Annotated in this window: 49 protein-coding genes and 1 tRNA gene (2 of these 50 only partly in view); 31 read left to right on the forward strand and 19 right to left on the reverse strand. The window is 70.7% G+C overall.

Going from position 1 to position 57,671, the window contains the following annotated elements; all coding sequences use genetic code 11:
* The 3 genes from ABZS40_RS11255 to ABZS40_RS11265 all read right to left on the reverse strand — a co-directional run.
* Window positions 1–845, reverse strand: partial view of an MMPL family transporter gene (locus ABZS40_RS11255; protein WP_354943175.1) — the start only. The gene continues 1,372 nt to the left of window position 1, outside the view; the window shows 845 of its 2,217 coding nt (coding positions 1–845); its start codon is at window positions 843–845; its stop codon lies beyond the left edge, outside the window.
* The gene (locus tag ABZS40_RS11260; RefSeq protein ID WP_354943176.1) at window positions 845–1,432 is read right to left on the reverse strand and encodes a helix-turn-helix domain-containing protein; all 588 of its coding nucleotides are present in this window, start codon (window positions 1,430–1,432) and stop codon (window positions 845–847) included. Before ABZS40_RS11260 ends, ABZS40_RS11255 begins: the two co-directional genes overlap by 1 nt.
* Before the next feature lie 105 nt (window positions 1,433–1,537).
* Window positions 1,538–1,969 carry a helix-turn-helix domain-containing protein gene (locus ABZS40_RS11265; RefSeq protein ID WP_354943177.1) on the reverse strand — a complete coding sequence of 144 codons (432 nt, stop codon included), beginning with the start codon at window positions 1,967–1,969 and terminating at the stop codon, window positions 1,538–1,540.
* Between the two features lie 74 nt (window positions 1,970–2,043).
* On the opposite strand from ABZS40_RS11265, the gene ABZS40_RS11270 reads away from it, so the two are divergent.
* The 5 genes from ABZS40_RS11270 to ABZS40_RS11290 all read left to right on the forward strand — a co-directional run bounded on the left by ABZS40_RS11270 (window position 2,044) and on the right by ABZS40_RS11290 (window position 7,866).
* On the forward strand, window positions 2,044–3,528 hold the full coding sequence (locus tag ABZS40_RS11270) for an MFS transporter (protein WP_354943178.1): 1,485 nt from the start codon (window positions 2,044–2,046) through the stop codon (window positions 3,526–3,528).
* Complete coding sequence (locus ABZS40_RS11275; RefSeq protein ID WP_354943242.1) at window positions 3,500–4,519, forward strand: ATP-dependent DNA ligase; 1,020 nt, start codon at window positions 3,500–3,502, stop codon at window positions 4,517–4,519. The genes ABZS40_RS11270 and ABZS40_RS11275 overlap by 29 nt, the downstream gene beginning before the upstream one ends.
* A 70-nt stretch (window positions 4,520–4,589) precedes the next feature.
* Complete coding sequence (locus tag ABZS40_RS11280) at window positions 4,590–5,039, forward strand: helix-turn-helix transcriptional regulator (RefSeq protein ID WP_354943179.1); 450 nt, start codon at window positions 4,590–4,592, stop codon at window positions 5,037–5,039.
* Window positions 5,040–5,044: 5 nt separating this feature from the next.
* Window positions 5,045–5,455: a VOC family protein gene (locus tag ABZS40_RS11285; protein ID WP_238657381.1), complete on the forward strand. Its 411-nt coding sequence runs from the start codon at window positions 5,045–5,047 to the stop codon at window positions 5,453–5,455.
* Window positions 5,456–5,484: 29 nt separating this feature from the next.
* Window positions 5,485–7,866, forward strand: coding sequence for an excinuclease ABC subunit UvrA (locus ABZS40_RS11290; RefSeq protein ID WP_354943180.1), 2,382 nt, complete (start codon window positions 5,485–5,487; stop codon window positions 7,864–7,866).
* A gap of 21 nt (window positions 7,867–7,887) precedes the next feature.
* Here ABZS40_RS11290 and ABZS40_RS11295 read toward each other — a convergent pair whose 3' ends face one another.
* From ABZS40_RS11295 to ABZS40_RS11325, 7 genes are all read right to left on the reverse strand, one after another.
* A complete protein-coding gene (locus tag ABZS40_RS11295) occupies window positions 7,888–8,337 on the reverse strand; it encodes a hypothetical protein (protein WP_354943181.1) in 450 nt (149 codons plus the stop codon).
* 206 nt (window positions 8,338–8,543) lie between these two features.
* Window positions 8,544–8,855, reverse strand: a complete 312-nt coding sequence (locus ABZS40_RS11300) for a hypothetical protein (protein WP_354943182.1) — start codon at window positions 8,853–8,855, stop codon at window positions 8,544–8,546.
* A gap of 168 nt (window positions 8,856–9,023) precedes the next feature.
* Window positions 9,024–10,148: a hypothetical protein gene (locus ABZS40_RS11305; RefSeq protein ID WP_354943183.1), complete on the reverse strand. Its 1,125-nt coding sequence runs from the start codon at window positions 10,146–10,148 to the stop codon at window positions 9,024–9,026.
* A gap of 125 nt (window positions 10,149–10,273) precedes the next feature.
* On the reverse strand, window positions 10,274–12,358 hold the full coding sequence (gene fxlM, locus ABZS40_RS11310) for a methyltransferase, FxLD system (protein ID WP_354943184.1): 2,085 nt from the start codon (window positions 12,356–12,358) through the stop codon (window positions 10,274–10,276).
* Window positions 12,359–12,372: 14 nt separating this feature from the next.
* Window positions 12,373–13,635 (reverse strand): lanthionine synthetase C family protein, encoded by a 1,263-nt coding sequence (locus ABZS40_RS11315; protein ID WP_354943185.1) that lies wholly within the window; start codon window positions 13,633–13,635, stop codon window positions 12,373–12,375.
* Entirely contained in the window at window positions 13,632–16,661 is a 3,030-nt protein-coding gene (locus ABZS40_RS11320; protein WP_354943186.1) for a lantibiotic dehydratase, read from the reverse strand. The genes ABZS40_RS11315 and ABZS40_RS11320 overlap by 4 nt, the downstream gene beginning before the upstream one ends.
* A gap of 113 nt (window positions 16,662–16,774) precedes the next feature.
* Window positions 16,775–16,909 (reverse strand): FxLD family lanthipeptide, encoded by a 135-nt coding sequence (locus ABZS40_RS11325; protein WP_354943187.1) that lies wholly within the window; start codon window positions 16,907–16,909, stop codon window positions 16,775–16,777.
* 517 nt (window positions 16,910–17,426) lie between these two features.
* Here ABZS40_RS11325 and ABZS40_RS11330 point away from each other — a divergent pair.
* Together ABZS40_RS11330 and ABZS40_RS11335 are read left to right on the forward strand one after the other, a co-directional pair.
* Complete coding sequence (locus ABZS40_RS11330) at window positions 17,427–18,302, forward strand: helix-turn-helix transcriptional regulator (RefSeq protein ID WP_354943243.1); 876 nt, start codon at window positions 17,427–17,429, stop codon at window positions 18,300–18,302.
* Window positions 18,299–18,508: a DUF397 domain-containing protein gene (locus ABZS40_RS11335; protein ID WP_354943188.1), complete on the forward strand. Its 210-nt coding sequence runs from the start codon at window positions 18,299–18,301 to the stop codon at window positions 18,506–18,508. The genes ABZS40_RS11330 and ABZS40_RS11335 overlap by 4 nt, the downstream gene beginning before the upstream one ends.
* A 195-nt stretch (window positions 18,509–18,703) precedes the next feature.
* On the opposite strand, the gene ABZS40_RS11340 is transcribed toward ABZS40_RS11335, so the two are convergent.
* A complete protein-coding gene (locus ABZS40_RS11340) occupies window positions 18,704–19,099 on the reverse strand; it encodes a hypothetical protein (RefSeq protein ID WP_354943189.1) in 396 nt (131 codons plus the stop codon).
* Between the two features lies 1 nt (window position 19,100).
* Entirely contained in the window at window positions 19,101–20,435 is a 1,335-nt protein-coding gene (locus ABZS40_RS11345; protein WP_354943190.1) for a transcriptional regulator, read from the reverse strand.
* A 460-nt stretch (window positions 20,436–20,895) separates the two neighbouring features.
* On the opposite strand from ABZS40_RS11345, the gene ABZS40_RS11350 reads away from it, so the two are divergent.
* Window positions 20,896–21,270: a VOC family protein gene (locus ABZS40_RS11350; protein ID WP_110565188.1), complete on the forward strand. Its 375-nt coding sequence runs from the start codon at window positions 20,896–20,898 to the stop codon at window positions 21,268–21,270.
* A 274-nt stretch (window positions 21,271–21,544) separates the two neighbouring features.
* Here the strand turns inward: ABZS40_RS11350 and ABZS40_RS11355 are convergent.
* From ABZS40_RS11355 to ABZS40_RS11370, 4 genes are all read right to left on the reverse strand, one after another.
* Window positions 21,545–21,616: transfer RNA gene (locus tag ABZS40_RS11355), tRNA-Arg, on the reverse strand.
* A gap of 90 nt (window positions 21,617–21,706) precedes the next feature.
* Window positions 21,707–22,399 carry a winged helix-turn-helix domain-containing protein gene (locus ABZS40_RS11360; RefSeq protein ID WP_238680628.1) on the reverse strand — a complete coding sequence of 231 codons (693 nt, stop codon included), beginning with the start codon at window positions 22,397–22,399 and terminating at the stop codon, window positions 21,707–21,709.
* A 291-nt stretch (window positions 22,400–22,690) separates the two neighbouring features.
* Complete coding sequence (locus tag ABZS40_RS11365) at window positions 22,691–23,359, reverse strand: DUF305 domain-containing protein (RefSeq protein ID WP_354943191.1); 669 nt, start codon at window positions 23,357–23,359, stop codon at window positions 22,691–22,693.
* Window positions 23,360–23,367: 8 nt separating this feature from the next.
* Window positions 23,368–24,165 (reverse strand): DUF3105 domain-containing protein, encoded by a 798-nt coding sequence (locus tag ABZS40_RS11370; RefSeq protein ID WP_354943192.1) that lies wholly within the window; start codon window positions 24,163–24,165, stop codon window positions 23,368–23,370.
* Window positions 24,166–24,262: 97 nt separating this feature from the next.
* Between ABZS40_RS11370 and argS the strand changes: the two genes are divergently transcribed.
* From argS to ABZS40_RS11420, 10 genes are all read left to right on the forward strand, one after another.
* A complete protein-coding gene (gene argS / locus ABZS40_RS11375; RefSeq protein ID WP_354943193.1) occupies window positions 24,263–25,927 on the forward strand; it encodes an arginine--tRNA ligase in 1,665 nt (554 codons plus the stop codon).
* Window position 25,928: 1 nt separating this feature from the next.
* Complete coding sequence (gene lysA / locus ABZS40_RS11380) at window positions 25,929–27,314, forward strand: diaminopimelate decarboxylase (protein WP_354943194.1); 1,386 nt, start codon at window positions 25,929–25,931, stop codon at window positions 27,312–27,314.
* 8 nt (window positions 27,315–27,322) lie between these two features.
* Complete coding sequence (locus ABZS40_RS11385) at window positions 27,323–28,633, forward strand: homoserine dehydrogenase (protein WP_354943244.1); 1,311 nt, start codon at window positions 27,323–27,325, stop codon at window positions 28,631–28,633.
* Window positions 28,634–28,772: 139 nt separating this feature from the next.
* Entirely contained in the window at window positions 28,773–29,822 is a 1,050-nt protein-coding gene (gene thrC, locus ABZS40_RS11390; protein ID WP_354943195.1) for a threonine synthase, read from the forward strand.
* A gap of 141 nt (window positions 29,823–29,963) precedes the next feature.
* Entirely contained in the window at window positions 29,964–33,236 is a 3,273-nt protein-coding gene (locus ABZS40_RS11395; RefSeq protein ID WP_354943196.1) for an efflux RND transporter permease subunit, read from the forward strand.
* Between the two features lie 136 nt (window positions 33,237–33,372).
* Window positions 33,373–34,215, forward strand: coding sequence for a polysaccharide deacetylase family protein (locus ABZS40_RS11400; RefSeq protein ID WP_354943197.1), 843 nt, complete (start codon window positions 33,373–33,375; stop codon window positions 34,213–34,215).
* Between the two features lie 11 nt (window positions 34,216–34,226).
* Window positions 34,227–35,471, forward strand: coding sequence for an MFS transporter (locus ABZS40_RS11405; RefSeq protein WP_354943198.1), 1,245 nt, complete (start codon window positions 34,227–34,229; stop codon window positions 35,469–35,471).
* Window positions 35,472–35,535: 64 nt separating this feature from the next.
* Window positions 35,536–36,480 carry a homoserine kinase gene (thrB, locus tag ABZS40_RS11410; RefSeq protein ID WP_354943199.1) on the forward strand — a complete coding sequence of 315 codons (945 nt, stop codon included), beginning with the start codon at window positions 35,536–35,538 and terminating at the stop codon, window positions 36,478–36,480.
* Between the two features lie 297 nt (window positions 36,481–36,777).
* A complete protein-coding gene (gene rho, locus ABZS40_RS11415; protein ID WP_354943200.1) occupies window positions 36,778–39,006 on the forward strand; it encodes a transcription termination factor Rho in 2,229 nt (742 codons plus the stop codon).
* Window positions 39,007–39,163: 157 nt separating this feature from the next.
* Entirely contained in the window at window positions 39,164–42,673 is a 3,510-nt protein-coding gene (locus ABZS40_RS11420) for a phosphodiester glycosidase family protein (protein ID WP_354943201.1), read from the forward strand.
* Window positions 42,674–42,716: 43 nt separating this feature from the next.
* Here the strand turns inward: ABZS40_RS11420 and ABZS40_RS11425 are convergent, their stop codons facing one another.
* Complete coding sequence (locus ABZS40_RS11425) at window positions 42,717–43,613, reverse strand: AAA family ATPase (RefSeq protein WP_354943202.1); 897 nt, start codon at window positions 43,611–43,613, stop codon at window positions 42,717–42,719.
* 273 nt (window positions 43,614–43,886) lie between these two features.
* On the opposite strand from ABZS40_RS11425, the gene rpmE reads away from it, so the two are divergent.
* Entirely contained in the window at window positions 43,887–44,111 is a 225-nt protein-coding gene (rpmE, locus tag ABZS40_RS11430) for a 50S ribosomal protein L31 (protein WP_030333150.1), read from the forward strand.
* 133 nt (window positions 44,112–44,244) lie between these two features.
* The gene (prfA, locus tag ABZS40_RS11435; protein WP_354943203.1) at window positions 44,245–45,333 is read left to right on the forward strand and encodes a peptide chain release factor 1; all 1,089 of its coding nucleotides are present in this window, start codon (window positions 44,245–44,247) and stop codon (window positions 45,331–45,333) included.
* Between the two features lie 44 nt (window positions 45,334–45,377).
* Here prfA and ABZS40_RS11440 read toward each other — a convergent pair whose 3' ends face one another.
* A complete protein-coding gene (locus ABZS40_RS11440) occupies window positions 45,378–46,922 on the reverse strand; it encodes a GGDEF domain-containing protein (protein WP_354943204.1) in 1,545 nt (514 codons plus the stop codon).
* A 73-nt stretch (window positions 46,923–46,995) separates the two neighbouring features.
* Here ABZS40_RS11440 and prmC point away from each other — a divergent pair, with 73 nt between their 5' ends.
* The 4 genes from prmC to ABZS40_RS11460 all read left to right on the forward strand — a co-directional run bounded on the left by prmC (window position 46,996) and on the right by ABZS40_RS11460 (window position 51,423).
* Complete coding sequence (prmC, locus tag ABZS40_RS11445; protein WP_354943205.1) at window positions 46,996–47,943, forward strand: peptide chain release factor N(5)-glutamine methyltransferase; 948 nt, start codon at window positions 46,996–46,998, stop codon at window positions 47,941–47,943.
* Window positions 47,943–48,590 carry an L-threonylcarbamoyladenylate synthase gene (locus ABZS40_RS11450; protein WP_354943245.1) on the forward strand — a complete coding sequence of 216 codons (648 nt, stop codon included), beginning with the start codon at window positions 47,943–47,945 and terminating at the stop codon, window positions 48,588–48,590. Before prmC ends, ABZS40_RS11450 begins: the two co-directional genes overlap by 1 nt.
* On the forward strand, window positions 48,591–49,202 hold the full coding sequence (locus ABZS40_RS11455) for a phosphotyrosine protein phosphatase (protein WP_354943206.1): 612 nt from the start codon (window positions 48,591–48,593) through the stop codon (window positions 49,200–49,202).
* Window positions 49,203–49,308: 106 nt separating this feature from the next.
* The gene (locus tag ABZS40_RS11460; protein WP_354943207.1) at window positions 49,309–51,423 is read left to right on the forward strand and encodes a transglycosylase domain-containing protein; all 2,115 of its coding nucleotides are present in this window, start codon (window positions 49,309–49,311) and stop codon (window positions 51,421–51,423) included.
* A gap of 161 nt (window positions 51,424–51,584) precedes the next feature.
* On the opposite strand, the gene ABZS40_RS11465 is transcribed toward ABZS40_RS11460, so the two are convergent.
* Window positions 51,585–53,048 (reverse strand): SDR family oxidoreductase, encoded by a 1,464-nt coding sequence (locus ABZS40_RS11465; protein ID WP_354943208.1) that lies wholly within the window; start codon window positions 53,046–53,048, stop codon window positions 51,585–51,587.
* A 35-nt stretch (window positions 53,049–53,083) separates the two neighbouring features.
* On the opposite strand from ABZS40_RS11465, the gene glyA reads away from it, so the two are divergent.
* The 7 genes from glyA to ABZS40_RS11500 all read left to right on the forward strand — a co-directional run.
* On the forward strand, window positions 53,084–54,373 hold the full coding sequence (gene glyA / locus ABZS40_RS11470; protein WP_354943209.1) for a serine hydroxymethyltransferase: 1,290 nt from the start codon (window positions 53,084–53,086) through the stop codon (window positions 54,371–54,373).
* A complete protein-coding gene (locus ABZS40_RS11475; protein WP_354943210.1) occupies window positions 54,366–54,791 on the forward strand; it encodes a hypothetical protein in 426 nt (141 codons plus the stop codon). Before glyA ends, ABZS40_RS11475 begins: the two co-directional genes overlap by 8 nt.
* 181 nt (window positions 54,792–54,972) lie before the next feature.
* Complete coding sequence (locus ABZS40_RS11480) at window positions 54,973–55,209, forward strand: AtpZ/AtpI family protein (protein ID WP_091405894.1); 237 nt, start codon at window positions 54,973–54,975, stop codon at window positions 55,207–55,209.
* An 11-nt stretch (window positions 55,210–55,220) separates the two neighbouring features.
* On the forward strand, window positions 55,221–56,018 hold the full coding sequence (atpB, locus tag ABZS40_RS11485; RefSeq protein WP_091405892.1) for a F0F1 ATP synthase subunit A: 798 nt from the start codon (window positions 55,221–55,223) through the stop codon (window positions 56,016–56,018).
* 65 nt (window positions 56,019–56,083) lie between these two features.
* Complete coding sequence (locus ABZS40_RS11490) at window positions 56,084–56,317, forward strand: ATP synthase F0 subunit C (RefSeq protein WP_091405890.1); 234 nt, start codon at window positions 56,084–56,086, stop codon at window positions 56,315–56,317.
* A gap of 32 nt (window positions 56,318–56,349) precedes the next feature.
* Window positions 56,350–56,889 carry a F0F1 ATP synthase subunit B gene (locus tag ABZS40_RS11495; protein ID WP_354943246.1) on the forward strand — a complete coding sequence of 180 codons (540 nt, stop codon included), beginning with the start codon at window positions 56,350–56,352 and terminating at the stop codon, window positions 56,887–56,889.
* Window positions 56,889–57,671, forward strand: the 5' portion of a protein-coding gene (locus ABZS40_RS11500; RefSeq protein WP_354943211.1) for a F0F1 ATP synthase subunit delta. It continues 39 nt past the right edge of the window; 783 of the gene's 822 nt are visible here — the first part of the coding sequence; its start codon is at window positions 56,889–56,891; its stop codon lies off the right edge, out of view. The genes ABZS40_RS11495 and ABZS40_RS11500 overlap by 1 nt, the downstream gene beginning before the upstream one ends.

Here is a 57,671-nt window from a genome sequence, read left to right on the forward strand (position 1 = left end):
GTGGCGCCGGCGAAGACCACGGCCGAGCCGGCGGTGCCCACGGCCCGGCCGACCGCCTCCTCCGGGGACAGGCCGTCGAGCAGGTTCTGCCGGTGCCGGGAGGTGATGAAGAGTGAGTAGTCGATGCCGACCGCGAGACCGAGCATCAGCGCCAGGATCGGCGCGGTGCTGGTGAGCTGGACGACGCCGCTCAGCGCGAACAGTCCGGCCATGCCGGCGCCCACGCCGATCAGCGCGTTGAGCATCGTCATGCCGGCGGCGACCAGGGAACCGAACGTGATGATCAGGACGATCGCGGCGACCAGCACGCCGAGCGCCTCGGTGGAGCCGATCTCCGGCTCACCGCCGAGCACCTCACCGCCGGGGGCGACCTGCCAGCCCTGCGCCTTGGCCGCTGCGCCAACCTGCTCGTACGCGGTGCGCTGCTCGTCGGTCACGTCGTCGCCGCCGCTGGCGAACTGGACCTGGACCAGCGCGTACCGGCCGTTGGGTGAGACCGCGCCGACCTGCAGCGGGTTGACCGCGCCGACCACGCCGGGCAGTGTCGACGCCTGCTGGACGAGCTCCTGCACGACGGCCTGACCCTGCGGGGTGGCCAGTTGGCCGTCGGCGGGCGCCTTGACCGCGATGGTGCCGGTGGCGCCGCTGGCCGCGGGGAACTGGTCGGCCAGCAGGTCGAGCGCGCGCTGGCTCTCGGTGCCGGGCATCGTGAAGTTGCTCGCCGTCGGGCCGCGCAGGGTCGCCGCGGCCAGGCCGGCGCCGACGAGTACGACGAGCCAGAGCGCGACGACGAGCCGTCGCCGGCGCAACGCGCCCCGGCCGAGCCGGTAGAGCAGGGTGGCCATCAGGAGTCCTTGTCCTCGGTCGTGGGTGGATGGGGCAGTGGTGCGTCGACGGGTTCGACGGCCCGCCGGGCGAGGGTGAGCAGGGCGAGGCGCAGTTCGTCGTCGGGGATGTCGGCGAACTCGCCGCACGCCTCGGAGATGCCGGCGAGCAGCACCAGTGCGGCGATCCGGGCGCCCGGCCGGTCGGAGTGCCCGGCCAACGCGTCCCGCAGCCGGTCGGAGATCTCCTGGATGTGCGCGAAGGCCGGCTGGCACAGCAGTTCCGGGAACTCGCCGCGCAGTACGGCGATCTCCTGCCGGAACCGGACCGCGAGGTCGACGAAGCCCTGTGCGGCGACCTCCTGGGCTGCCGCTCCGGTCAGGCCGTTGAGCTGGTCGTCGAGGTTGCGGAGCACAGCGATCGCGGGGGCCATCAGCTCGGCGAGCAGGGCTTCCTTGTTGGCGAAGTGGTAGAGCACTGTGGCCTTGGAGCAGCCGACCTCCCGGGCGATGTCCTGCAACGAGGTGCCCCGGTAGCCGGTCACCGTGAACTGCCGCGCCGCCGCGGCGAGTATCTCGCCGTGCGTGTCGGGTACCGCTCTGACCATGCCCGGTCCACCTCCCGCAGACCAGCATGCCTGACCGATCGGTCAGACCCTGACCGATCGGTCAGATGGAAGCGGTGGCGTTCGCCACACCCCTGGCGGGTTTCATCAGGTCTGCTGGGCGTCGTACCGGGTCCGCGCCTCGGCGATGGCCCGGCGGTGCCGCTCGGCCCAGCTGGTCAGCGCGACCAGCGACTCGTAGAGCTCCAGCGCCATCGGGGTGGCGGTGTATTCGACCTTGGGCGGGACGGTGGGGTAGACCGTGCGGTGCAGCAGGCCGTCCCGTTCCAGGTTGCGCAGCGTCAGCGTGAGCATCCGACGGCTGATCCCCTCGATGTGCCGCTCCAGCTCGGTGAAGCGCACCGGCCCGTTCGAGGCGGCCACCAGGATGCCGATGCTCCACTTGCCGCCGACGCGGTCGAGCACCTCGCGGACGGTGCACGCCCGAGCCTGACCCGGGGTGAACGGCACGTTCTCGGCCGAGCAGGTCAGCTCGGCCTTGACCAGCGCGGACACATCGCTGTTCCTCTGGGACATCAAAGTGCCTCCTTCCGCTCCGGTTCATGGTCACAGACGATGACCTCGGTAACAAACCGTGCACCAAGGAGGGTTTCGTGGAGCGTGTCGTCCCATCCCGTTGGCCGGCGCTGCTGGTGCTCTGCGCCGGCAGCCTGATGATCATCCTGGATGGCACAGTCGTCGCGGTGGCGCTGCCCGCCATCCAACGCGACCTGGGCTTCAGCGCTGCCGGCCTGGCCTGGGTGGTGAACGCCTACCTGGTCGCGTTCGGCGGGCTGCTGCTGCTCGCCGGCCGGCTCGGTGACCTGCTGGGCCAGCGCAGGGTCTTCCTGGCCGGCGTCGCCCTGTTCGCGCTGGCCTCGCTGGCCTGCGCGGTCGCCACCGGGCCGGCCCTGCTGGTGGGCGCGCGGTTCGGGCAGGGCGTCGGGGGCGCGCTGGCAATGGCCGTCAGCCTCGGCATGATCGTCCGGCTCTATCCCGAGCCGGCCGAACGGGCCCGCGCCATCGCCGTCTTCAGCTTCACCGGCGCGGCCGGTGCGTCGGTCGGCACTGTCGCCGGAGGGGTGCTCACCCAGGCCGCCGGGTGGCGGACGATCTTCCTGGTCAACGTGCCGATCGGGGCGGCCATCCTCATCGCGGCCCTCCGCCGGCTCCCGGCCGAACGAGGGATCGGCCTGCGCGCCGGCCTGGACCTGCCCGGCGCGCTGCTCGCCACCGCCGGTCTGATGGCCGCCGTGTTGGGCATCGTCGGAACGGGCGAGCACGGCTGGACAAGCCCTCGGACGCTCGGCGCGGTGGCCCTCGCGGCGTTGCTGCTCGGCGGGTTCGCGCTGCGCCAACGGGTGGCGGCGGCCCCGCTGGTGCCGCCCCGGGTGCTGCGCGTCCCGGGTCTGGTGGCGGCGAACGCCGTGCAGTTCCTCATGGTCTGTGCGTACTTCGGGTTCCAGTTCCTGCTCGCCGTGGAGCTGCAACTGGTGCTGGGGTTGGACGCCGCCGCGACCGGCTGGGCCTTCCTGCCCACCCCGGTCGTGATCGCCGTGGTCTCGCTCGGCCTGGCCGGTCGGCTGATCGGCCGCTTCGGTGCCCGGATGGTTCTGCTGGTCGGGCTCGGCCTGGCGACCGTCGGCTTCCTCCTGCTCGCCCGGCTGCCCGCCGACGGCGGCTACGGCGTCGACGTACTCCCGGCGATGTTGATCTTCGGGGTGGCCGGCGGCCTGACCCTGCCGGCGGTCACCACACTGGCCATGGCCGGCGCGACCGACACCGACGCCGGGCTCGCCTCCGGCCTGGCCAACACCACCCAACAGGTCGGCGGAGCGGTCGGTCTTGCCGCGCTGGCCACAGTGGCCGCCACCCGCAGCGACGCGCTGCGGGCCGCCGGCTGGGACGGGACCGCCGCGCTCGCCGGCGGCTACCGGACCGCGTTCGCCTGGGCCGCCGGCCTCGTGGTCGCCGCGTGGCTGGTGGCGCTGACCACGGTGCCCCGACGCCCGGCCGGGCCGTCGTCGGCGGCCGACCCGTCGGAACCGTCCGGGGCGGTGGCCAGAATCGATCCGCACCGAAGCGCCGCGTCCAGTTGACCGACGGCAGCGAGGCCGGGAGGGTGGTCGGGTGAGCAAGGCTGACGAGACCCGCGACGGCGTGGCCCTGACCAACCTGGACCAGCCGCTGTCCGACCGTGACGACGCGACGAAGCGTGACCTGGTCGACTACCTCGACGCGGTATCCGACCGGATCCTCCCGCAGCTGCGGGGCCGGCCGCTGTCGGTGATCAGGGTCCGCCCCGGCCAACCGCCGTTCATGCAGAAGAACCTGCCCCGCTACACCCCGGACTGGGTCCGCCGGGCGCCGGTCTGGGCGGAGGCGTCGCACCGGGAGATCTCGTACGCCCTCTGCGACGACCGCCGCACCCTGCTCTGGTTCGCCAACCAGCGGGCGGTGGAGTACCACCCGACGCTGGCCACCGTGGCGGATCTGCACCGCCCGACCCACCTGATCCTCGACCTGGACCCGCCGGACGGCAACGGGTTCCGCGCGGCGGTCGACGCCGCCCTGCTGGTCCGTCAGGCGCTCGCCGATGCCGGCCTGGCCGGCGCCGTCAAGACCAGCGGCGCCAAGGGAGTGCACGTCTTCGTCCCGGTGACCGACGAACCCACTGCCGAGGAGTTGGCAGCCGCCACCCGAGCGCTCGCCGTCCGCGCCGAGCGGCTCGACCCGGCGCTGGCCACCACGGCGTACATCAAGGAGGACCGGGGTGGCCGGGTCTTCGTGGACGCCACCCGGGCGGGCGGGGCGACAGTGGCCGCCGCGTACAGCCCCCGGCTGCGCCCGGGGATGCCGGTCTCGTTCCCGGTCGACTGGGCCGACCTGACCGCTGTGACCCCCGCCGACTTCACCATCTGGACCGCGCCCGCACTGCTCGCCGACGGCGACCCGTGGGCCGCGCTGATGCCGGCCCCGCAACCGCTCCCCGCCGACCTTGTCGCCGAGGGTCGGACCATCCCGGTGGCCCGGGTGCAGGCCATGCACGAGGGGAAGCGCCGGGCCCGCGCCCGCCGCGAGGCCGGCTGACCGGCTCGTCTGGCCCCGCCCGCGCCCGGCGAGCGGCGGATTGTCGGTGGGTTGTGGCACGATTTCGCAGGTGAGCAGCAAATCCGACGCGACCCAGCGACTGGCCGACCTGGCGCGGCTGCGCCGGGTCCGCGACCGGATCGACCGGGAATACGCGTCTCCGTTGGACGTCGAGGCGCTCGCCCGTGGCGCAAACCTGTCGGCCGGGCACCTCAGCCGCGAGTTTCGCCTCGCCTATGGCGATTCTCCCTACAGCTACCTGATGACCCGACGGATCGAGCGGGCGATGGCCCTGTTGCGCCGTGGCGACCTGAGCGTCACCGACGTCTGTTTCGCCGTCGGTTGTTCGTCGTTGGGCACCTTCAGCACCCGCTTCACCGAGCTGGTGGGCGTGCCGCCCAGCGTCTACCGGCGGCAGGCGGCGCAGGCGACGGCCGGAATGCCGTCGTGCGTGGCGAAGCAGGTGACCAGACCGGTCAGGAATCGAGAAGCGCGGGTCACCGAGCCGCAACTAGCGTGACCAGCATGGACATCACCATTCACTCGAGCTTCCTTCCGCACACCGATCCGGAGGCCTCGCTGGTCTTCTACCGCGACATCCTCGGCTTCGAGGTCCGCCTCGACGTCGGGTACGAGGGGATGCGCTGGATCACGGTCGGGCCGGTCGGCCAGCCCAGCACCGCCATCGTCCTGCACCCGCCGGCCGCCAACCCCGGCATCACCGACGACGAGCGGCAGACGATCCTTGAGCTGATGGCCAAGGGCAGCTACTTCGGCGTCAACCTCGCCACCACCGACCTCGACGCCACCTTCGCCAAGCTGGAGGCCAGCGACGCCGAGGTCGTCCAGGAGCCGACCGAGCAGCCGTACGGCGTGCGCGACTGTGCCTTCCGGGACCCGGCGGGCAACATGGTCCGCATCCAGGAAGTGCGCTGAGTCCTGCGCGCCCGACAGATGGAGACACGATGAGCACGGCCATCCAGCCGTCCGCGCCGCACGTCGCCGACAGCCACGACCTGATCCGGGTGCAGGGCGCGCGGGTGAACAACCTCAAGGACGTCAGCGTCGAGATCCCGAAGCGGCGGCTGACGGTGTTCACCGGTGTCTCCGGCTCCGGCAAGAGCTCGCTGGTGTTCGGCACCATCGCGGCCGAGTCACAGCGGATGATCAACGAGACCTACAGCGCCTTCGTGCAGGGCTTCATGCCGACGTTGGCGCGGCCCGAGGTCGACCTGCTGGATGGTCTGACCACGGCGATCATCGTGGACCAGGAGCGGATGGGCGCCAACTCCCGCTCCACCGTCGGCACCGCCACCGACGCCAACGCGATGCTGCGCATCCTGTTCAGTCGGCTCGGGCAGCCGCACATCGGCTCGCCCAACGCGTACTCCTTCAATGTTCCCTCGGTGAAGGCGACCGGCGCGATCACCGTCGATCGCGGCGCCGGCAAGACGAAGACCGAGAAGGCGACCTTCAACCGTCTCGGCGGCATGTGCCCGCGGTGCGAGGGCATGGGCGCGGTGACCGACATCGACCTGTCGGCGCTCTACGACGACAACCTCTCGCTCAACGAGGGCGCGATCACCATCCCGGGTTACAGCATGGAGGGCTGGTTCGGCCGGATCTTCCGGGGCTGCGGCTACTTCGACCCGGACAAGCCGATCGCCAAGTTCACCAAGCGGGAGCTGCACGACCTGCTCCACCGGGAGCCCACCAAGATCAAAATCGACGGGATCAACCTGACGTACGCGGGCCTGATCCCGTCGATCCAGAAGTCCTTCCTCGCCAAGGACATCGACGCGTTGCAGCCGCACATCCGCGCCTTCGTGGAGCGCGCGGTGACCTTCACCACCTGCCCCGAGTGTGCCGGCACCCGGCTCAGCAAGGAGGCCCGGTCGTCGAAGATCAAGGGCAGGAACATCGCCGACGCGTGCGCGATGCAGATCAGCGACCTGGCCGCCTGGGTACGCGGTGTCGAGGAGCCGTCGGTGGCCCCGTTGCTGGCCGGCCTGCAACACCTCCTCGACTCGTTCGAGGAGATCGGGCTGGGCTACCTGTCGCTCGACCGGCCGTCGGGCACCCTCTCCGGCGGCGAGGCACAGCGCACCAAGATGATCCGCCACCTCGGCTCCTCGCTCACCGACGTCACCTACGTCTTCGACGAGCCGACGATCGGGCTGCACCCGCACGACATCCAACGAATGAACGAGCTGCTGCTCCAACTGCGCGACAAGGGCAACACCGTGCTGGTCGTCGAGCACAAGCCGGAGGCCATCGCCATCGCCGACCACGTCGTCGACCTCGGGCCCGGAGCCGGCACGGAGGGCGGGACCGTCTGTTACGAGGGCACCGTGGAAGGTCTGCGGGCCAGCGGCACCATCACCGGCCGCCACCTCGACGACCGGGCGGCCCTCAAGCAGACGGTGCGGACGCCCACCGGCAAGCTGGAGATCCGGGGCGCCACTGCCAACAACCTCCAGGACGTGAACGTCGACGTACCCCTCGGGGTGCTCGTCGTCGTGACCGGCGTGGCCGGCTCCGGCAAGAGTTCGCTGGTGCACTCCTCGATCCCGGCCGGCGCGGGAGTGGTGTCGATCGACCAGGGCGCGATCCGCGGCTCACGGCGCAGCAACCCGGCCACGTACACCGGGTTGCTCGACCCGATCCGCAAGGCGTTCGCGAAGGCCAACGGGGTGAAGCCGGCGCTGTTCAGCGCCAACTCCGAGGGTGCCTGCCCGAGCTGCAACGGCGCCGGCGTCATCTACACCGACCTGGGGATGATGGCGGGCGTCGCAGCCCCCTGCGAGGACTGCGAGGGCAAGCGGTTCCAGGCGTCCGTGCTGGAATACCGCTTCGGCGGCCGCGACATCAGCGAGGTGCTCGCGATGTCGGTGTCGGAGGCCGAGAAGTTCTTCGGCGCCGGCGAGGCGCGTACGCCGGCAGCGCACGCCATCCTCGACCGGCTCGCCGACGTCGGGCTCGGCTACCTGAGCCTGGGTCAGCCGCTCACCACCCTCTCCGGCGGGGAGCGGCAACGGCTCAAGCTGGCCACCCACATGGCCGAGAAGGGCGGCGTCTACGTCCTCGACGAGCCGACCACCGGCCTGCACCTGGCCGACGTCGAACAACTGCTCGGCCTGCTCGACCGCCTGGTCGACGCCGGCAAGTCGGTGATCGTCATCGAGCACCACCAGGCGGTCATGGCGCACGCCGACTGGATCATCGACATCGGTCCCGGCGCCGGCCACGACGGTGGCCGGATCGTCTTCGAGGGCACACCCACGGACCTCGTCGCCGCCCGGTCCACCCTCACCGGCGAGCACCTGGCGGCGTACGTCGCCAGGTGACCGGCCGCCCTCGGTCGACGTTCACGCCACCGGTCGTCGGACGCTGCGTGCCGTCGTGCTGGCGAGGACTCCGCAGGTGGCGGTGATCAGACCGAGGGCGACAGCGGCCGGGGTGACGTACCCGGGCACGGACGAGGTGACGTAGTAGCCGCCACCGCTGAGGCGACACTCGAAGTGGAGCGGGAGGAAGCTGACGTCGTACCCGACGACCAGGCTCGCCACCTGTGGTCCGGCCTCGCGACAGGGTTCGACGGGGGCGGATCCGGCACCACCGTCCTCGGCCTGCAGCACCGCGTAGCCGAGGTGGAGCAGGCCCCAGGCGTACAGGGCGACGGCACCCGCGCCCGCGAGTAGGGCCGCCGCCCGCACCCGTTCGTCCTTCCGGAGGACCGCGCGGACCCCACGGACGGTGAGGACGGTCGCGATGACCCCCCCACCCAGCGCGGCGAGGAGCAGACCGAGAAACAGCATGATCGACATTCTGGCGTGTGTTCCGCCAAAATGATGAAGGCCCCTGACCGAATTTCTGGTCAAGAGCCTCTGGTGCTGGTCAATCTTGGTGCCTCCGGCGCGGCATGTCACAGAACTCCCTGCTCGGCGCGCTTTCAGAAGCCACTGGTGGGGTGTTTCGTCCGAGCTCCACGTTCGCGACCGAACTGCGGGATGCCCGTGCGCGCCTATGCCTCGGATCCCGTCCCGGTCAGCTCGTGACCGTCGCCGTCGGTCGCCAACGCGAACCACGAGATCGGGGCAGCACCCACCGTGGTCGGCGCGGTGCGGCGTACTCCTGAAGCGCCTGGCCGTCGGCGCGGCAGACGCCCGTACTTGACGATCGTGGTGCCGGCCTCTTGGCGTCCGGAGCACGGCTCGACCTCACCGCACGTCACACACTCTCCGGACGGTCGGACCGTCAGGTGGCGTTCGAGTTCTGCCTGGGCTCGTTCGACCTCTTCCAGTGCCACGCTGGCCAGATAGGTCGTGCTCACCACGGCCTCGACGATGGCGTGACGCGCAAGGCGCGTATGCGAACGAGTGCCGATCGAGAGCTTGGGCCGAGCGGCGTGCCGTCTACCCGCAACGCCAGGCCTTCCCTGTTCAACGATCCATGGCCGTGCATCCGAATCTGGTCACCGGCACGGGTGACGCGTGGAGTCAGATCACTGCGTCCGTGCATGTAATCCTGCTCCCCGACCTCGATCACGTCGCATAGCGATCACGGCTCCGGCCAGGTCGAGCGCCACGGAAAGCGGATCGATTGCTGTAGCTGGCAGGTAGCCCTGGTCTGACCCGCTCGCCTTCATCAACGGGCGTAACGCCTCTTGGTGTTCAACCGCGACAGCCGGGTGATTGATGAGGTCGCGTGCCGCGTTGGCGTCCTCGTCGTGGATCGCATCTGCCACCAGCTGTTTGGTCAGGTTGTCTACAACCTCAATTGGCAAGCCCGCCGAGAGGTCCAGGGCCGTCAGTCCGAGGCGGACGCGGAACACTGCGAGCCCGGGAGTTCGCGGTACAGCTGACACTCGATCGATGAGGTCAGCGTGGTCGACGGCGACCGCCCCCAGGGCCAACTCCTGCCAGGTCTTAAGGAGCCCATGCACCGCCTGCTCCCACGGCGCCTCGATCTCGGTGGCCGCGAGCAGAGCCGCTGCTGAGGGCCCTTTGTCTTGCAGGAGATGAGCGACGATCGCAACCTGTCGTCCATCAAGGAGGGTCGGTCCGATCCCGTCGTGTCGGCGTACATGGTTCACAGCGTCGTTCCATCGTCCGGCGAGGGTGAGGGCGCGTGTTCCGTCGGAGAGCAGTGTGCCGCGCAGCCAACTGGTGATCTGGTGGAGTTCTTCGGGATCGGCGGGAAGTTGTCGAGGGTGTATCTCCAGGCCATCCAGAAGAGCGGGAGTGCCGCCGACGATGGCCGTGTACAGGTGGGTGAGTAGGCGGTACGCGCCGTCGCCGTCGCCTTCACGGATGCGTAGGCGTGCGAGGTTGACGACTGGTTCGAGAGCGAAACGGGCCGTGTAGCCGTTCAGCGGCGCTTGGTTGAAGTAGAGGCTGGCGTGGCGGTGGCACCAGTCGCGGGCAAGGTTGGGGTCTCCGCAGTCGGAGGCGATGAGGGCGGCCCCGTTGAACACCATGGACGCCTTGTCCGGGTCGCTCTCTCGGTGTGCGGTTTCGGCGAGTCTGACGAGCCGGTCTACTCGTGCGTCCAGTGGTTTCGCGGGCGGTCGTTTGCGGGCGACGAGAGGGAAGCGGGCCGCGATGGTGACGGCACGAGACGGAGTCATGATGTCCTCATCTGCTGCGGAAGGGCCGCGAGTGGGCAACGAGGTGCGTTCAGGTCGTACGTGACGGCTCAGCCGCGCTCGTCCAACGGGGCGCGGGACAGGGCACCGCCCCGGCCTGGATGCGGTCAGAAGGAGATCGTGAGGACGGTGTCTGCTCGGCTGATGTCGCCGTGGTCGGCGGGCCGGGTTCCTGCGCGGTGCGCGGTGACAGTGGGCTGGTTGGGGCGGTTCACCTCGTCCCATTGGTCGAGCAGGTTGGTCAGCTCGGCAGCGAGTGTGGTGGCGTCCGGGCCGTGGGCGATTGCGCCGAGTTCGTGGTGGCCGTCGCCGCCTTCTTGGAAGGCGAGGTAGGCGATGGTGCCGCCGTGGTAGATGGCGGCACCAGCCCATCGGTAGGCGGGGGTGACCAGTCCGCTGGTGCGGGCGGTATCACCGACGCCGAGGCGGCCGAACGGCTTGTTGGCGTGGACGAGGAGCCACAGGTCGAGGTGGCCGATGGGGTCGGCGTCGCTGACCTGGATGCCGGTCCAGCGTTCAAGCCGGGGGTGACTCAGTGCCTTGGCGAGGGCGGCGCGGTCGGGCTGGTCGGTGGCGTCGAGTTTGAGGACCACATCGGCGTCGAGGCGTACATGGTGGTCGGTGTGTTCGGTGCTGCCGCGCATGGGGACGAATCCGCAGACCAGCGGTGTCGTGGTGCTGACCAACTGGTGAGAGCCGGTGCGGTCGAAGGCGAAGCAGCGGGTCAGGCCGCTTTCGTGTACGCGCAGGGGTACGATGATGCGGCCGTGTTCGGCGAGTTGTTCCCACCAGCCGGCGGAGATGTCCCAGGCTCCGGCGGTGACGATGATCCGGTCGTAGGGTGCGTGGTCGGGGTCGCCGAGAGCTCCGTCGCCGCAGATCACCTTCACGGTGTCGTAGCCAGCACGGTCGAGGCCGGCGCGGGCGCCGTCGGCGAGGTCCTGGTCGAGTTCGATGGTGACGACCGTGCCGCCAGGGCTGGTCAGTTCGGCGAGTAGGGCGGCGTTGATGCCGGTGGCCGCGCCGATCTCCAGGACACGGTGGCCGGGTTGTGGGGCGAGTTGTTCGAGCATGTCCGCGACGAGGCTGGGGCTCGACGCGGACGACAACGCGGCACCGCTGGGGTCTCGTTTGGTGACGATCTGGCGGCGGGTGTACACGGTTCCCAGGTCGACGCCGGGCAGGAACTGCTCGCGGGGCACCGTACGGAATGCTTTCGCGACGGCGGCGGAGCGGATGTGACCGCGCTGTTCGAGGGTGCTGGCCAGGTTTTCGCGGAGCATCGCGGCACTCGACGTTCCCGGTGCGGTGGGGGAAGTGTTCACTGCGTTGACCCTACTTCCGATCTTGACGGCTGGTTGATAGCCGGATGGGGTGTCAAGGGGGTGGTGGAAGGTGACGGTCACGGCCGCCGTCGCGAGTAGCCAGGTGTCAGCGGCGGAGATGCCGAGCCGGTTGAACAGGAACAAGAGGTGGTGGGTCAGCACCTCGCGTAGGTCGCGGGTCAGCGCGCCGTTTCGGTCGAGGAAGCCGAGGTCCGTGCCCGCCTGCTCGTGGGCTCTCGGCCATTGCGGAGTGATGACGAGAGGGCTTCTGGCCGTGTCGTCGGCTGCGGTGAGTAGGCGCTGCACGGCCGTGATGAGCCGTGGGCTCGGCGCGTGGGCGTTCGGCTGGTGCCGGCGCGAGGCGAGGTGCCGCCAGACGTCGCCCTGCTCGGAGAGCTCCAGTCCGGCGGCGCGCATGAGGCGAGCGGCGAGCAGGACGCCGAGTTCACGCCGATGGGTGCCGCCGGCGGTGGCGAGATGGCCGAGGATGTGGCGGCTGTCGGCGTGGAAGAGGGTGTGAGCGATCGTCATGGCCTGGTCCCCGCCGAAGGCGTACGCCTCGGGGCGGTAGATGGGCTCGGTGACCTCCTGGATGCGGTCGTCGTCGGTGATGGCGGCGAGGAGGGCGTAGACCTGGGCGAGCCGGTCGCCGGACAGTAGCCGCAGCCGCCACGTCTGGCTCTTGCGGATGAACCAGAAGGCGCTGATCGCCCGGTGGTCTTCCGCAGCGGTGAGCTCAGGGGCGAGCCGCGTTGCGGCGAACTCCTCAGCGGTTTGCCAGTCCGAGAAGGTCAGGTTGATCTGGCGCCATCGGCTCACCGGCGCCGCGCCTGGTGGCTCGGTGTCGGGTTCGGAATCGAGATCCACGACGCTCTCCTTGTCTAGTTGATCAGCAGGCTGGTGGCCCAGCGGACGTCGGTGCCGGTCGCGACGGTGTGCAGGGTGAGGGCGATTCCGGCGGGGCCTGCGATCAAGCCGGATCGTGCCGGGGTGGTGTCCTTGGCGTGCTGGATCAGCAGGCGCACGATCTGGGGCAGCTGTGTCTGGAGGCTGGTGGTGCGGGCGTCGGCGGCGGCATACCAGGCCGTAGCGGCAAGTCCTGCCCAGCCGTGACACAGCGACGGATCGACGATCCGACTGAGTTGGCAGGGATCGGCCAGGCAGCGGGTCAGGGCTCCTTCTGCCGCCTCTTGCCGGGCGGCGTCGTCGAGGGCGATCCCGGCCAACTGCTGGGCGCGGGCGACTCCAGGGGTGCCGTAGCACCAGGACGGCCGCGCCGGTCCGCTCATGGAGGGCTTCCCGGCGTGCAACTCCGCGACGGTGATTTTCTCCGGCCACCACGGTCCCGCAGGGCTTGCCTGCTGCCAGCAGTCGAGCCACGTACAGATCCGGCGGATCGCCTCCGCGTGCCCCGACACCCGGATGTCCTGCCGCATCGCCAGAGCCAGGAGGGCCAATGGGCCGGCGATGCCGTGCGCCATGCCGACGTTGGCATGCCCGCCCTGCTCCGAACCTTCACGATCGGCGGCGTCTGCGCTCCACCACCCCGGCGCGAACCGGCCCGCAGCGTCGTCGGTGTGCACCGGCTCGGTCAGCCGCACCAGGTACGCCAGCACCCGCCGGAGCAAAGGTCCGTCCGGGGCGCGGCGCAGCAGGTGGGCTCCCAGGCCGGTCAGCCCGCGTACGAGATCGAACTCCGACAGCGAGGGCCGGGCACGCGCCGCGAGGCGTGCCGTGGCCGCGGTCAGGCGGCGTTCCACCAGATCATCGAGGGCATCATCAAGCGCATCCAGGGCTGCCGGGCGGGAGTGCGGCATGGCCATGGTCAGCGCGTGGGTGACAGCGGGTGCGCCGAACCAGAGTCCGGCCCCGCTGCCGCTGTTCAGTGAGTCAGCGCTCGCGCGTCGCAGCCATGCATGGACCGGTCCCCACCCAGCGTGTCCTGTCTGCGCTCGCACCCCGTGCAGGAGTGCCACCCCGGCGGCACCCCGGGACAGCGACTGGACGTACCAGCGGGTACTGCATGGCCCGTAGTCGTCCGCTGCAAAATCCGGGGGCGGCGGCTCGGTCAGGGTGTCGGTGATACATGCGGCCATCGCCTCGGCCGCCCGTAGCAACGGAGTCCTCAGCGTTGTTTCCGTCATCGGGATGCTCCTTCGGCGCGCACCCGGCGGCGCACTGCCGCCAGCGCGACATGGCGGGCCAACCGACACGTGAGCTGTTCGGCGTCTTCGTTCGGGCCGAGAGCGCGAACGACGTGCAGGTGCATCAGCGACGCGAGCACCGAGGCGGGGGTGAGCGGGCCAGCGACGGCGGACAATTCGGCTGCGTAACGGGTTGCGGCTCTGGAACGTTCCTGCCATGCACGCCGAATGGGCTCCGGAAGTTCGCTCGGGTCGAGCGTGACCGCTTGACGCAGCACCTCCCGCTGGACCGGTGCCTGCCCGGTCTGCTCGGGGCGCGCCACCAGCCACTCGCATCCGTCGGTGCGGCTGCCGAGCATCGAGGCGGCCAGGTCGACCATGCTCAGGGCGGTCAGTGCCTGCCGATCGATCCCAGACTCGGGCAGCGCTACCAGCTGCGCCAGGGCTGCGGTGGAGTCGGCGGCGAACAATTTCTCGGCCGCTGCCAGCGCGGTACCGCAGCCGTAGCGACCAGACTCGGGATGGTAGGTGTCCAGGCTCCAATCGCCGGCTAGGCGCTGCTCTCGGAGCCCGGCGACCCACCGCCCGACCCGCACTGCTGCGTCGCCGTATTCATCGGTCTGCACCCGCAGTCGAAGCTGCGGAGCGGGGCGTTGCATGCGCACGAACCACCACAGCGGCGTCTCGGGCCAGTCGGCGAACAGCGCGGGCAGCCCATGCATCAAGACCAGCTCTATCGTCGAAGGCTCGACGGCCACCGAAGCGGACAGCAGGCCACTGGCACCCGGTATGACCGGCTCGGGGGGAACGGGCGGAGGCCATGCGCCTCGCGCGGTAACCGCAGCCGGCGCGGCAGCGGGCGCAACCGTCGAAGCGACCGGCACGACGATCTCGTGGGCGCGGCCGGAAAGCCAACCGAAATCCTCCGGCCTCGCTGCGTCCACCACGGTTGCCGGTCCGGCGCTGGCGTCCAGGTGGGCACGAAGCAGGGCACGATCCATGGACTGATCGAGGTGGAGCCGAAGCCGCTGGTCACCATTGCCGACCTGCACCCATGCCGGCAGGCGCAGCCTCGTCCGCAGCGGCTCCCAAGCGGTCAACCATTCGTCGTCGCTTGCGTCCGCACCGGGGAGGGAGGCCGGATCGACGCGCCACCGGGCCGCCACCAGGAGGACGCGGCCGTACTTCAGCGCGGGTCGAAACGGCAGGCAGGAAGCCGCACCCCAGTCGAATGGTTTCAGCCGGGCATCCGTGGCTCGCGGCAGCTCCAAGAGGAACCGGCCGAGCAGCGGCATCGTGTGTACGGCGGCGGCGTGCGCCACCGTCGGCTCCACCACGCGCCGCCGCGACATCGACACCAGCACCAGCCGATCGCGGCCGGCGGTCACACCGAGGTCGTCGAGGCCAATCACGTTCTCGGCCACGGGCCGGTGCTCGGCCAGGCTGATCAGCCACGGGAGTACCTGCCGGGAGTTGAGCACGTTCTGGCTGTGTAGCTTGCGCGGCGGGAAGCTCAGTTGCGCCGGCATGGCCCCGGCCACCGCGACAGGAAGGCGGACGAACTCCCGGCACATCAACTCCCGATCGGCGTAGGGCAGCCCGTCGAGGAACCGCCCGCTCGTCGCCATCGCCGAGCGGCCCATTCCGGCCAGCGCGACAGTGAACCGTCCCTGTGTCAGCGCCTCCAGCGAGACCGCGCGGACCTCTGCCGAAACGTCGACGTGAGGGCTGACAGGCCCGGTGACCCGGTTAGTGCCGGCAAGCCATTCGACGGCCGCGTCATCGAGAACCACCTCACGAGCACCGTCGATCACCGCCTGCTGAGCCATCGCGAGCAGACGCTCGTCACGGCCGTACAGCAGAGCCGCCGGCGCATCGGCCACAGTGGCGAAGTGTGCTGGGAAGCCCAACCCGACGAGCGGATCTACCAGCCGAGCGAGCGGCACCACAGCCGTCATCCCGTAGCGGTCGACGAACCGGGCACGGTACGCACGCCACTCCGGCCGCCCCGCCGGATCTGGCGTCAGCCGTCGTAGTACCTCCACCGATGCGGCGATCTCGGCGGCGACCTGCTCCGCTAGGGCGACCTGATCGGCGAGCTGAAGGTCCACCGCGAGCGGCTGGGTGGCCGGTGCCACGCTTAGCAAATCGTCGGCGAGCCCACGAAGGTACGTCGTGCTCCCTGCGCTGGTACCACCGAGACGACTATGCAGCGAGCGCAGCTCTGCCCGAAGGGATCGCTGTCCCTCAGGACCACCGTCGAACATCACATCGAGGGTGTCCAGGACATGCCTGAACGGGTCCGTGCACGTCGATGGTGGTCGGAGAGCGGAGATCAACACTCCGTGGTCCACCAGGCCGGCAACCATCGCGTCAGCGGACGCGCGTGGGAAGCCTGGAAACGCAGCAGCCACCGCGTCGACCAGCTCAGCCCACGGCAACGGTGCAGGGGCGAGTGACACCGCCAGCCGTAGCGCTGCGGTGCTCCTCACCGAGGTCGACTCCGTACGTGCGGAGGCGTGCGGCCGGCGCGCCACGACGATCCGAGGCCCGTTCACCAGCGCCAGGTTGTTCGCCTGCACGGGCAGACGGCGGCGCACGTCGGGCTCAGCTTCCAGGCGCGCGATCAGGGACGCGAGCCAACTCGCGTCCGGCCGTACCCGGATCGCGGGCCGCCCTGCCGGCACCACCGCAGCCACCGTGTCGAACCGCAGGGTCGCCACCCCCGAGAACAACCCGAAGGGCGTCGCGCGCCGCTGCGCCCGGACCAGGTACCGCGCCAGCACCAGCGCCATCCGCCACCCTCGGTCCGGCGTGGCGCACCCGGTGGCGAGTACCGCTTCTACGCGAGCAGCAAACTCGGGGCTGGCGGCCCAGACAGCTTCGGCGAGGCCGACCTTCCGCCACATTGCGTGCAACCAGTCCGCGATACCGGAGGCGTCGCTCCGCTCCGGCCAAGGCGCCGGGGCGTCGGGCCATGAGTGAGCGGCGATGCGGATCGTCGCGGCATCGACCGACCGATACATGAGGCATCCTCCTTTCGTCACGAGGCGCTCCTCTGGGGACAGGGCTGGATGCGGGGGTGCCGGTTCCGGCAGGCATCGGGGGATCGCCTGCCGGAACCAGCGGGGGTGTTCGGTCAGCAGTCGCCGTTCTTCTGGGTGTCGCAGCCGTCGTCCGTGTCGGCCAGCAGAGCGGCGGCGACCGGACCCTCCGTGACGATCTGCACGTCGAGCTCGAACGGGTCGTTGCTGACGGCGAGCAGGCTGTTCATGGAAGCCTCCAATGGGACTGGGATGATGGTGGGCAGGTAGCCCTCGCAGCTACCGGCACGTTGGCTGGCGGATCGATCCGCCTTCCTGGAACGAAGTCCCAAGAGAACTCGCGATGTTCGGCCTGCCCGCCGCCACGCCCTCCTTGGCAGTGACAGCGGGCAGGGGCCCCAGGTATGCCGGATGGCGATCAGCGCTCGTGACGTCCATGCCGCTCCTCCCGCACCTCGGACGTGGGGGGTCCGCTGCGAAACTGTCGCCACGTGCCCTCACTTCAAGCCGTATACACATCGCTTGTTGTGCTTCCACGATCGCGGTTCTTGCGTAGCCCCGGGAACACCGGCCAATGGGGAAAGTTGGGGGGAGACTTACCGGTCGTCGTGCCCTTGAACAGGGGTTTCTTTGTGAAGAGCGTGATCGGTGCTAGCGATGATCGGTGAAACAGGCGCTACGCTCTCGTCGCCGGGGTCCAGGCAGGATGGATCACTGGGCTATTCGCGTCTCTCGCCGGAGGTATCGGTGATCAGTCCATATGTCCGTCGTCGCCGGCTCGCTACCGAACTCGTGCGACTACGGGAGGAGAACGGCTACTCAGCCGAGCGGCTCTGCAAAGAGGCAAAGATCGCCAAGCAGAAACTGAGCCGTTTGGAAAACGCCAGAGTTCGACCAGATCAAGACGAGATCATGCGAGTCCTCGACCACTTTCGGGTTGACGAAAAGCGGTGGGAAGAGATCATGGCCATCGCGCGCGAGTCCCAGGAGAACGGCTGGTGGGAGAAGTTCCGCGTCGAGATGGGACCACGCCAGGCTCTCTACGCGGACCTGGAAGCCGGTGCGGAGCACATCGCCGAGTACCACATCACCTTGCTGCCGGGCCTGTTGCAGATCCCGGCGTACACCGAGGTCCGCGCGGTGGCAGATCGTGCTGCCTACCCCCGGAGATTCACGGTGGAGCGAGCACTGGAAGCCCGAGCTGCCCGGCAACGGGTCCTGGACAGACCTGGCGGACCCACCTACGAAGTGATCATCGATGAGCTCGCGATCCGTCGGCACGCCGCACCGCCGGAGGTCGTCCGCGCACAGCTCGACCACTTGATCAACGTCGGTCACGAGAAGCAGAAGATCACGATCCGGGTACTGCGGCTGACCGCGCGAATCGCTAGCAACGCGGTACCCCGGTCGTCGTACTTCAGCTACCGATACCCCGACCCGAGCGATCCGGTGGTCGTTGCGGTCGACACCATCACCAGCGACCTCGTCCTCACCGACCCGGACGAGGTTGCCAACTACGCCTCCCTGTACGAGCGCCTTCGTTCTGCGGCCCTCAGCCCCGCCGACAGCCTCGACTTCCTCGCCAGCGTGGCGGAGGAGCTGCCCGACTACACCAGGAGATGACCATGCACCCCGAGAAGTTCACCAACTGGCGGAAGTCGAGCCGCTCCGGGGGTGGCGACAACTGCGTCGAGGTCGCCGTCGCGATCGACGGCACCGTGGGCATGCGGGACTCGAAGGACCGGACGGGACCAGTGCTGAGGTTCACCCGAGGTGAGTGGACGGCGTTCACTGACGGCATCCGCGACGGTGAGTTTGACGCCCACTGAGCTGCTGCCTCGTCGGCGCGCCCGGTAAGCCGGGCGCGCCGTGCTGACCTCGGTCGACGTGCGTTCACCGCTTGCAGGCGCAGTGAATGCTGGGCGTCGTGCCGTACCCGCCAATCTCGCGCCGGCTAACAAGGAGCCGGACGGCGATGCGGGCATGAAGCGTGAGTTGCGCTCTACTGTCGACCTGTCGTCTGCTCAGCGCGCCGAGACGAGCGTCTGCTCTATGTGTTCGAAGATGTCCGAGTCCGTCTCTTGGTGCCACTCCGGCATGTCTGACCAGTCGGCTACGTAGGAAGCCTTCGGGCTAGGAAAGTGTCTGAATATCTGCGCAATCCAGCACAGGGCGACGAAGCGTCCTTTCTGCTCACGGGTCAGCTTCGTGGTTGCGCCGTCGGCTGCCTCGATGAACTGGCGGGCCTGCTCATACACGGCAGCGGCACTCTCCCGTTCCCATTCGGGCGTGTCTTCCCAGGGCGTGACGTAGCCCGGTTTCGGTTCGCCGGGGTAGTGCTTGCGGACTCCCGCGATCCATGCCTCGCGGAACACGCGCCCCGGTTCTTCGACCTGCACGCTGGTCCTCCCTCTGGTCATGTCAGTTCCCTGCCCTTGTCAGAGCGCTGATCTGGCGGTTGAGATGCCGCACGTGAGTGTCGGCAAGGAACGGCCGCAGGCGGTGGTGTAGTTGGTTTAGTTTGGAGCCGACCACGCCAGAGCCGCTTTGGCGGGCAGTGTCGAGGGCGGCGCTGCCGTAAAGCACGATCTGGTGTACGTCACTACGTTGGACTCCGACCAAGGCGAGGTCCGTCAGAACGGTTCCGCGTCGTCGCGTGGAGAGGGTCTGAGACAGAGCGCCGGACAGCACCGGCTCGGCCAGGTCAGGGCGCCTCAACTCGACGTAGCAGGCTCCGCGTTCCTCGGCGAGCCGGGAGCCGTCGAAGCGCAACCAACCGCCGTTGTGCACTCGGCCGGGCAGGTGGTTGACCTCTTCGGCTTGGTCGAGCGCCTGCCGGCATCCGCCGAGGTCACCGAGGCCAGCGAGAGCCTGTGCCTGCACAGTTCGTGCCCAATGCCGGGTCGACAGCGCGCTGTCCCCGTTCTGGGCCAGGTCGGCGGCAACGGCCAGCATCGGTGCGGCGTGCCGGAAGTCGCGCTCGTAGACGCTGATGAAGGCGTGACGGATCATCGCGCACGCCCAGAGGTCGTAGGCAGCGGCTTCTCGAGCGGCGGTCGCTGCCAGGGTGTAGCAGTGCGCGGCCTCGCTGTACGCGTTCGCGTCGAAGGCGACCTCGCCGGCGAGCTGGAGCAGATCGGCAGTGACCCCGCAGAGCCTGCGGTGCACGGGTGTCGTGTGGGATCGGCGCAGGTTGGCGGTGAGCATCGTCAGCTGACGGTTGACCAGCGGTGATACTGCTGCCTTGAACTCGGCCGCGCCGAAGGCCGCCCACAGCTGGGCGTTCAGCCCCTCGTACTCGTCGAGGGTCGCTGGGTCTAGTCGCCTGTTCCCGTCACTGGATGACTCGATGCGCGCCCAGTCGAGCTGGCTGGCCGGGACGGGCGCGGCCAACAGCGCACCTGTCAGGCTCAGTAGGCGTAGCAACTCGCGGCGGTTCATATCGCCAGTGTCCGTGATCTCCCCGCCGATCAGCGAGTCGCCAGCGTGATCATCACCAGCGGTGTGCATCTCGCCAAGGGGCACCTGGTGCGCATCGGGATCAGAATGGCGTTGGCCACGGGTGATGTAGAAGCCCAGGTCAGCGTCCCGTGGTGCCTTCAGTACCGCACGGAATGCCTCCCGGGTCGTGGGCTTGGGCCAGCGGTGTTCTCCCCGCTCAAGCTTGCCGACGTGGTTGGCGTCCATGCTGGTTCTCGTGCCGTAGGTGTCCCACAGGTAGCTGTTGACCGCCTCGGCGACCTCCTGCCGAGACATCCGTCGGCCTGATCCACTCGGGGATAGAAGTCGACGGCGGGCGTCACTGAGCAGGGTGTTCGGGCCATCTAACGCACCCGACTTCGGGGCCAACCCGTCACCGCCCGTCGAAACTCGCTGGTAACCTCTCGGGCGGCCCTGCAAGATCGCTGCCGCCTCATCACTGGCCTGCTGGACCTCGGCCTCCGTCCTGCCGCCCGAGGCGATCCGACGGTCCGGTTTGCCGGAATGCCAAGCCAGGATGTCAGCGTAACTACCTGATCACAAGACGAACTATCAACGAAACGTGAGGCTGACCGCAACCGTCCGGGTGGCCTGCTCGCCCTTGACGAGCACGGCGGTGCCACCAGGGGGGTGTCTACTGATCCGCCGAGCGATCGTCACGGTGAGCGATGGAGTTCGACGCGCGGTCATGCCGAGATGAGTGCGCCCCAGTGGGAGCGGGCTGCACATCGTCGCTATGGTCGGTGTCGTGGAGACACTGGGCCGACTTGCCGGAGTCACGGTCGACTGCCGGGATCCGCAGCGACTGGCTGACTTCTGGTCCGTGGTGCTTGGAGGACGGGTGACGGAGTCTCTTCCCGGCTGGCGGCGCGTCACTGTCGCCGGGGGCGGCCCGGTGCTGACATTCCAGCCGGTCCCGGAGCCCAAGGCCGGCAAGACGCGACTACACCTCGACATCGCCGTTACCGACGTTGACGAAGCGGTCGATCGGATCGGGATGTTGGGCGGGCGGTGGACAGGTGAACGGCATGACTACCAAGAGGGAGCAGTCCTCGTCATGACCGACCCGGAGGACAACGAGTTCTGCGTCGTGCAGTACTACCGGGTGTGATCTGGTTAGGCTTTCGATTGAGCCTCCGAGACCTGCTGATGGCGTCGCACGCACCGTCGTCGTTGAACACTGATCACAAGCGGCCCGCGAGAGTGTGGAGCCGTCGACACACTCTTCTGCCGCGATCCGGGCGCGTTAGGTGCCCATGCATCGAGCCAACGTCCGATGCCCCGGCCGCTCGGCCGGGGCATCTTTGATCGTCTACCTCAGCACGAAACCGGCTTCCACGATCAGTGATCGGCCGGTCGCGTTTCGCGTTTACAGTTCTGTGAGGTGCCCCCGGCAGGATTCGAACCTGCGCCACCGCCTCCGGAGGGCGGTGCTCTATCCCCTGAGCTACGGGGGCTCAGCGACTGGAGAAGACTAGCAAACCTCCCCTGCGCACGCCGAATCGGTATCGGGTGAGCCGATCGTGTCGGACCGGCCCACCCGGTGCTCAGGCGGCTACCGCCCGCCCGCAACTGGGCAGCGGGTGCAGGACGATTCGCCGGGGGAGCCGGCGCGGCCACTCGTTGCGTGGCCAGGAGCCGTCCACGATCAGGTGGACGGTGCGCTGCTCCTCGCCACTGAGCCGCAGCACGAAGTCGCGGGGGAGCGGCGGGTCCACCGTCGGCGTGGTGATCATGAAGCGCACCCGACCGCGAGACGAGACAGCGGAGATCACGTCTGCGGCCGGCATCGTGCCGCGCAACCGGACCCGGCCGATCCAGTAGACCTCCGCGAGGTGCTCCTGGGCGGCCCGGGTGATCCCCGGGTACTCGCTGCGGACCCAACGCTCGACCGCGCTGACGCAGAGCCCGCAGGCCCGCTCGCGCGGCTCCCGCGGACCCAACCCCCAGGCCCGCAGGTACGCCCCGACGGCGCCGGCGTCCAACGGCAGCTCGAAGCGCCGCTGGATGAGCGTGGTGAGGCTCTGCCGCGTCCACAACTCCTCGTCCAGGCCGAACTCGTCGGGATGGACGCCCCGCAGCATGTCGATCAACTCGAGTTCCTGTTCGCGGCTGAGCATTCCCGGCTCGCCCTGCCGCTGTCCGCGACGGACGGCTGCCACCGCCCCGTCACCACCGATGGTGTGGCGTCGGCACCAACTGGTGACCGAGCGCCGTGCGTCTCTGAGTGCAACCCCCACGTCTTGGGCAACGAGCCCGAATCGCAACTGGTCACGATATGTGGGGAGAAAACTCTCTAAGCAACGTAATCGCCTGTGCCACGCAAAACGCCCACAAGGTACAAGTAGGGGCGATTGCCTCAAGAGGGCGGTCAGCCCGCCTAGATCGACTCGGGTTCCTGGAAGTCGGGGCGTCCGGATTGCGTGGGCAGCGCGGTTTACTGGAAACCGAGTCGATCAAGGCTGAGACTGCGGCCCGTGTCACCGCCGCGGTTCGGCGGGGACACGGGCCGGGTGCGCCCGTCCGGTCGGTCAGCCCTTGGCCTGCGCCTGGAGCTGCCGGAGGTTGTTCAGTTCGTTCTGCTGGGTGTTCTTCATGGTGTTCGCCACCCGCAGCACCTCGGCGTTGTCGGTCGCGCCGAGCGCCGCGTCGATCATGTGGATGCCGCCCAGGTGGTGGGCGTACATCAGGGTCAGGAACTGCCTGTCGACCTCGATGCCCTGAGCGTCGCGCAGAGCGGTCATCTGTTGCGGCGTGGCCATGCCCGGCATCAGGCCGTCAGTGACGGTGGCCCCGTCGGACATCCACGACATCGGCGGGTTCGACCCGGTCGGGCTGAGACCCCACTCACGCAGCCAGGTCTGCATCGCGCCGATCTCGCCCTGCTGCCCGGTGGCGATGTCGACGGCGATCTGCCGCACCTCGGGGAGGGTCGCCGACCGGTACGCGATCAGGCTCATCTCCACCGCCTGCGCGTGGTGGGTCGTCATGTCCCGGGCGAAGCCCGCCTCGACCGAGGCGTCACCGGGCCGGGTGAGCCGCGGGGTGAGCAGACCGCCGGCGTATCCGAGGAGGAGCCCCACCACCAGCATGATGGCGAGCGCCAGCACGCCGTAGCGCGACGCCGGGGCCCGGCCGCCCTCGTCCGGGGCGGCCGGGATCTCGTCGTACTCGCTGTCGGTGGTCGCCGGAGCGGTCATTGCCGTCCTTACTGGGTGGGCTGCTGCTGGAGCTCACGCGGCGTGGTGCCGGTGGCGGTGATGCCGGTGTTGCAGAGCGCCGTCGGGCCCTCGACGGAGGCGTTCACCCGCAGGTCCTTGATGAACTCGTCGATCCGCGAGTCGTCGGCATTGTCGACCTTGAGCTGGTAGCCCCAGGCCTGCAGCGAGATCGGCTTGTCCAGGCCCTCGTACGGGCTCATCATCATCTTCTCGACGCCGCGCACCTTGCTGGCGAGCTTGTCGACCTGGTCCTTGGGCAGGTCCGGGCGGTAGGTGATCCACACCGCGCCGTGCTCCAGGCTGTGCACCGCGTGCTCGCTGGCGATCGGGGCGTCGTAGACGTCGCCCATGCAGTTCTGCCAGGCGGCGTTGTGCACCCCACCCACCGGCGGCGAGTACTTGTAGGTCAGCGGGCCCGACTTGTGCGACTCGTAGTCGAGGCTCGTCTTGTCGGTCTTGCGGATGTTGGCGATGCCGTCGATGGCGTTGGCCCGCTTGTCCCACGGCTTGGAGCCCTGGAACGACGCCCAGGCGCCGTAACCGATGATGCCGGCCGCGAGCACGCCAACCGCGACGAAGAGCGCGATCGGCCCCCACGCGCGGCCCTGGCTCACCTTGACCGGGGTGACCGGCTTGCGCGGGCCCTTACCCCCGGCCCGGGGGGAGCCCGTCGGCTTGCCGGAACCGGCCTTGGCGCCGGACGCCGGCCGGCCCGCGGCCGGCTTCTTGCCGGTGCTGACCACGGTCGGGCGGCGCTCAGGGCCACCCGGGGTGCTGATGCTCATCGTGCCTCGTCAAGTCGGTCGGTCAGGGGAGTGGCGGGCCGGATGACGCGCAGGGGAGCCGCCGAGTGCCCGAGTCTACCCCCGATAACATGGTTGGGTGACTCCTGCAGAACTAGCCTCGGTCGTCCTTGCCGCCGCCCACGCCGTCTTCGAGCAGCGTGGGCTCGACCGCGCCGCGCTGCCGGCGAGCACTGTGGTGGAGCGACCGCGCAACCCCGAGCACGGCGACTACGCCTCGACGCTCGCGCTGCAGTTGAGCAAGAAGGTGGGCGTCCCGCCCCGGGAGCTGGCGACGGCCCTGGCCAACGAGCTGGGCCGGGCACCGGGGGTCAAATCGGTGGAAATCGCCGGGCCGGGCTTCCTGAACATCCGACTCGACGCCGCCGCGGCCGGTCAGCTCGCGCGGGTGATCGTGGAGACCGGCGCGGAGTACGGCCGCAGCGACCGTCTCGGCGGCGAAAAGATCAACCTGGAGTTCGTCTCGGCCAACCCGACCGGGCCGGTGCACATCGGCGGGGTGCGCTGGGCGGCCGTCGGTGACGCGCTGAGCCGGCTGCTTCGGGCCACCGGCGCCGACGTCGGCACTGAATACTACTTCAACGACGCCGGTTCGCAGATCGACAGGTTCGCCCGGTCGCTGCTCGCCGCCGCCAAGGGTGAGCCGGCGCCGGAGGACGGCTACGGCGGGGCGTACATCGCCGAGATCGCCGCCGAGGTGCAGGCCCGCCGGCCGGAGGTGCGCTCGCTCGACGACGACGCCGCCCAGGAGGTCTTCCGGGTCGAGGGCGTCGCGCTGATGTTCGACGAGATCCGCACCTCGCTGCGCGACTTCGGGGTGGAGTTCGACACCTACTTCAACGAGAAGGACCTGCACGACCGGGGTGAGCTCGACCTGGCGTTGAACCGGCTGCGCGAGCAGGGGCACCTCTACGAGTCCGAGGGCGCCACCTGGCTGCGCACCACGGACTTCGGCGACGACAAGGACCGGGTGCTGCGCAAGTCCAACGGCGAGTGGACGTACTTCGCCGCGGACTGCGCCTACTACCTGGACAAGCGCGAGCGCGGCTTCGAGCGGGTCGTGATCATGCTGGGCGCCGACCACCACGGCTACATCGGCCGGATGAAGGCGATGTCCGCCTGCTTCGGCGACGACCCGGAGCGCAACCTGGAGATCCTCATCGGGCAGCTGGTCAACCTGCTGCACGACGGCGCGCCGATGCGGATGAGCAAGCGGGCCGGCACCGTGATCACCCTGGAGGACCTGGTCGACGCGATCGGCGTGGACGCCTCCCGGTACGCGTTGGCCCGCTACTCCAGCGACTCCCCGATCGACATCGACATCGAGCTGTGGACCCGGGCCAAGAACGACAACCCGGTCTACAAGGTGCAGTACGTGGCCGCCCGGACGGCGGGCGTGGCCCGTAACGCCGCCGCGGTGGGGCTGGTTCGGGGTGACGCCGACGCGTTCCGCCCCGAGCTGCTCGACCACGAGAAGGAGAACGAGCTGCTCAAGGCGCTGGCCCAGTTCCCGGCGGTCGTCGCCACCGCCGCCGAGCTGCGCGAGCCGCACCGATTGGCCCGCTACCTGGAGGACATCGCCCCGTCCTACCACCGGTTCTACGACGACTGCCGGGTCCTGCCGCGCGGCGACGAGGAGATCACCGACCTGCACCGGGCCCGGCTCTGGCTCAACGACGCCACCCGCACGGTCATCGTCAACGGTCTCTACCTGCTCGGCGTCTCCGCACCCGAGAGGATGTGACATGAGGGCTCATGAGGCTGGTGCGCTGCACGCGGACATCAGCAACCGGGGGCCGGCCTGGCTGCGTACCCCGGAGGACGTGAACGCCCTGCTCCCGACGCTGTGGCCGCGCAGCGTGACGCGCGGCGCCGACGGCGCTGTCGCCGTCGCGGGCCTGAGCGTCCGCGACATCGCGGCCGAGTTCGGCACCCCGGTGTACGTCCTCGACGAGGCCGACCTGCGCTCGCGCTGCCGCGACTTCCGGGCGGCCTTCCCGACCGAGGACGTCTTCTACGCGGGCAAGGCGTTCCTCTGCCGCGCCGTGGTCCGTATGATCGCCGAGGAAGGGCTGCACCTGGACGTCTGCACCGGTGGCGAGCTGGCCACCGCGCTGTCGGCCGGAATGCCGCCGGAGCGGATCGGCTTCCACGGCAACAACAAGTCGGTCGCCGAGTTGGGCCGGGCGCTGGACGCCGGGGTGGGCCGGATCATCGTCGACTCGTTCACCGAGATCGACCGGCTCACCGCGCTGGCCCGCGAGCGCGGGGTCCGGCCCCGGGTGCTGGTCCGGGTCACTGTGGGCGTCGAGGCGCACACCCACGAGTTCATCGCCACCGCCCACGAGGACCAGAAGTTCGGCTTCTCGCTGGCCGGCGGTGCCGCCGCCAACGCCGCGCTCAAGATCCTCGACGAGAGCGTGCTGGAGCTGCGCGGTCTGCACTCGCACATCGGCTCGCAGATCTTCGACGCCAGCGGCTTCGAGGTCTCGGCCCGTCGGGTGCTCGCCCTCCAGGCGCAGATCCGCGATGCGCGCGGTGTGGAGCTGCCCGAGCTGGACCTGGGCGGCGGCTTCGGCATCGCGTACACCACCCAGGACGACCCGGCGACCCCGCAGGATCTGGCCAAGCGGCTGCGCAAGATCGTCGATTCGGAGTGCGCGGCGGAGAACCTAACAGTGCCGCACCTGTCGATCGAGCCGGGCCGGGCCATCGTCGGGCCGGCCGTGTTCACCCTCTACGAGGTCGGCACGGTCAAGGACCTCGACGGCCTCCGGACGTACGTCAGCGTCGACGGCGGGATGAGCGACAACATCCGCACCGCCCTCTACGACGCGTCCTACTCCGCGACGCTGGCCTCGCGGGCCTCCGGCGCGCAGCCGTTGCTCGCCCGCGTGGTGGGAAAGCACTGTGAGTCCGGGGACATCGTGGTGAAGGATGAATTCCTGCCCGCCGACGTGCAGCCCGGAGATCTTGTCGCGGTGCCCGGCACCGGTGCGTACTGCCGAAGCATGGCCAGCAACTACAACCATGTGCCCCGGCCACCGGTGGTCGCGGTGCGCGACGGCCAGGCGCGCCTGATCGTCCGGCGGGAAACCGAAGAGGACCTGCTCGCTTTGGATGTGGGATGACGTCACCTGTGCGCTTGGCGCTGCTCGGCTGTGGCACTGTCGGCCAGGAGGTGGTCCGGCTGCTGCACGAGCAGTCGGCCGACCTGACCGCGCGGATCGGCGCCCCGCTGGAGATCGCCGGCATCGCCGTCCGTCGGCTCGGCCGTGACCGGGGTGACCTGCCGGTCGACGAGGACCTCTTCACCACCGACGCGCTTGGCCTGATCAAGCGCGACGACGTGGACGTGGTGATCGAGGTGGTCGGTGGCATCGAACCGGCCCGGAGCTGGCTGGTCGAGGCGCTGCGCGCCGGCAAGAGCGTGGTCACCGCCAACAAGGCGCTGCTCGCCGAGGACGGCGTGGCCCTGCACGAGGCGGCGGCCGAGGGCGGCGGCGACCTCTACTACGAGGCGTCAGTGGCCGGGGCCATCCCGCTGCTGCGCCCGCTGCGGGAGTCGCTGCACGGCGATCGGATCAACCGGGTCACCGGCATCGTCAACGGCACCACCAACTTCATCCTCTCCGCGATGGACGCGACCGGGGCCGGCTTCGCCGAGGCCCTCGAAGAGGCCACCGCCCTGGGGTACGCGGAGGCCGACCCGACCGCCGACGTGGAGGGCTTCGACGCGGCGGCGAAGGCGGCGATCCTCGCCTCGCTGGCGTTCCACACCCGGGTCGGCGCCGCCGACGTGCACCGCGAGGGCATCACCGAGGTGACCGCCGCGGACATGGCCAGCGCCCAGGCGATGGGCTGCACGATCAAACTGCTCTGCATCGCGGCCCGGGGTGTCGACACCACCGGCCGGGAGACCGTCAGCGTCCGGGTGCACCCCGCGATGATCCCGCGCAGTCACCCGCTGGCAAGCGTCGGGGACGCGTTCAACGCGGTCTTCGTTGAGGCGGACGCGGCCGGGCAGCTGATGTTCTACGGCCGGGGCGCCGGTGGCGCGCCCACCGCCAGCGCGGTGCTCGGTGACGTGGTCGCGGTGTCCCGCAACCGGCTCGCCGGGGTGCGCGCGGCCAGCGAGAGCGCGTACGCGGACCTCGCGGTCCGGCCGATGGGTGAGGCGTTGACCCGCTACCACGTGAGCCTCGACGTGGCCGACCGTCCGGGTGTGCTGGCCTCGGTGGCGAGCGTGTTCGCCCGACACGACGTGTCGATCGCCACCGTCCGGCAGGGCTCGGCGGGCGGGCCGGCGGGCCGCGACGGCGACGCGGAGCTGGTCATCGTCACGCATGTGGCACCGGACGCCGCGCTCGCCGCGACAGTCGGCGAGCTGCGCGGTCTGGACATCGTCAGGTCGGTGACGAGCGTGCTGCGGGTCGAGGGCGGCGCCTGAGTCGTTGCAGCATCGACGGACGGCTTGCGTGTCCCGCCAGGTGGGTAAGCCGGGGTGTGCCATCGACCACTCCGGCAGGCTGGTCCAAGGTGGCCCTGATATATCGGGTGGGCGCGGCGGTAGAGGCGAGGAGAGCGACATGTGGCGGGGTCTGATCGAGGCGTACCGGGATCGGCTGCCGGTCACCGCGGCCACGCCGGTCGTCACGCTGCACGAGGGGAACACCCCGCTGTTGCCGGCACCGGTGCTGTCCGCCCGGCTCGGTTGCGACGTGCACCTCAAGGTGGAGGGCGCCAACCCGACCGGCTCCTTCAAGGACCGGGGCATGACCCTCGCGGTGTCCAAGGCGGTCGAGGCCGGCAACAAGGCCATCATCTGCGCCTCCACCGGCAACACCAGCGCCTCCGCCGCGGCGTACGCGGCCCGGGCCGGCTTGACCTGTGCCGTGCTGGTGCCGCAGGGCAAGATCGCGTTGGGCAAGCTGGCGCAGGCGCTGGTGCACGGCGCGAAGCTGCTCCAGGTGAACGGCAACTTCGACGACTGTCTCGCGACGGCCGCCAAGCTCGCCCAGGACTACCCGGTCGCGTTGGTCAACTCGGTCAACATCGACCGGCTGCACGGCCAGAAGACCGCCGCCTTCGAGATTGTCGAGGCGCTCGGTGACGCGCCCGACATCCACTGCCTGCCGGTCGGCAACGCCGGCAACATCTCCGCCTACTGGATGGGTTACGAGGAGGAGTCGGCCGTCGGCGCCGCCACCCGGACGCCCAAGATGTACGGCTTCCAGGCCGCCGGGGCGGCCCCGATCGTGACCGGCCAGGTGGTGCCGGAGCCGTCCACCATCGCCACCGCGATCCGGATCGGCAACCCGGCGAGCTGGACCAAGGCGTTGGATGCCCGGGACGCCTCCGGTGGCCTGATCGCGTCGGTGACCGACCGGGAGATCCTCTCCGCGTACCGCCTGCTCGCCCGTGAGGTGGGGGTCTTCGTCGAGCTGGGCAGCGCGGCCAGCGTGGCCGGCCTGTTGCAGCAGGCCGCGGCGGGCGCGGTGCCGCCCGGTTCCACTGTGGTCTGCACGGTGACCGGCCACGGGCTGAAGGACCCGGAATGGGCGATCTCCACCGCGCCGGCGCCGGTGACCATCGCGAACGACCCGCTGGCCGCGGCCCGCGCACTCGACCTGGCCTGAGCGGGCCACCGTCCGGGCGTTGAACGACGGCGGGTAGCCGGACGGCGGGACGGGCCGGGGGCGGCGGGGGTCGAGGTATGCGAGTCCGGCACACTTTCGGGTATCCCCGCCCGCATTCTCGTTCAGGAGTGAGCCAGGCCGATGTCGCTGCTCGCCAGATTCAGCCTCGCCAACCGAGGGCTGATTGCCCTCATCGCGGTGGTGACCACGGTGTTCGGAGTGTTCGCCGTGCCGTCGCTGAAGCAGCAACTGCTGCCGTCGCTCGAGTTCCCGGCCGCGTTCATCGTGGCCCCCTACCCCGGCGCCGGCCCCGAGATCGTCGAGTCGCAGGTGACCGAGCCGATCGAGAACGCCCTCCAGGGCATCCCGGGGCTGGACCAGGTCACCTCCACCTCCCGCGAGGGGGCGGCCACCGTCCAGGTGACGTACGAGTTCGGCACCGATCTCGACGACGTGGTCAACAAGATGCAGACCGCGCTGAGCCGGATCGACGCCCAGCTGCCGGAGGGCGTCGACCCGCAGGTCATCGCGGGTAGCACCGACGACCTTCCGGCGGTGGTGCTGGCCGCGGCCGGCGCTGCGGACGAGCGGGCGCTCGCCGAGAAGCTGCGCGCGACAGTGGTGCCGGAGCTTGAGGGCATCGAGGGGGTGCGCACGGTCGAGGTGACCGGCACCCGCGACGACGTCGTGGTGGTCACCCCGGACCCGGCGAAGTTGGCCGCCGCGAAGGTCCAACCGACGGCGATCGGCGCCGCGCTCAAGACCAACGGCGTGGCGGTTCCGGCCGGCGCGGTGACCGACGGCGCGTTGGCCCTCCCGGTGCAGGTCGGCACGCCGATCTCCACGCTGGAGGAGCTGCGCGGCATCGTGGTCGTCCCGGCCGCGGCACCCGTTCGCCTCGGTGACGTGGCGACGGTCGAGCAGCAGCTCGCCCCGGCCACGGCGATCACCCGGACCAACGGCAAGGACAGCCTCGGTATCGCGATCACCGCGGCGCCGGACGGCAACGCCGTGGCGATCTCGCACGAGATCCGGGACCGGCTCGACGACCTGAAGGACGCCTCCGGCGCGGAGCTGACGGTGGTCTTCGACCAGGCGCCGTTCGTCGAGAAGTCGATCGAGTCGCTGACCACTGAGGGCCTGCTCGGCCTGGTGATGGCGGTCATCGTCATCCTGGTCTTCCTGCTGTCGGTGCGCTCGACGGTGGTCACCGCGGTCTCCATCCCGCTGTCCGTGCTGGTGGCGCTGATCGCCCTGTGGATCGGTGACTACTCGCTCAACCTGCTCACCCTCGGAGCGTTGACCATCGCGGTCGGTCGGGTGGTCGACGACTCGATCGTGGTGTTGGAGAACATCAAACGACATCTGGAGTACGGCGAGGAGAAGCGGCACGCCATCATCACCGGCGTCCGGGAGGTGGCCGGCGCGGTGACCGCGTCCACCCTCACCACGGTGGCGGTGTTCGCGCCGATCGCGCTGGTCGGCGGGTTCGTGGGCCAGCTCTTCGCGCCGTTCGCGATCACCGTGACGGTGGCCCTGCTCGCCTCGCTGCTGGTGTCGCTGACAGTGATCCCGGTCCTCGCGTACTGGTTCCTCAAGCCGCGCGGCGGCACCGCGGACGACGAGGCCGTACGGCACGCCGCTGAGGAGAAGGAGCTGCGCAGCCCGTTGCAGCGGGCGTACCTGCCGGTGATCGGGTTCGCCACCCGCAAGCGGTCGACTCGTTGGATCACCGTCGGGCTCGGCCTGCTGGTGCTCTTCGGCACCTTCGGTCTGGCGCAGAAGTTGGAGACCAACTTCCTGGACGACTCCGGCCAGGACACCCTCAACATGAGCCAGGAGCTGCCGGCCGGCAGTGGTCTGGCGGCCACCGACGCGGCGGCCAAGCAGGTCGAGTCGGTGCTGTCCCGCACCGACGGCGTCGAGACGTACCAGGTGACCGCGGGCGGTGGGGACAACCCGTGGGCGGGCGGTGGCGGCAACAACGTCGCCAGTTGGTCGCTGGCGCTCGACGGTGACACCGACGCGAAGCAGATGCGTGAGGTGCTGCGCAAGGAGTTCGACAAGCTCGGTGGCGGTGTCGGTGAGATCAGCTTCGGTGGCGGGCAGGAGGCGTCGACCAGCCAGCTGGAGGTCATCGTCCAGGCCGGCGACCCGGAGGCGCTGACCCGGGCCGCCGAGGAGGCGCGGGCCGCGATGGCCGGCGTCCCGGACGTCGAGGACGTCTCCACAAGCCTGGCCGCGCGGGTGCCGCGGGTCGACGTGGTGGTCGACCGGGTCGCCGCCGGTCGGGTCGGGCTCACCGAGGCCGCAGTGGGGCAGCTCGTGTCCCAGGCGTTCCGGGGAGCGCCGCTGGGTCAGGTGGCGCTCGACGGCCAGCAGCAGAACGTGGTGCTGCGGTTGGGCACGCAACCGCCGATGACAGTGGACGAGCTGCGGGCACTGCCGGTTGGTCCGGTCAAGCTGGGCGACATCGCGCAGGTCACCCAGGGCGAGGGCCCGCAGCAGGTCACCCGGATCGACGGCGAGCGCAGCGTGTCGGTGACCGGCGCGGCGACCGGCTCGAACGTGGGCGCGACCAGCCAGGAGTTGCAGAAGCGGCTGGACGGCATCACCGTGCCGGGTGCGAGCTTCACCATCGGTGGTGTCAGCGCGGATCAGGCGGATGCCTTCGCGGACCTGGGTCTGGCGGTGCTGGCTGCGATCGCCATCGTCTTCCTGATCATGGTGGCCACGTTCCGCAGCCTCACCCAGGCGCTGATCCTGCTGATCTCCATCCCGTTCGCGTCGACCGGTGCGATCGGTCTGCTGTTGATCACCGGGACGCCGCTCGGTGTGCCGGCGCTGATCGGTGTGCTGATGCTGGTCGGCATCGTGGTGACCAACGCGATCGTGTTGCTCGACCTGATCAACCAGTACCGGGCGCAGGGCATGGGGGTCCGGGAGGCGGTGGTCGAAGGTGGCCGTCGCCGGCTGCGCCCGATCCTGATGACGGCGGTGGCGACCATCTTCGCGCTGCTGCCGATGGCGTTCGGGTTGACCGGTGAGGGCGGCTTCATCTCGCAGCCGCTGGCGGTCGTGGTGATCGGTGGTCTGCTCAGCTCGACGCTGCTCACGCTGATCCTGGTGCCGACGCTCTACACGATGGTGGAGCACACCAAGGAGTCGCTGCGGGGTCGGCGCGCCCGGCGGCGCTCCGGGGGGTCGGCGGTGACCACGACGGAGACCGACGAGGTGCCAGCCCCGAACCAGGTGGCGGTGCCGAGCGGCGCGCCCGCCCCGGCCGAGCGTGCGCAGCCGGCCGGGCGACCCGCGCCGTCGGCCGCGTTGGTGGAGGGTACGGACCAGTTCGAGGTGCTGCGGCTGCCCCGTAGCCGTACCTCGCCGCTGCCTCCGGCGGAGCCGACCGAGTAGGTCGCAGAGCGGTTCGGAACGCCCCCGGCGGATTTTCGCCGGGGGCGTTCCGGGTTCATTTCGGCCGAAAACACTCCGGCTCGACCACTCCATACTTTGTGTGACTTCTTGCATACTCCTCGTAGACGGATGGGGGGTGTGGGTGGAGCGGGGCGGGCGGTTGGCCGAGGGCGCGCGCGGGTGGGGGCGACGCGACCTGCTGCGCCGTGGCCTGCTGGTGGTGGGCGGCGTGGCCATCGGCGCGGGGACGTCCGAGGCGTGGTGGACCACCCGTCGCCGGATGCCGATCGCCCGCGGCCCCGCCAGCGCCACCCTGGGTAACGTCCAGCAGGATGTCGGCTCCGGTGCGCTGGAGGTCGTCTGGTCGGGAAGAACCAACCACCGTCTGGTCGCCCTCACCTTCGACGACGGCCCCGCACCACAGTGGACACCGATGGTGCTCGACACCCTGGCCCGGCACCGGGTTCCGGCCACCTTCTTCATGGTCGGGGCGCAGGTCCGCCGGCACGCCGACGTCGTCCGGGACCGGCTCGCCGGGCACGAGGTGGGCAACCACAGCTGGGGGCACCGGGACCTGGCCGACCTGAACGCCGCCGAGACGTACGACGACCTGCGCCGCAGCCACGACGCGATCGCCGACCTGACCGGGGTGCCGCCGGTGCTCCTCCGCCCGCCGTACGGCCACCTGGGCGGGGCGGTGTTGCACGCGGCGGCCCGGCTGGACTATCGGCTGGTGCTCTGGTCGTTGCAGATGGTGGAGCGCGAGTTCCCCGACGATCCGGTCGGTCACGCCCAGCGCATCGTTGCCGAGGTCCGACCGGGAACGATAGTGCTCGGCCACGATGTGGGGGCGCGCCGGCGGCTGGTCGCACTGCGGGGCCTGACCGACATGATCAACGGGCTACGGTCCCGCGGTTACACCTTCGTCACGGTTTCGGCGCTGCTGGGAGCGGGTGTGGGTCCGACACCGACCAGGTAGGGTCGCGCTCCGTGACGTCCACCCTCGCGGTTCTGACCGGCAATCGGAGCTTCCGCAATCTGTTCCTCGCCGAATTGGTGGTCTTCGGCGCCGACTGGTTCGTCATGGTGCCGCTGCTGGTGCTGTTGCCGCACCTGACCGGCAGCGGCGTCTGGGGCGCGCTGGTGTTGGCGGTGGACACCGGCATCGTGGCGTTGCTGCTGCCGTACACCGGCACGATCGCGGACCGCTTCGACCGCCGCAAGATCATGATCGTCGCGAACGTGGCCGCGCTGGCGGGCGTGCTGCTGCTACTTGGCGTGCGGGACGCCGGAACGGCGTGGCTGGCGCTGGTCGCGATCGGCGTGGTGGCGGTCGCCAAGGCGTTCTACTCACCGGCCGCCCAGGCCGCGCTGCCCAACGTGCTGGAGCCGCACGAGCTGGCCGCGGGCAACGCCGTCGCCGGCTCGGCCTGGGGCACCATGACAGTGGTCGGCGCCTCGCTCGGCGGCGTGCTGAGCACCGCCGCCGGCCCGTACGTCTGCTTCTGGGTGGCGGCGGCGGGCCTGGCGGTGGCGGCGGGCCTCGCCACCCGGATCCGCCGGCCGTTGCAGGCACCCCGGGACGCCGACCAACCGCCCCAGCGGACCTGGTCGGCGGTCCGCGAGGCGCTCGGCTACATCGGTCACCGCCCCCGGGTGCTCGCGTTGGTCACCGTCAAGTCAGCGGTGGGCCTGGGCAACGGCGTGCTGACAGTGTTTCCGCTGCTGGCCGGCGTGTACGGTGTCGGCCCGCTCGGCGCCGGCCTGCTCTTCGCGGTACGCGGCGCGGGAGCGTTGGTGGGGCCGATCCTGATGCGCCGGGTGTTGACCAACCGGGCCTGGCTGCTGCCCGGGCTCGCGCTGTCCATGTCGCTCTACGGCTTGTCCTACCTGGGCACCTCGGTGGTGCGGTGGTTTCCGCTGGTGCTTCTGCTGGTCTTCGTGGCGCACTTCGCGGGTGGCAGCAACTGGGTGATGTCGAACTTCGCCCTCCAGGGTGAAGTTCCCGACCGGTTGCGGGGCCGCGTCTTCGCCACCGACATGATGCTGGCGACGCTGGCGATCTCGGTGAGCCAACTGGCGGTGGCCCTGGTGGTGGACTCGGTCGACGAACGGGTGGTGCTCGCCGGCTGCGGTCTGATCACCCTCGTGTACGCGGTCGGCTGGCGGATCGCCACCCGCCGGCTGTCGCTCACCGATCCGGCCACCGAGCCGGTCCCGAACCCGGCCGGCTGAACTCAACGGTCCCAGGCAGCGGGCGCGGGACCGGTTCGTCGGTCCCGACCCCTAGCATGAGCGCGTGCCGACGAACTTCACCCCCGAGCCGGTCCGGGTCCGGGTCCCCGCGACCAGCGCCAACCTGGGTCCGGGCTTCGACGCGCTGGGCCTCGCCCTCGGGCTCTACGACGACGTGGCCGCCGAGGTCGCCTCGGCTGGTGTCCAGGTGGCAGTGACCGGGCAGGGCGCCGGTGAGCTGCCCGACGACGACCGGCACCTGGTGGTGCGGGCCATGCGCGCCGCGTTCGACGTGCTCGGGGCCCACCCCGCAGGGCTGAGCGTGGAGTGCGTCAACAGGATCCCCCAGGCACGGGGGCTGGGCTCCTCGTCCGCGGCGATCGTCGCCGGGGTGCTGCTGGCCCGTGCCCTGGTCGTCGATGGGGAGCACCGCCTCGACGACGCCGGGGCGCTCCGGCTGGCCGCCGAGATCGAGGGCCACCCGGACAATGTGGCGCCGTGCCTGCTCGGCGGTTTCACAGTGGCCTGGTCCGAGCCGGGCGGCGCCCGGGCGGTCTCCCTGCCGGTCGCCGCCGCGGTGCGGCCCACCGTTTTCGTTCCGGCGGAACGCGGTTTGACCGCGACCGCACGGGCGGCTCTGCCGGCAACCGTGCCGCACGGTGACGCCGCGTTGACCGCCGGGCGGGCAGCGCTGCTGGTGCACGCGCTCACCACGGACCCGACCCTGCTGCTACCGGCCACCGTCGACCGGCTCCATCAGGATTACCGCGCAGCCGGGATGCAGAGCACATCTGCCCTGGTCAGCGCGTTGCGAGCGGCCGATGTGGCAGCTGTGGTCAGTGGGGCGGGGCCGACTGTGCTCGCGCTCAGCATGCCTCCAGCGGGCTTCCCAGTGGGAACAGACTGGGAGATCTGGCAGTTACCGATAGACGTCAGCGGCGCGCGGGTTGCGCGGGGTAGACTTGGACACGCCGAGCGGGACCCTGTTGCCGCAGGTCGGAAGAGTTGATTACGCTCTAGACCTAGCACAGCCGCGAAGCACGCGATCTCCTGCGGGGCGGCGCACCCCCGAAGCTCTCGGCGGTCAGCCCGTCTACCCCTGCCAAAGGCCCACGCCGCACCGCAGTTTCCACAGGTCGCCGCAGACGGCGAGACCTGCTCACCGACGTTGGTGAGTCGGGATACCGACCGGCTGCTGTGTCACAGACTCCCGCGACGCGTCCTTGCGAGGCGGGTGCACCGAGGCCGCCCGGCCACCTGAGCTCCGACTCCGGGCAGTCCCGGCCTTATCGAGGGAAGGAATCCATTGAGCGACACCACCGACGTGACGTCGGATGTTTCCAACGTCGCTGGCGATGCCACCAACGCTGCTCCCGCCCGTCGTCGGCGTAGCGGCACCGGTCTGTCGGCGATGCTGCTGCCAGAGCTGCAAAGCCTGGCTGCGTCGCTCGGCATCTCCGGCACGGCTCGCATGCGCAAGGGCGAGCTGATCGCCGCGATCTCCGAGCGGCAGGGCGGCAACGCCGCCGGGACCCCTCGACCACGGGCCGAGGTCGCGGCCGCGGCCGCTCCGACCCGTGAGGGAGTGCGCGCCGAGGTGCGGGAGACCGCCGAGCGGCCGGCAGCCGAAGGACGCGGTGCCGAGCAGGCGCCGGCCGAGCCGGCCGCCGAGACCGAGGGCCGTAGCCGCACCCGGCGGAGCCGGACCGCAACGGCGGAGGCCCGTGCCACCGAGGCTCGCCCCGCTGAGGCGCGTGCGACCGAGGCGCGTGCGACCGAGGCTCGCCCCGCTGAGGCGCGGGCGACTGAGGTGCGGGCGACCGAGACGCGTACCGACGAGGCGGAAGCCGGCGAGCGGGCCGATCGTGGCGAGAACCGCCGCGAGCGGACCGAGCGTCCGGAGCGCGCCGAGCGGGGCGACCGGACCGAGCGTGCCGACCGTGGCGAGCGGACCGAGCGTGGCGAGCGTGCCGATCGTGGCGAGCGGACCGAGCGTGGCGAGCGTGCCGATCGTGGCGAGCGGACGGAGCGTGGCGAGCGTGCCGATCGTGGCGAGCGGACCGACCGGACCGAGCGTGCCGATCGTGGCGAGCGGACCGACCGGGGCGAGCGTAACGACCGGGGCGAGCGTGCCGAGCGGGGCGAGCGTAACGACCGGGGCGAGCGTTCCGACCGGGGTGAGCGTGCCGAGCGCAACGACCGCAACGACCGCAACGACCGCAACGACCGCAACGACCGTGGTCAGCGTGTCGAGCGGGACAGCGACGACGACGACGAGGGCGGCGGCCGGCGCGGCCGGCGCAGCCGTTTCCGGGACCGTCGTCGTGGGCGCGGCGAGCGCACCGAGACCGGCGCCGACACCGGCGGGCGTGAGCCGCAGGTCAACGAGGACGACGTGCTCGTCCCGGTGGCCGGCATCATCGACGTGCTCGACAACTACGCCTTCGTGCGGACCACCGGTTACCTGGCCGGTCCGAACGACGTGTACGTCTCGATGTCCCAGATCAAGAAGTACGGCCTGCGCCGCGGTGACGCGATCACCGGTGCGGTGCGGGCGGCCCGCGAGGGCGGCAACACCGGCGACCAGCGGCGCGACAAGTACAACCCGCTGATGCGGCTGGACACGATCAACGGGATGGAGCCGGAGGAGGCGCGGCGTCGTCCGGAGTTCTACAAGCTCACTCCGCTCTACCCGCAGGAGCGCCTGCGGTTGGAGACCGAGCCGCACATCCTGACCACCCGGGTCATCGACCTGGTGATGCCGATCGGCAAGGGTCAGCGGGCACTCATCCAGTCGCCGCCGAAGGCGGGTAAGACGATGGTGCTGCAGGCGATCGCGAACGCGATCACGCACAACAACCCGGAGTGCCACCTGATGGTGGTGCTGGTGGACGAGCGGCCTGAAGAGGTCACCGACATGCAGCGGTCGATCAAGGGCGAGGTCGTCGCGGCCACGTTCGACCGTCCGCCGCAGGACCACACCACGGTGGCCGAGCTGGCGATCGAGCGGGCCAAGCGCCTGGTCGAGCTTGGGCACGACGTCGTCGTGCTGCTCGACTCGGTGACCCGGCTCGGTCGGTCGTACAACCTGGCGGCGCCGGCCAGCGGCCGGATCATGTCGGGTGGTATCGACTCCACCGCCCTCTACCCGCCGAAGCGCTTCCTCGGCGCGGCTCGCAACATCGAGAACGGCGGCTCGCTGACCATCATCGCCACGGCGCTGGTGGAGACCGGATCCATGGCGGACACGGTCATCTTCGAGGAGTTCAAGGGCACCGGTAACGCGGAGCTGAAGCTGGACCGGAAGATCGCCGACAAGCGCACCTTCCCGGCCATCGACGTCAACCCGTCCGGTACCCGTAAGGAAGAGGTCCTGCTCGCGCCGGAGGAGTTGGCCATCCTCCACAAGCTGCGCAAGGTCCTGCACTCGCTGGACTCGCAGGCGGCGATGGATCTGCTGCTCGACAAGCTCAAGAAGACACGTACCAACATCGAGTTCCTGATGCAGATCGCGAAGTCGACGCCGGGGGAGTAACCCTCCCCGGGTGACGACGAAGGGGCACGGCCGTCGCGGCCGTGCCCCTTCGTCATGTCCGCAGGCCCGACACCCGCGCCGTGAGTTGATGGAATTTTCCTTCGGTTCAGTCGACAGATATTGAAACTTCTATTCATTGCCGGGTTGACTGTCGTCCATGCGTACCCGCAGACGATCCGCCCGCCGCACCGGCGTCCTGCTGCTGACGCCGCTGCTCGCCCTGGCCCTGTCGCCGCCGGCCACTGCCGCCCCCACCGTCGCCCCGCCCGCCGTCGCCTCACCGTCCGGCACCGCACCATCCATGGCCTCACCCACCATCGCGGAGGACGCGCCGTCCGCGTCCTCCCGCCCTGCCGGCTCGGTCAGCCTTGCCGCCGTCCCGACGGTCGCGACCGCCCCGACCGCCGCAGTTGGTGGTCTGGAGCCGGCCGGCGGGCTGGAGACCACGAAGGCCACCCGGCCGGTCGCGCCCGGCGTGCAGTTGACGTCCTTCGACCGGTACGACGCCGAGGGCTGGCTGCGCGCCGACGCGCTCACCACCGACCTGGGCGGCGGCTCCACCGTCGACTACGTCAACTCCGGCGCTGTCAGTCGGGCCGAGCCGCTGCGAAAGGCGGTGGACCAGTCGCACGCGGTCGCCGCGGTCAACGGCGACTTCTTCGACATCAACAACTCCGGCGCCGCCCAGGGCGTCGGCGTCCGTGACGGTGAGTTGATCCAGTCGGGGGTCAACGGTCACCGCAACGCGGTGGCGGTCACCACGAACGGGCTCGGGCGGGTGATCGAGGTGAACTTCGACGGCAGCGCAACCCTGCCCAGCGGGCCGGTCCCGCTGACCCAGTTCAACAACATGGTGCAGGCCGACGGCATTGGCGCCTTCACCGAGCTGTGGGGGACGTACACCCGGCAGCGTGCCGTCGAGGGCGCGGCCCGGGTGGTCGAGGTCACAGTGACCAACGGTCGGGTGGCCGCCGTGGGGAGCGTGGCCGGTAGCGGCCCGATCGTCGCGGGCAGCACCGTGCTGCTCGGTCGCGACCTCGGCGCGGACGCGCTGGCCGGCCTGCGCCCCGGCGACCCGGTGACGACGGCCTGGCGACCGAAGCCCTCCGACGGCAGCACCCTGCACGCGGCGGTCGGGGGCGGCAACGTCCTGGTCCGCGACGGCGTCGTGCAGAGCATCGCCGACCCGACCCTCGCTCCCCGCACCGCCGTCGGGTTCAGCGCCGACGGTCGAAAGATGATCATGCTGACGGTGGACGGCCGTCAGGTCGACAGTCGCGGCGTGACGCAGACCGAGATGGGCCGGATGATGGCCGAGCTGGGCGCCCACCACGCGCTCAACCTCGATGGTGGCGGATCGTCCACGCTGCTGGCCCGGGAACCGGGCGCGCCCGCCGTGCAGCTGGAGAACGGCCCCTCCGACGGCAGCGAGCGGGCCGTGCCCAACGGCCTGGCCATCTACGCGCCGAAGGGCAGCGGGCGACTCACCGGTTACTGGGTCGAGACGGCCAGCGACCCCACCGCCGCCCCGGGCGTCTCGCCGGTGCGAGGGGGGCGGCCCGACCGGGTCTTCCCGGGGCTGACCCGCACCCTCACCGCATCCGGCTACGACGAGACGTACGGCCCGGCGGCCGGCGCCCCCACCTGGCGGGCGACCCCGGCGGTACGCGGTCGGGTCGACAGTGACGGCGTGTTCCACGCCGGCGTGCCGGGGGCCAGCACGGTCACCGCCGCACGGGGACGGGTCACCGGCTCGCTGAACCTCACAGTGCTCGGCCCGCTGGCCCGGGTCGGCACCACAGCGCCGCGGGTCGGACTGACCGGCCGGGACGGTGACGCAGTGGTCGGCGTTGTCGGGTACGACGCCGAAGGCAACACCGCGCCGATCGAGCCGGCCGACCTCACCCTCGACTACGACCGGGACCTGCTGCGGATCACTCCCACCGGGGACGGAAACCTGTCCATCGCCGCGTTGCGGGACACCGGCTCGGGCCTGGTGACCGTTCACGTCGGACGCACGAGCGCCGTCCTGCCGGTCACCGTCGGGCTGACCGACGTGCCGGTCGCCGGTTTCGACGACGCCGCGTCCTGGCGGTTCAGCCAGGCCCGCGCCAGCGGTTCGGTAGCGCCGGCGCCAGGGCACACCGGCGCCGGTCTGCGCTTGTCGTACGACTTCAGCCAGTCCACCGGCACGCGGGCCGCGTACGCCGATCCGCCCGCCTGGATCGAGGTGCCCGGTCAGCCGCAGGCCTTCGGGATGTGGATCCACGGCAACGGCACCGGGGAGTGGCCCAGCCTGCACCTGCACGACGCCCAGGACACTCAGCACGTGCTGCGTGGCCCGCTGATCACCTGGACCGGCTGGCGGTACGTGGAGTTCGCGGTGCCGGCCGGGGTGCAGTACCCGGTGCGGGTACGCCGCTTCTACGTGGCCGAGACGAACGCCGCGGCGCAGTACACCAGCGAGGTGATCATCGACGACCTGGTGGCGAAGGTGCCCCCGACGGTCGACGTGCCGGAGGTGGCCCCGCGTACCGATCGGGTGGTGGTCCGCGACGGCACTGTGGATGGCGCGCCGTGGCGGTTCGCAGTGCTCTCCGACGCCCAGTTCGTCGCCGCCGACCCGGACAGCGACCTGGTCGCCCAGGCCCGGCGGACGTTGCGCGAGGTGCGGGCGGCCCGGCCGGACTTCCTCCTGATCAACGGCGACTTCGTGGACACCGCCTACCCGGCCGACTTCGCGCTGGCCCGGCGGATCCTCGACGAGGAGTTGGGTGACGCGCTGCCCTGGTACTACGTGCCCGGCAACCACGAGATCATGGGCGCCCCGATCAGCAACTTCGCGGCCGCGTTCGGTGCCACCTCCCGGGTGTTCGACCACAACGGCACCCGGTTCGTCACGCTGAACTCGTCCACCGGGACGCTGCGCGGCGGAGGCTTCGACCAGGTACGGATGCTCCGCGAGACGCTGGACGCGGCGGCCACCGACCGGCACGTGGGTTCGGTCGTCGTCCTGCACCACCACCCGCCGCGTGACCCCAGCCCGGCGCAGGCCAGCCAGCTCGGCGACCGTAAGGAGGCGGCGCTGCTGGAGCAGTGGCTCGCCGACTTCCAGCACCGCACCGGAAAGGGCGCGCTGTTCGTGGGCGGGCACGTCGGCACCTTCCACGCCGAACGGGTGGACGGGGTGCCGTACGTGATCAACGGCAATGCGGGCAAGACGCCGTCCACCCCTGCCGACCAGGGCGGCTTCACCGGCTGGACGGAGTTCGGCGTGGACCCGGTGACCCCGGCCGAGGCCGACCGGGCCCGCCGCAACCCGCTCGCCGAGGGCCCGCGCTGGGTGGACGCGGAGTTCCACGCGCACGCCGACCGCCTCACGGTGGCCGCCCCGGCCGGCGTCGTGGTCGGCACCCCCGCGGCGGTCACCGCCACGCTGACCCAGCCCGGCGGGCGTACGGTCCCGGTGGCCGCACCGGTCAGCGCCGACTGGTCGGCCTCGCCGGGAGTGCACGTCGGCTCGGCGGCGGGGGTGCGCCCCTGGCACACCGCCCGGTTCGACCCGGCCACCGGCACCCTGACGGCACTGCGGCCCGGTGCGCCGATACGCCTGACGGTCGAGGTCAACGGCGCCCGTGCCGAGGCCACCATCAGCGTCACCGGCTGAACTGTCCGGACGGGCCCCCACACGCGGGGCCCGTCCGGACACCTCAGAAGTCGCCGTCGGCCACCTGAAATACGGTCAGGCCGAGGGACCGCCACATCTGGACCACCTGGACGCGGTCGTCGAAGACGCCAGCCACCCGGTAACGGTCCCGGATCTCCCGGTCGTAGATCTCCCGTTTGACGATCGAGTCCTTCCGGGAGTCGCCGACGGCGCGCAGGTGCAGGCCCAGGTAGGGCACTCGTACGTGCCGGGCCAGCCACGCCTCGGTGGCCGCGCGGGCGGAGGCGTCCCGTCCCGAGCAGAAGACCACCCCGTAGCCGGCGGCGTGCATCGCCCGGACCGCCGCTATCACCGCCGTGTTCGGCTGGTCCTGGCCCACCCGGGTCATGTCGTACGGGCTGCGGGAGACGGCCAGCGCGACGGTCCCGTCGATGTCCACCAGGACGATCTCCGGTGGCTCGGCCGACGGCGGGTGCACCACGGCGGGGCGTCCGGTGCGGGCCTGCGGCACCGGCAGCGGCAGCTCCCGACCCTGCAGGTACCGCTCGTGCAGTCGGCGGATCGCGTCCGCGCCGACCTGGTCGGCGGCCGGCCGGGCGGCGTCGCGGCGCAGGCACTCGTCCAGCGGCACGTCGGTGAAGTCGTGCACCTCGAAGTCCGCGCCGTGGCGGGCGGCCAGCTCGGCCCAGCCTCGCAGGGTCCGCGCGCGCAGGTTGGTGTCGTCGACGCAGACGTCCGCCCGGGCCCGCAGCAGCGCCTCGACCTGAGCCTGCTGTACGGCGGTCACCTGCGCCTCGGCCCACTGGGTGAACAACCGTTCGCCGTGCAGCATCCGGCGCAGATCGTCCCGGTTGACCCGCGACACGGACGGCTGGAGCGTGCGGGCGAACGTCGTCTTGCCCGAGGCGGGCAGTCCCCGGGTGGCGATCAGGCGGGTCATCGACACATCTCCGGCTCGGCGGGCGTACCCCGGCCGGGGTACCTGGCGGCGGTCCGCCGGGTGCGCGAATGCCCCGCCGGGCGGCGGGAATGCGGACGGGTAGGCACGTGTTGACGATGCCGGACGAGGTGTGTGGCCCGACTACCGGGTCGGCTCAGGCCCATGGCACACTGGTCAATCGGCCACCGGTTCCGGTTCACGCCCGAGCCCGTCGCGTACGGCGCGACGAGCGATGACGGCGACCCGGCGACCACCAACGAGAGGACCGAGGCGATGAAGGCAAACATCCACCCGGAGTACGTGACCACCGAGGTCAGCTGCTCCTGTGGCAACACGTTCACGACCCGCAGCACCGCCAAGGGCGGGGCGATCCACGCCGAGACCTGCAGCGCCTGCCACCCGTTCTACACCGGTAAGCAGCGCGTTCTCGACACCGCCGGCCGGGTCGCGAAGTTCCAGCAGAAGTACGCCAAGGTTCAGGCCAAGAAGGCCAAGTAACTCCTCGTTCGGCGCCCGCGTCCGGTTTTCACCGGATGCGGGCGCCGTCCGCATTTTTCCCCCCCTTCTGCCCGGCCGTTGGCCTCCCGGCCCCGGCCCGGTCGTCGCGCACCGTCGAAGGAGCATCCGCAGCATGAGCAGCGAGCGTCTGACCGGCCTTCTCGACGAGTACGCGCAGCTGGAGAAGCGGTTGGCCGATCCGGCCATCCACGCCGACCAGGCCACCGCGCGCAGGGTCGGCCGCCGGTACGCCGAGCTGGTGCCGCTGCACAAGGCCGCCGACGAGTTGGAGCAGGCCCGCGCCGATCTGGCCGCGGCCCGCGAGTTGGCCGCCGAGGACCCGTCCTTCGCGGCTGAGGCGGATGCCATCGCCGGGTCCCTGCCGGTGTTGGAGGAGCGGCTCGCCGAGCTGCTCATTCCGCGCGACCCGCACGACGCCAAGGACGTGATCGTCGAGATCAAGGCCGGTGAGGGTGGCGAGGAGTCGGCGCTGTTCGCCGGTGACCTGCTGCGGATGTACACCCGGTACGCCGAGCGGCACGGCTGGGTCACCGAGGTGATCGACGCGCAGGATTCCGACCTCGGCGGGGTCAAGGACGTCTCCCTGGCGATCAAGACCAAGGGTGTGCCGGACGGCGGCAACGGCGTCTGGTCGCGGCTCAAGTGGGAGGGCGGCGTGCACCGGGTGCAGCGTGTCCCGGTGACCGAGTCGCAGGGCCGGATCCACACCAGCGCCGCCGGGGTGCTGGTGTTGCCGGAGGCCGAGGACGTCGACGTCACCATCGACCAGAACGAACTGCGCATCGACGTGTTCCGCTCGTCCGGCCCGGGTGGCCAGTCGGTGAACACCACCGACTCGGCGGTGCGGATCACCCATTTGCCGACCGGCATCGTCGTCTCCTGCCAGAACGAGAAGTCCCAGTTGCAGAACCGGGAGCAGGCGATGCGGATCCTCCGGGCCCGGCTGCTCGCCGCCGCCCAGGAGCAGGCCGACGCCGCCGCCTCGGACGCGCGCAAGGCGCAGGTGCGCACCGTGGATCGCTCGGAGCGGATCCGCACCTACAACTTCCCGCAGAACCGGATCACCGATCACCGGATCGGCTACACCGCGTACAACCTGGATCTGGCGCTCGGCGGCGAGCTGGACGGGGTGCTGGACGCCCTCACCGAGGCCGACCGGGCCGCCCGGCTCGCCGGCGACACCGAACTGACCCGCCGCTGACCGCGGCCCCGAGCTGACCGGGGCGTCCGGCGTCGGCCGGGCGGTCAGCTCGCGCGGGGGCGGGTCTTGGCGCGGAGCATCTCGCGGTCGGCCTGTTCGAACGCGACGCTGAGCGCGTCGCGCAGCCCGCTGCCACCGGAGACCTCGGCGAAGCCGATGCTCACCCCGACCGGGGTGCCGGGCACCAACGACTCCCAGTCCTCCAGGCGGACAGCGGCCTCGATCCGGCGGGCCACCTCGGCGGCCTCGGTCATGCCCGTGTCCGGCAGCACCACCACGAATTCGTCACCGCCGTAGCGGGCCACGAAGTCGCCCCGGCGCATCACCCGGTTGATCACGCCGGCGATGCGCTGCAGCACCAGGTCGCCGGAGTGGTGCCCGTGCCGGGTGTTCACCGCCTTGAAGCCGTCCAGGTCGCAGACGCCGATCACGACCCGTTCGCCACGGGTGACCACGGCGGTGATGTAGCGCTCCAGTCGGCGGCGGTTGGGCAGCCCGGTGAGCGGGTCGGTCAACGCCTCGCCCTCGAAGCGCGCCGCCTCGCGGCGCATCTCCTCGTGGTCGATGCGGGCGGCGATGCCGTCGATGTAGACGTCGCGCAGCCGGTCGTTGCGCTGCGCGGCGAGCCGGAACGCCAGCCGGTCGGCCCGGTGCGCGGCCAGGTGGTCCCCGGCGCGGGTCAGCGCGATGCTGCGCAGCCGGGCCGGCTCGGCCGCCCCGAGCGTCTCGTTGGAGACCTGGACGGTGTCCAGTCGGGCGACCGCCTCGATCGGCCGACCGGCGGCGACGGCGAGGCACACCTGCCCGAGCTGACGCAGGTCGCGGGCGCGGGCGCTGTCCCCGCCGTGGGTGATCAACCGGGCCGGCTCGGGGCCCTCGGTGGCCACCTGGTCGCCGAGCGCGGCCTGTCGGGCCGCCGCGTAGCCGTACGCGGCGAGGCTGCTCGGGCGTAGTTGGCCGGCCCGCCCGGCGCGGACGAAGCGGGTCAGGTCGGCGGCCACGTCCCGGAGCACCCGCAGACAACCGTCGCTGTCGCCGTTGTGGTCCAGGGCCACGGCGTTGCGCAACCGGATGCCCGGCGCGGCGAACGTCTCCTCCGGGATCCCGGCGGTCAGCCCGAGCTGCCGGGCCCGCTCGATGGCGCCCAGGGCGTACCCGTGGAAGCTGAGGTAGCTGTAGGCCATGGCCAGGTCGTGCCAGCCCCAGGCGGTGTCCCGGTCCGGGTCGGCGACGGCGCCCAGGGCCCGGGCCGCCCGGACGAGGTGCATGACGCAGCGGTCCAGTGCGCCCTGGTGGTGCGCGGCGAGCGCGGCCAGCGCGTTGAGGTGACCGTGCAGGTAGGGCTCGGCCAGGTCGCGGACCGCCGCCGACGCCTCTTCGATGGCCCGGGTGAACTCCGCGGTCCGGCCGAGATTGATCAGCGCCGAGAGGCGCTGCACCATGGCGTCCGCTCGCGCCGCCGGGTTGTTGGTGGTGCGGATCACACGCTCCAGCAGGACGTACGCCTCCGCGGAGCGGCTGGCCTCCTGCAACGCCCGGGCGTGCGTGAGGGCGTCAACCTGGTCATCGACCCGGTCGAGCCAGCCCACCCGCCAACCTCCTGTCTTGCGCGCCTGGGCGCACCTGTTCGTCACGTCGCCCGCGACGCTTCATGATTATGTCGTGAGTACTTTGCCGCAACACCCCCCCGAAGGGACAGGCCCCATCCGGCCGTCCGCCGCAGTGGCCCGAGCGGCCCGCGCGCTCACCGCCGCCGGGGTCGGCTCGGCCCGGGTGGAGGCCGAGTTGCTGGCGGCGTACGTGCTGGGAATTCCCCGGGGTCGGCTGGCTCTCGCCGACGACCTGAGCGACGACCAACTGGTGCGGCTCGACGAGTTGACGCGCCGCCGCGCAGCGCGTGAGCCGTTGCAGCACCTGACCGGTCGGGCCGGGTTCCGGCACCTGGAGCTGTCGGTCGGCCCGGGTGTCTTCGTGCCCCGGCCGGAGACCGAGCTGTTGGCCGGCTGGGGTGTCGAGCAGGCCCAGGGCCGACCCGACCCGGTGGTGGTGGACCTGTGCAGCGGCTCCGGCGCGATCGCTCTGGCGGTGGCTCAGGAGCTGCCGGGAGCGCGGGTGATCGCGGTGGAGCGGTCCACGGCGGCGCTGGCCTGGCTGCGGCGCAACGCGGCGGAGCGCGCCGCGGCCGGGGACCGCCCGATCGAGGTGGTCGAGGCCGACGTGACAGCGCCGGACCTGCTGGCCGAGCTGGTGGGCCGGGTGGACGTGCTGCTCTGCAACCCGCCGTACGTACCGGACGACGTGGTGGTCCCGCCGGAGGTGGCCGGGCACGACCCGGCGGAGGCGGTCTTCGGCGGCGCGGACGGTCTGGTGGTGATCCGGCCGGTCGTCGCCCGGGCTGCGGTGCTGTTGCGCCCGGGGGGCGTGCTCGGCGTCGAGCACGACGACACCCACGGCGCGGCGGTGCCCGAGCTGTTCGCCGAGAACGGTGGCTTCACCGCTGTCGCCGAGCATCTGGACCTCACCGGGCGTCCCCGCTACGCCACCGCGTCCCGACGGGCGGACTGCCACCACGCCCCGATCGGGGCGGCGTGGCAGACTGACTCCTCGTGATGCTCTACGACTGCCGGTCGCCCGCCGATCGGGACCGCGGCATCGCTGCGGCGATCGAGGCGGTCAAGAACGGCGAGCTGGTTGTTCTCCCGACGGACACCGTGTATGGGATCGGCGCGGACGCGTTCACCCCGTACGCGGTGAAGGCGCTGCTCGACGCCAAGGGCCGGGGTCGGCAGATGCCGCCGCCGGTGCTGATCGGCTCGCGGCACACGCTGGACGGGTTGGTCTTCTCGCTGCCCACTGCCGCACGGGACCTCGTGGAGGCGTTCTGGCCGGGTGCGCTGACGATCGTGGTCGAGCACTCGCCGAGCCTGCAGTGGGACCTGGGCGACAAGACCGGCACTGTGGCAGTGCGCATGCCGCTGCACCCGGTGGCGTTGGAGGTGCTGCGCGAGACCGGCCCGATGGCTGTCTCGTCGGCCAACAAGACCGGCCAGCCTGCGGCGGTCACCGCCGAGGAGGCGCGTGACCAGCTCAGCTACTCGGTGCGTGCCTATCTGGAGGCCGGTCCCTGCCCGGACCCGGTGCCCAGCACGATCGTGGATCTGACCGGTGAGGTGCCGCAGTTGTTGCGGGCCGGGGCGATCTCGCTGGAGAAGCTGCGCGACGTGGTTCCGGATCTCGTCGACGGTCGGGCGGTCTGAGTGCCCCCGTTCACGGTTCTGCACGTCTGCATGGGCAACATCTGTCGCTCGCCGATGGCGGAGCGGCTGCTGGCCCTGGCGGTGCGGGAGCGGCTGACCCGGCGTTCGCAGGACCCGGCCCAGGCCGAGGAGCTGGTGCACAGCCACAGTGCCGGCACTGGTGGCTGGCACGCGGGCGAGGAGATGAACCCGCCGGCGGCGCGGCAGGTCACCGGCCGTGGTGGGGACGTGGCAGGCTTCGCCGCGCGCAAGCTGCGCTCGGACCACATCGACGCCGCCGACCTGGTGCTGACCGCCACCGCCGACCAGTTCGAGTACGTGGTGGCGCTTCGTCCGGACGCGGCGGCCCGCACGTTCGTGCTGGGGGAGTTCGGCCGGCTGCTGGCCGCTGTGGACGCCGCAGCGCTGCCGCCGGGTGACGCCACCCCGGAGGCCGTGTACGCCCGTGGGGTGGCCCTGGTGGCGGCGGCTCACGACGCACGGTTGGGCGCTTCGGCGCTGACCACCGATGATCTGGACGACCCGTGGGGTCGTGGCGACCAGTGCTTCAGCCGGGTCGCCGACGAGATCGAGGAGACGGTCCACCCGCTGGCCGGCGCGCTGCTCCCCTGAGCGTGGTGCGAGTTTCCTCCGGGTTTGGGGAAAACCCAGGGCTAAAGGTGCGTTCCGGGTCATTCTGAACGGGTCCTAGCGTGACCGGCTCCTGCGGGGAGAGCTGATGATCCGGGCCCAACTCGACAAACTGCTGACCGTGGTGATCGCCGGAGTGCTGGCCGGGTTGGTGCTGGCCGCCGCCGCGCTGCCAGCGGCCCTGGTCTTCGGTATCGGCTTCAGCGCCCTGTCGACGCCGTACTCGGAGCTGCCGAACACACTCCGGACGCCGCCCACCGCGCAGCGCTCCAACCTCTACGCCAACGACGGCACCACAGTGATCACCTCCTTCTACCAGGAGGACCGGGTGGACGTGCCGCTGCACGAGGTGGCCCCGGTGATGCGCCGGGCGATCGTGGCCGCCGAGGACGTCCGGTTCTACCAGCACAGCGGGGTCGACCTGCGGGGCGTGGTGCGCGCGTTCACCGTCAACAAGCGCGACGGCCGGACCCGGCAGGGCGCCTCCACGCTGACCATGCAGTACGTCCGCAACGTGCTCAGCAACGATCCCCGGCTGACCGAGGCGCAGCGCGACGCCGCCACCGAACTCACCACCGTCCGCAAGCTCCAGGAGATGCGGTACGCGCTCGCGTTGGAGCGGGAACTCGACAAGGACGAGATCCTGACCCGCTACCTCAACATCGCCTACTTCGGTGCCGGGGCGTACGGCATCGCGGCGGCCAGCAAGCGGTACTTTTCCCGTTCCCCGGCCGAGTTGACCCTGTCCCAGGCGGCACTGCTCGCCGGTCTGGTGCGTTCGCCGGACAGCGACGATCCGATCAACGGCGACGCCGACAGCGCGGTCGCCCGGCGGTCGTACGTGTTGGAGCGGCTGGTGGAGTCGGGGCAGGTGCCGGCGGACGCGGCGGCGGCGGCACGCGCCGAACCGCTGCAACTGCGACCCAGCGAGACCCCGAACGACTGCACGGGCGTGCCCGACGCGCACAACGACTGGGGCTTCTTCTGCGACTGGTTCACCCGCTGGTGGAGCAGCCAGTCCGCGTTCGGGGCGACAGCCGACGAGCGGCAGCGCGCGCTGCGCCGGGGCGGCTTCTCCATCGTGTCGTCGCTGGACCCGGGGGTGCAGCGGGCCACCACCGAGCAGGTGCTGAAGATCTATCCGACGACCAGGGCCGAGGCGGTGCCCACCGCCGTGGTGCAACCGGGCACCGGGCGGGTGCTGGCGATGTCGGTGAACCGCGCCTACAGCGTCGCGGACAACCCGGTCGGGCAGAAGAACCGCCCGAACACCGTCAACCAGTTGATCGCCGGCGGCGGCGCGATCGAGGGGTACCAGGGCGGCTCGACGTTCAAGCTCTTCACCCTGCTGGCCGCGCTGGAGTCCGGTCTGCCGCTGTCGACGGACTTCGTGGCGCCGACCCAGTTGCTCACCCGCTTTCCGGTGACCGGTGAGGCGAGCTGCGACGGACGGTGGTGCCCGGCGAACGCCAGCCCGTCGTCGATGGACGGCCCCCGCACCATGTGGAGCGCGTTCGGCCGCTCGGTGAACACGTACTTCGCCTGGCTCACCGAGAAGGTCGGCGCCGACCGGGTGGTGGAGATGGCCGAGCGGCTCGGCATCGTGCTGCGGGCCGAGTCCGACGCCAAGCTGGCCCGCTACGGCGCAAAGGACTGGGGTCCGTTCACCCTCGGCGTGGCCGCGACGACCCCGTTGGACCTGGCCAGCGCGTACGCCACGGTGGCGGCCGAGGGGACCTGGTGCGCGCCGCTGCCGGTGGTCTCGATCACCGACTCGGGCGGCCGGCCGGTCGACGCGGCCAAGCCGGACTGCCGACAGGTGCTCGACGCCGACGTGGCGCGGGCGGCCACCGACGCGGCCCGCTGCCCGGTCGGCGACCAGTCGATGTACGGACGCTGCGACGGCGCCACCGCACCCGGGCTGCGGGCGAAGCTCGGCCGCCCGGTGGCGGGCAAGACCGGCAGCTCGGAACGGTACGAGACGGAAACGGTGGTGGCGTTCACGCCGCAACTCGCTGTCGCCTCGATGGCCGCGAACCCGGACGATCCCCGGGACGCGGTCGGTCAGGCGGTGCAGGCGCAGATGGTGAACGCGGTCGGCGAGGTGCTCGCCTTCGCCCTGCGTGACCAACCGGTCCGCGACTTCGTCCCGCCCAGCGAACGAACGGCCCTCCAGGTCAGCGGAGCCCGCACCGGCAACTAACCCTCATCCACCCCCGCCCACGCTCCCCGCTCCCCGCCCACCCTCTCCCGTCGATCTTGCACTTTCTGTCTGAACGAATGGTGCAGATGCCAACGAAGCGGCAACACAAAGTGCAAGATCGACGGGAGAGGGCGGGGGCAGCGGCGAGGGCTTGGGGGCTGTTAGGGGGTTTGTTCGGCGTTGCGGGATATGTTGCGGGCCATTCCGCCGAAGACCACAGCGTGGAACGGGGCCACGGACTTCCAGTAGGCGTGCCCCGGCAGGCCGCGCGGCAGGAAGACGGCGCGTTGCTGGTAGCGGCTGCGGCCGTCGTCGGCTGGCATCACCCGCATCTCCAGCCAGGCCCGGCCGGGCAGCCGCATCTCGGCGCGCAGTCGCAGCAGCTCGCCCGGAACGATCTCCTCGACTCGCCAGAAGTCCAGCGCCTCACCGACCTGGAGGCGGTGCGGGTCGCGTCGGCCCCGCCGCAGCCCGACGCCGCCGACCAGCCGGTCCAGCCAACCGCGGATCGACCAGGCGAGGGGGAACGAGTACCAGCCGTGTTCGCCGCCGACTCCCTCGACGACCCTCCAGAGCGCCGCTGGTGGTGCGTCCACCGTCCGCTCCCGGACGTCGGTGTAGGCGGTGCCACCGGACCACTCCGGGTCGGTGGGCAGTGGCTCGGCGGGCGCGTCCGGGCCGCTCGCCGTGGACCAACGGGTCTCCACCTGGGCGTCGCGGACCTTGGCCAGCGCCAGTGCCACCGCCTCGTCGAAGCCGGTCAGCCCGCCGGGCGGGTCCGGAACGTAGCGGGCGATGTCGTGTTCGTGGGCTACCGCCTCGTGGATGAGGCTCTCCACCAGCGGGCGGGCGATCTTGTTCGGCACCGGGGTGATCAGACCGACCCAGTGCGAGGAGAGCGACGGGGTGAGCGGGCGGACCGGCACGATGATCCGCTGGCGCAGCCCGGCCACCCGGGCGTAGCGCTGCATCATCTCGCGGAAGGTCAGCACGTCCGGCCCGCCGATGTCGAAGCCCCGGTTGACCTCGGCCGGCAGGTCCGCGCAGCCGGCCAGGTAGTGCAGCACGTCGCGGACCGCGATCGGTTGGATCCGGTTGCGGACCCAGCGTGGGGTGATCATGGCGGGCAGCCGCTCGGTCAGGTACCGCAGCATCTCGAACGACGCCGAGCCAGACCCGATGATCACTGCGGCGCGGAGCACCGCGGTGGGCACCCCGCTCTCCAGCAGGATCCGACCCACCTCGGCACGGGACCGCAGGTGCGGCGAGGGCACCTCCGCGTCGGACGCCGGCTCCGGGCCGCCCAGGTAGACGATCCGCCGTACGCCGGCCGAGCGCGCCGCCGCCGCGAAGTTGGTCGCCGCCGCCCGGTCGGCCGCCTCGAAGTCGGACCGGCCCAGCGAGTGCACCAGGAAGTACGCGACGTCCACGTCGGCGAACGCGGCGGCCAGCGTCTCCGGTCGACTCAGGTCTCCTTCGACGATCTCGGCCGCCGACGCCCAGGGCACATCGCGCAGCCGCACCGCCTTGCGGGCGAGGCAGCGCACTGTGTGTCCGTCGGCGAGCAGCAGCGGCGTCAGCCGCCCGCCGATGTAGCCGGTCGCTCCGGTGACGAGGCATCTCACAGCTCCCAGTCTGCGGCCCCCTAGACTCGTTCGCTGTGGAGACCGAGACGAGCACCTTCTGGGGGCCGGATTTCGCGCAGCTCAGGGCCACCGACCCGGAGATCGCCGGGGTGGTCCTCGGCGAGCTGGACCGGTTGCGCGGCGGCCTGCAGCTCATCGCCAGCGAAAACCTGACCTCGCCGGCGGTGCTGGCCGCGCTCGGTTCGACGCTGACCAACAAGTACGCCGAGGGTTACCCGGGCCGGCGCTACTACGGCGGCTGCGCCGAGGTGGACCGGGCCGAGGAGATCGGCATCGCCCGGGCCAAGGAGCTCTTCGGGGCCGAGCACGCCAACCTCCAGCCGCACTCCGGGGCGAGCGCCAACCTGGCCGCGTACGCCGCTCTGGTGCAGCCGGGGGACACGGTGCTGGCGATGGACCTGCCGCACGGCGGGCACCTCACCCACGGCAGCCGTGTGAACTTCTCCGGCACGTGGTTCCACCCGGTCGGCTACCCGGTCCGGCCGGACACCGAGCAGATCGACTACGACGAGGTACGGGACCTGGCACGGGCGCACCGACCCAAGCTGATCATCTGTGGGGCCACCGCGTACCCGCGCCTGATCGACTTCGCGCGGTTCCGGGAGATCGCCGACGAGGTCGGGGCGTACCTGATGGTGGACGCGGCGCACTTCATCGGCCTGGTGGCCGGTCGGGCGATCCCGTCCCCGGTGCCGTACGCCGACGTCGTCTGCGCCACCACCCACAAGGTGCTGCGGGGGCCGCGCGGCGGCATGATCCTGTGCCGCGAGTCGCTGGCCCAGCGGATCGACAAGGCGGTCTTCCCGTTCACCCAGGGCGGCCCGCTGATGCACGCGGTGGCGGCGAAGGCGGTCGCGCTGCGCGAGGCCGCCCAGCCGGAGTTCCAGACGTACGCGCGGCAGGTGGTCAGCAACGCCCAGGCGCTCGCCGCCGGGTTGGCCGACGAGGGGATGCGCCCGGTGTCCGGTGGCACCGACACCCACCTCGCCCTGATCGACCTGCGGGAGCTGGGGGTGACCGGCGCCGAGGCCGAGCGACGCTGCGACGCCGCGTCGATCACCCTGAACAAGAACGCCATCCCGTACGACCCGCAGCCGCCGGTGGTGGCCTCGGGCATCCGGGTGGGCACGCCGAGCGTCACCACGCAGGGAATGCGCGAGGGGGAGCTGCGCCAGGTGGCGACGTTGATCGCCCGTGCGGTGCGCACCGATCCCGGGGCTCCGGGTGGTGCCGACGAGCTGATCCGGCTCGGTGCCGAGGTGTCCGAGCTGGTCGCGGCGTTCCCGGCGTACCCCCGTGGCTGAGCCCGGGGTGGTCGAGCCGGACACCGACCGGCGGTGGCGGCTGCGGCACCTGCCGGTGCTGTTGGCCGCGTCCGCGGCGCTCGCCGTGGTCGCCGCGGTGGTGGGCGGGGTGACCGGTGGCGTGACGGCCGCGCTCGGCGCGGCGGCCGGCGTGGGCGTCACCGTGCTCAGCTACACCCTCACCACTGTGGTGCTGGCCCGGGCCGACCGGGTCAACCCGCAGTTGCTGCTGCCGCTCGGCCTGGGCCTGTACGTGCTGAAGTTCAGCCTGCTGGGTGCGGTGCTGGTGGCGGTGGCGTCGACCGGTTGGCCCGGTTTGATCCCTCTCTGCCTCGGCATCGTCGCCGGGGTGGCAGTGTGGACTGCGGTGCACCTCTGGTGGCTGACCACGGTGCACGCTCGCCGACCGCGCGGCTGACCTGGCGGTCGTCCCGATCAGCGGACGCGCCGCAATGTGTCGGCCTCCGGTCATTTTCCGACGGGCGGAAGGGGAGTAGCGTGCCCACAGACGACGGCGCCCACGAGAAGCCCACACAACCACGGTTGTGCGGGGGGTGAGGCACAGCCTCGTCTTCCCGGCTGATATCGTTCGCCCCGTCATGGCTGGTGACCAAACCCCCCGTCCCGCCGGTGAACCGGACGATTATCCGTCCGGCGCCGGTCAGGGTTGGACCGCGCTCAGCTACCTCATCGGAGGCATGCTCGTGTGGGGTTTCATCGGCTGGCTGGTCGACCAGTGGCTCGATACCGGTGGCGTCGCCACCGGCATCGGCGTCGTGCTCGGCGTGACCGGGGGGATCATCCTCGTCGTCCGTCGGCTCGGCACGCCTACTTAGGAAGGGACACGGTGTTCGGACAGGCGAACGTTCTGGCAGCGGGCCAGGCGGCATTCCCACCCAGTGTGGACGACTTCTACCTGCCCGCGATCGCGCCCTGGGGTGTGGAGAACGCTCCGTGGTTCACCAAGTTCACGCTGATGATCTGGATCGCGGTCGGCGTTCTGATCATCTTCTTCCTGGCGACCTATCGGAACCCGAAGTTGGTGCCGACCAAGAAGCAGTGGTTCGCCGAGTCGATCTACGGCTTCGTCCGGAACAACATCTCGGTCGACATGATCGGTCACCAGGGTGTGCGGTTCGCTCCCTACTTCACGACGCTGTTCTGCTTCGTGCTGCTGACGAACGCGTTCGCGATCATTCCGCTCTTCCAGATCTCGCCGAACTCGCACATAGCGTTCCCGGCGATCCTCGCCGTGATCAGCTACGTGCTTTTCAACTACATCGGCATCCGGCACCACGGCTTCGGCAAATACTTCAAGCACGCCCTGATCCCCCCGGCACCGTGGTACATCCTGCCGCTGCTGATCCCGATCGAGGCGTTCTCGACCTTCATCATCCGGCCGTTCTCGCTGGCCGTCCGTCTCTTCGCGAACATGTTCGCCGGCCACATGCTCCTGCTGGTCTTCACGCTCGGCGGCTTCGCGATGCTCAACGCCAACGCCTGGCTGGCGCCGATCTCGGTGGTCTCCTGGGTGATGACAGTGGCGCTGACGCTCCTCGAGGCGCTGGTCATCGTCCTGCAGGCCTACGTCTTCACCGTGCTGAGCGCCAGCTACATCCAGGGCGCGCTCGCCGAAGAGCACTGATCCACGCACCAACCGTTGTCGTCCCGCGTGAGAGTCACGCGTGATAACCAGGAGGAACCACACCAATGGACGCTAGCGTTCTCGCCGAGGTCACCGGTAGCACCGCTGCCATCGGCTACGGTCTCGCCGCCATCGGCCCGGGCATCGGCGTTGGCCTGGTCTTCGCCGCCTACATCCAGTCGACCGCCCGGCAGCCCGAGTCGTCGCGCATGACCCTGCCGTACGTCTGGATCGGCTTCGCCGTCATCGAGGCGCTCGCGCTGTTCGGCATCGCCTTCGGCTTCATCTGGGCCGGCTGATCCCGCCCCTTCCGACCGGGAGGTCACCCATGTTGTTCCTCCTCGCCGCCGAGGGTGGTGAGTCAGACCACAACCCGATCATTCCGATCTGGCAGGAGATCGTGGTCGGCACGGTCGCCTTCGCCGTGCTCTGCTTCGTGCTGATGAAGTTCGTCTTCCCGCGCATGGAGCAGACGTTCCAGGCTCGGGTCGACGCGATCGAGGGCGGCATCAAGCGCGCCGAGGCCGCCCAGGCCGAGGCGAACCAGCTGCTCGAGCAGTACCGTGCCCAGCTCGCTGAGGCCCGGACCGACGCCGCCAAGATCCGTGACGACGCGCGGGCCGACGCCGAGGGCATCCGGCAGGACATCCTCGCCAAGGCGCGGGAAGAGTCCGACCGGGTCATCCAGTCGGGCAAGGACGCGCTCGCCGCCGAGCGGGCCACCATCGTGCGCGAGCTGCGCGCGGAGGTCGGCACGATCGCGGTGGACCTGGCCAGCAAGATCGTTGGCGAGTCGCTGGCCGACGAGGCGCGGCGTAAGGGCACCGTCGACCGGTTCCTGAGCGGTCTCGAAAGCACGGGGGCCCGCTGATGCAGGCCGCCAGCCGGGAGTCGTACAAGGCCGGGGCCGAGCGCCTCGACGCGTACGTCCGCGGCACCGACGCGGTCGCGGCGGCACACACCGCCAACGACCTGCTCGCCGTTGCCGGGCTGCTGCGGCGCGAGCCGCGGCTGCGCCGGGCCCTCTCGGACCCGGCCCGGTCCGGCGCGGACCGCGCCGAACTGCTCGGCGGGATGCTGCGCGGCAAGATCGGCGACGGCGCGCTCGACCTGCTCGCAGCGCTGGTCTCCGGCCGTTGGTCGGCACCGTCGGAGTTGCTCGACGGTGTCGAGCGGCTCGGCGTGGAGGCGGCACTTGCCAGCACCGAGGCCTCCGGCGATCTCGGCGAGGTCGAGGACGAGCTGTTCCGCTTCGGGCAGGTCGTCGCCGGCCAGCCCGAGCTCTCGGCGGTGCTGTCCAACCCCGCGGTCCCGGTGGACCAGCGGGGGGTCCTGGTCGGCGAGCTGCTCTCCGGCAAGGCCCACCTGGCCACCATCCGCCTCATCGAGGTGGCGCTCGGCGGCTTCGGGGGGCGTTCCTTCAGCGGGTCGCTCACCCGGCTCGTGGAACTCGCCGCCGAACGGCGGGACCGTCAGGTGGCGTACGTCACCGTGGCGGCCCCGTTGAGTGACGAGGAGGAGCGCCGGCTGGGTGTGAGCCTCGCCGGGATATACGGTCGAGAGGTCTCCGTCAAGCAGACGGTGGACCCCCACGTCCTGGGTGGCGTGAGCGTGCGGGTCGGCTCCGACCTGTACGACGGCACCGTCCTGCGC

The sequence above is a fragment of the Micromonospora sp. NPDC005324 genome (genome assembly GCF_040607155.1).
Taxonomy (GTDB): domain Bacteria; phylum Actinomycetota; class Actinomycetes; order Mycobacteriales; family Micromonosporaceae; genus Micromonospora; species Micromonospora trifolii.

What these genes read in the sequence shown, in the direction of transcription:
- ABZS40_RS11365 (WP_354943191.1), bottom strand. Translation starts at nt 23,359, where the DNA reads ATGACCGCTCCGGCGACCACCGACAGCGAGTACGACGAGATCCCGGCC.
- thrC (WP_354943195.1), top strand. Translation starts at nt 28,773, where the DNA reads ATGTGGCGGGGTCTGATCGAGGCGTACCGGGATCGGCTGCCGGTCACC.
- ABZS40_RS11350 (WP_110565188.1), top strand. Translation starts at nt 20,896, where the DNA reads ATGGTCGGTGTCGTGGAGACACTGGGCCGACTTGCCGGAGTCACGGTC.
- lysA (WP_354943194.1), top strand. Translation starts at nt 25,929, where the DNA reads ATGAGGGCTCATGAGGCTGGTGCGCTGCACGCGGACATCAGCAACCGG.
- ABZS40_RS11345 (WP_354943190.1), bottom strand. Translation starts at nt 20,435, where the DNA reads ATGTCTCGGCAGGAGGTCGCCGAGGCGGTCAACAGCTACCTGTGGGAC.
- ABZS40_RS11320 (WP_354943186.1), bottom strand. Translation starts at nt 16,661, where the DNA reads ATGTATCGGTCGGTCGATGCCGCGACGATCCGCATCGCCGCTCACTCA.
- ABZS40_RS11395 (WP_354943196.1), top strand. Translation starts at nt 29,964, where the DNA reads ATGTCGCTGCTCGCCAGATTCAGCCTCGCCAACCGAGGGCTGATTGCC.
- ABZS40_RS11295 (WP_354943181.1), bottom strand. Translation starts at nt 8,337, where the DNA reads ATGCTGTTTCTCGGTCTGCTCCTCGCCGCGCTGGGTGGGGGGGTCATC.
- ABZS40_RS11450 (WP_354943245.1), top strand. Translation starts at nt 47,943, where the DNA reads ATGCTCTACGACTGCCGGTCGCCCGCCGATCGGGACCGCGGCATCGCT.
- ABZS40_RS11260 (WP_354943176.1), bottom strand. Translation starts at nt 1,432, where the DNA reads ATGGTCAGAGCGGTACCCGACACGCACGGCGAGATACTCGCCGCGGCG.
- rpmE (WP_030333150.1), top strand. Translation starts at nt 43,887, where the DNA reads ATGAAGGCAAACATCCACCCGGAGTACGTGACCACCGAGGTCAGCTGC.
- ABZS40_RS11285 (WP_238657381.1), top strand. Translation starts at nt 5,045, where the DNA reads ATGGACATCACCATTCACTCGAGCTTCCTTCCGCACACCGATCCGGAG.
- ABZS40_RS11290 (WP_354943180.1), top strand. Translation starts at nt 5,485, where the DNA reads ATGAGCACGGCCATCCAGCCGTCCGCGCCGCACGTCGCCGACAGCCAC.
- ABZS40_RS11480 (WP_091405894.1), top strand. Translation starts at nt 54,973, where the DNA reads ATGGCTGGTGACCAAACCCCCCGTCCCGCCGGTGAACCGGACGATTAT.
- ABZS40_RS11335 (WP_354943188.1), top strand. Translation starts at nt 18,299, where the DNA reads ATGACCATGCACCCCGAGAAGTTCACCAACTGGCGGAAGTCGAGCCGC.
- prfA (WP_354943203.1), top strand. Translation starts at nt 44,245, where the DNA reads ATGAGCAGCGAGCGTCTGACCGGCCTTCTCGACGAGTACGCGCAGCTG.
- ABZS40_RS11325 (WP_354943187.1), bottom strand. Translation starts at nt 16,909, where the DNA reads ATGAACAGCCTGCTCGCCGTCAGCAACGACCCGTTCGAGCTCGACGTG.
- ABZS40_RS11370 (WP_354943192.1), bottom strand. Translation starts at nt 24,165, where the DNA reads ATGAGCATCAGCACCCCGGGTGGCCCTGAGCGCCGCCCGACCGTGGTC.
- ABZS40_RS11420 (WP_354943201.1), top strand. Translation starts at nt 39,164, where the DNA reads ATGCGTACCCGCAGACGATCCGCCCGCCGCACCGGCGTCCTGCTGCTG.
- ABZS40_RS11315 (WP_354943185.1), bottom strand. Translation starts at nt 13,635, where the DNA reads ATGACGGAAACAACGCTGAGGACTCCGTTGCTACGGGCGGCCGAGGCG.
- ABZS40_RS11305 (WP_354943183.1), bottom strand. Translation starts at nt 10,148, where the DNA reads ATGACTCCGTCTCGTGCCGTCACCATCGCGGCCCGCTTCCCTCTCGTC.
- ABZS40_RS11490 (WP_091405890.1), top strand. Translation starts at nt 56,084, where the DNA reads ATGGACGCTAGCGTTCTCGCCGAGGTCACCGGTAGCACCGCTGCCATC.
- ABZS40_RS11425 (WP_354943202.1), bottom strand. Translation starts at nt 43,613, where the DNA reads ATGACCCGCCTGATCGCCACCCGGGGACTGCCCGCCTCGGGCAAGACG.
- ABZS40_RS11340 (WP_354943189.1), bottom strand. Translation starts at nt 19,099, where the DNA reads ATGACCAGAGGGAGGACCAGCGTGCAGGTCGAAGAACCGGGGCGCGTG.
- ABZS40_RS11460 (WP_354943207.1), top strand. Translation starts at nt 49,309, where the DNA reads ATGATCCGGGCCCAACTCGACAAACTGCTGACCGTGGTGATCGCCGGA.